The sequence below is a fragment of the Bacillus inaquosorum genome, assembly GCF_023238325.1.
GTDB lineage: Bacteria > Bacillota > Bacilli > Bacillales > Bacillaceae > Bacillus > Bacillus inaquosorum.
On record NZ_CP096592.1, the window covers coordinates 292,844 to 350,514 of the forward strand.

Here is a 57,671-nt window from a genome sequence, read left to right on the forward strand (position 1 = left end):
TCATAATATAATCATGGACATTCAGGTCAAAGGCGTGAACGGCATAGCCGCCGTTGCCGGTGACGAAAATCACATCCACATCAAGCGAATGGGATCTGATCAAATCAGCAAGCTCATAGCCAGACATATGAGGCATCTCGATATCGGCAAGCAGCAGATCAATGTCTCCGGTCTTCACCCGGCTGTAGGCTTCCTCCGCTGAATCGGTGGAAAAGACAATTTCGACATCCTGCATTCTGGATACAATCGCTTCCAGTTTCTCTAAATCTACTCGATAGTCATCGACAAGTCCGACTTTTACCATTATCATTCCCCTAGTTACATAGAATCATCTTTATTCTATCCCATTTCGCGACATAAAAAGAACTCTTCGCGACAACTTTATCCAACAAATCCAGCATTTCGTATATAGTCATTACTAGAAATAACGAAAAGGGAGATTGTGACATGATTACACTGACCGATTGCAGCCGCAGGTTTCATGATAAGAAAAAAGTAGTCAAAGCGGTGCGAGATGTAAGCCTAACAATTCAAAAAGGAGAAGTCGTCGGCATTCTCGGAGAAAACGGTGCCGGCAAAACGACGATGCTGAGAATGATTGCTGCCTTGCTTGAACCGTCACAGGGTGCAATCAAAGTAGCCGGCTTTGACACGGTCAAGCAGCCGGCCGAGGTCAAAAAAAGAATCGGCGTCTTATTCGGAGGAGAAACCGGACTTTACGACAGGATGACCGCTAAAGAAAATCTGCAATATTTCGGCCGGCTGTACGGGCTAAACCGTCACGAGATCAAAGCCAGAATAGAAGATTTATCGAAACGGTTCGGCATGCGCGATTATATGAACCGCAGAGTGGGCGGGTTTTCGAAAGGCATGAGGCAGAAAGTCGCAATAGCCAGAGCGCTGATTCACGATCCTGACATCATTTTATTTGATGAGCCGACAACAGGGCTTGATATTACATCCAGCAACATCTTCCGCGAATTTATCCAGCAGCTGAAAAGAGAACAAAAAACCATTCTTTTCTCCAGCCACATTATGGAGGAAGTGCAGGCGCTCTGTGACAGTGTCATCATGATTCACAGCGGAGAGGTGATTTACCGGGGAGCGCTTGAATCATTATACGAGAGCGAGCGGAGCGAGGATTTGAATTACATCTTTATGTCTAAGCTTGTCAGGGGGATTTCTTAAATGCTGAGCCACATTTATAAAAAAGAAATGATCGACGCTTTGCGCGACAGAAAAACGATTTTACTCACGATCTTAGTTCCGATGATTACAATGCTCGGGCTTGTCTTCTTTTATGAAAGCATGCTGTCCGACAAAGGGGAGCAATACACACTGGCTGTCGGCCATTCTCTGCCGCCCGCACTGGAAAACAAGCTCAATGCGATTGACGAGATCAGCGTAAAAACATTTGCAAAGCCTAAAGAAGCGGTTGATGATGGAAAAGCAGATGCCTATCTGAACGTCCCGAAAGAGTTCAACTCATATGTCAACAGCATGACGCCTTTTGAGGTTGATGTGTATGGCAATTCAATCGATCAAGGGTCGTCAAATGCCATGCAGCTTGTGCAGTCTGCCTTAGATCAATACAAAAATGAAATTGTGCAGGAACGTTTAACCGATAAACATATTGATCAATCGGTGATCCAGCCGTTTACGATTCAGCAAAAGGAAGCGGACGAGGAGAAAGGGGCTTCCGCTATTATGATTTCTGCCATTCTGCCCATGCTGATCCTAACATCCATTGTTTCCGGCGCAATGCCGATTGCTATTGATATCATGGCCGGGGAAAAGGACCGGAAATCAATCGAGGCGCTGCTGTTGACGCCAGTCAGCAGAAACAAAGTGCTGGTCGGCAAGTGGCTTGCGGTTTCTACTTTTGGAGTTGCCTCAGGTGTATTGGCTTTGGTGTTTTTGATTTTGTCCACCGTGTTATTTACCGAAAATTTAAAGACGGCCTTCCAGCTCGGAGATCATATGTGGGGTGTAATCGGTGCTTCAGCCCTCATCATCGTGCTTTCTGCATTGCTGATCTCTGCGATGGAGCTTTTCATCAGCATCATTTCCAGCTCGGTAAAAGAAGCGCAAAGTTATATGTCTCTCGTCGTCTTTCTGCCTATGTTCCCGATGTTTTTCATCTTCAGCAAGGCACCGAACCAATTTGATTTATCGTACTTTGTCATCCCGTTTCTGAACCTGCACGCTTTATTTAAACAGCTTTTATTCGGGATGGTTGACCCGGTTGCCATTTTGTGCACGTCAGGAACCATTGCCGTGCTTATCGCCATTTTCTATTTACTGGCCAGAGCCTGTTTCTTGAAAGATAAATGGGTTCTGCCAAAATAAACCTGCAAAAGGAGAAATACACTTTCTCCTTTTTGTATATCCTGAAAAAAGAAGGAAAATAGAAAAAGGATATCTAATACAGAAAGTGACCCTGCACTATTTTTCATCAAAATTGGTTTCAAAGGAGAAGGAACAATGGATCAAACACGTACACTTGGCAAGACGAAGCTGCAGGTGAAGCGGATCGGATTCGGTGCGAATGCGGTCGGCGGGCATAATCTATTTCCGAACCTGAATGATGAAACAGGGAAAGATTTGGTGCGCACGGCATTGGATGGCGGCGTGAACTTTATCGACACCGCCTTTATATATGGACTGGGGCGTTCCGAAGAACTAATCGGCGAGGTCGTGCGGGAACGCGGCGTGCGGAATGATCTCATTATTGCTACCAAAGGGGCCCATAAAGAAGTGAACGGCAGCATTGAACTAGACAACAGCCGTGAATTTCTTCGCGGCGAGGTGGAAAAGAGCCTGAAGCGGCTGAAAACAGATTACATTGATTTGTATTATGTTCATTTCCCGGATGGCAAAACGCCTCTCGCTGAAGTGGCAGGCACGCTGAAGGAGCTGAAGGATGAGGGGAAAATCAAAGCGATCGGCGCTTCGAACCTCGACTATCAGCAATTGCAGGAATGTAATGCAGACGGCTATTTGGAGGTCTTTCAGGCAGAATACTCGCTTATTCAGCGTGATGCCGAAAAGGAGCTGCTTCCGTACTGTGAAAAACACGGCATTTCCTTTATTCCTTATTTTCCGCTCGCGTCCGGACTGCTGACAGGAAAATTCACGAAAGACACGGTCTTCGAAGACTTTAGAAAGGACAAGCCGCAATTTCAGGGAGAAACGTTTATTCACAATCTCAAAAAAGTAGACAAGCTGAAAGCGGTAGCGGAGGAAAAACAAGCGGAGACGGCACATGTCGCCTTGGCGTGGCTGTTAACGAGACCGGCGATAGACGCCATCATTCCAGGTGCTAAGCGTCCGGAACAGCTGAAGGATAACCTGAAAACCTTGAACATAGAACTGACCGAAGATGAGTCGAATTTCATCAGTGAGATTTTCACATAAAAAAGGAAATAGCCTTGGAGGCTATTTCCTTTTGGGGTTTTATTCTTTTATGAATGCTTCGACTAATTCTGCTGCTCTATAATCGTCCATATCAAGCTGCCATTGGTCGATGTCATTTTTCTTCATTTTCACTTCAACCGTTTTTTCAGATGAAGCCGGCCCGAGCTTTTTGAATTCCTCAGGATATACTTGAAGCGCGTATTTCACAGCTTCTTCATAGCTTGCGCCAGCATTTTTGCTGTAGTAGTCTTTCACTCTGTCTTCGATGCGGTCTGAGAGTGAAGATGCATCTACTGGTTTAATTGTGGCTTCAACAATCGCTTCGTCTTTGGAGATCGAAGTTGTTTTCGCCTGAATGGAAGAGTTTTTGCTTAATCCCGCTTTAATGCCGTTCACGATATTATCAAGCGCTTTGCTGTCCGCATATGTGCTGGAAAGGCCGGAAGCTGAGAGATAGCCGTCTTTGGCGGACTCGTTGAAATCATTTACAATTTCATTTTTGTTGGCACCGGTGATTTTTTCGAAATCAGCGTTGTCTTTACCGAAAAGAAGGACATCAACATAAGCTGATAACGCTTTTGCAGAGTCTTGGAGCTGGTCTGCTGTCGCAAGGATTTTTTTGTCTTTTCCGTCAATTTTGAAAGTAACTGATTTCGGCTTTTTATCACCGTAAGATTCCGGTGTATAGTTAAGCTCGTATTTCTCGCCTTTATCTACAACGAAGAAAAGGTTTCCTTCAACCGATTTGTCAGCGTTAATCGTGCTGCCTTGAAGCTTTTCGTTATAGTCTTCAGGATCTGTGTCAGACATTTTGGTATCACCTTGATACAAAGTGAAATCCATACTGTCTACATTAAGCGGTTCTTTTCCTGTGTTTTTCACAGCGACATTGACTTTTAACACAAGCTGGTCATCTGAAGTGGACTTATCATACTGGGACGGAAGTGTATAAGAGACATCTTTGATTTTGACTTGAGCTATATCTGAGCTTTTTTCTGTTTCTGAATTTTTCTTCTCCGCGCTTGTTTTGCTTCCGGAACAAGCAGCTGTAAACATCATCAGCAGAAGAATTAGGAAAACAGCGTACGTTTTTTTCTGAAACATTCATTTTTCCTCCTCAAATGGTTTAGGGAAGGGAGTCTTTTGTCTTTAAGAAATGGATCTTTTTGAATGGATTAGCATCATATAACCAAAAAAATCAGTTCTTTTCTCACGGTTTTCACCGGATTTTCTGGAAACTCCGCCCTTCTTTGTCATGAATGGACCTATAAAAAGTTACAACGGAATTAATTTTAAGATTATTAGCTTTTATATTGAATAGGTTCATCATACTATTTTTGGTGAAAAATGTTCTGGTAAAACTGGTAAACTCAGAAATTTGTGTATTTTAGACTACTACTTTTTGATTAGTTGAAGGGGACATAAGAATAATGAAAGGAGCCGTCTTGGTGAAAAAAGAGGAACTGAAACAAAAAGCACTGGAAATCGGCCGGGTGCCGACACACTTAAAACTGGAAATTGAAGATTATGGCGATGATGAGAAAAGAGCACATTTTTGTTGGGTAGATCCTCAGGATGAACACATCGGCATTATCGTGGAACTTGGGACGGACGGGCAGCCGGAATCCCTTTCCCGTGATATTGAGCCTGAAAGCGAAGAAAGGCTGTCTGAGCAGCAATTAGAGGATATCATGCGCCAATTTGTCGAGACTCATTATCCCGGCGCGCTCTCTGCCTTTGTCCGTGAAGAAAATGACCGTACATACGACGATAAAGTGAGATTTTCATATGTTCAAATAGAAGACGGGCTTCCTCTTCCCATGAGCGGATTTATGGCTGAAGTTTCCTTATCAGGTGAGATCATTTACTTCCGCTATTATGGCAAAGCGGGCAGCATCATCAAGCCAAAGCGGGTCGCGGATTATGAAGAGGCGTTCGCCTTCATCAAGAAGGACGTGGAGTTCGACCTTTTGTTTGAGGTTCTCAATCGTTCTGTTTACAAAAACGGGGACGATCAGCCGCATTTGGTGTATGAGCCTGAATGCAGGGTCATTACCGTACCTGCAGATTTGGTTCAAGAAGAAAAAGAATTTGATGAAGACGATGACAGAGAGCGGGAAAGCTTTCCTCTCCCTTTATTCGAGGGCATTCACGAAAAGGCTGATCCTGGCAGCATGATCGGTATCGAAAAAGGTTTTGTCAAAGAGCGGGAAACGGATTTGGGAGATGGGAGAATCGGGACCGTTTGGCGGAATCCGGATGATCCTGTGTATCAACCGGCTGATAAAAGCATGGACAGCTGGTTGAAAGGGCGGACTCATCAAGTGCTGAAAACCATCCATAACAAAGAAACCGGAAAACTCGAAGGCGTCATGTCATTTATGGAGAAAAAAGGGCCGTTGACAGTAACTGAGGCAGAGTGCGAAAAAATTGCGCTTCGCTTCCTGTTTGCTTTATTTCCGAATGCCGATCAATATTTTAAGATCAGGTACGATGAACCGGATAAAGAAGAAAACGCAGTCGCTGGTTTTACATTTGAAGCGCACTGTCACGGGGTCCCGCTCCGGTTTGGGCAGATCAGAATCTGCGTCAGCCGCCAGACAGGGCACATTACCGTTTATATGGGACCGGATATTGATCCAAAGGAGCTGGAAACCATTCATCCCGTTCCGGCCATTTCTGCAGAACAAGCCAAGTCTATTTTTTGGCAGCATTTTAGAGTTGAGCTGGGCTGGGAGAGAGAATACCGTGATGATGAAGAACACACCTACCGGCTCGTCTACAAACCGGTGTATCCGCGTTTTATTGAAGCCCATACAGGAGAGCCCGTTATCAGTTCATGGTAAAACAGTCAAAAGTCACACAAATGCCGCAGGTGTAAAAGGTGATATGTGATGAAAGTAGCAGAAAGGATATTGAAAAACAATGACAATAATAGAAAAGGACCTTTCTTCACTTTAAATGAAGAAAGGTCTTTTTATATAATAAACAGGATTCTCTTTGTCGTAGACTCTTTGAAAGGATGACTTCATTGGTTACTAAACAGCTGAAAAAGAAGGCGCAAGAGATCGGGAATGTACCGCCTCATTATGAGCTTGAGATAGAAGATTACGACCAGAAGCAAAAGAAGAAGGGGCAGGCATATTTCATCTGGAAGGACCCTGAAGATCCGGAAAAGCACATTATAGTTGAACTCGGAAATGATGGTGCTTTACTCACCTTTTCAACAACCGTGCGCTCTGAGGCAGACAAAAAACTTCCAGATGCCGAGCTGAAGCTGACGGCTCTTCAGTTTGCTGCTGCCAACCATCCCGGCACATTTATGAAATTTCATTTTCAAGGCAAGGAAGAACGGGGACAGCACGTCCGTTTTGTCTATACCAAAATGGAACTGGGGCTTCCGCTTCCCAATTCAGGCTTTTTAATTGATATGACACGCAGCGGACAGATTGTCCATTTTTTATATTACGGAGAAGAGCATAAAGCCCAAGTTCCAACGGAATTTGTAGCAAAAGAGAAGGTAGTGTCTCATTACTTAAATACAATGTCTTTGCAGCTGATGTACGATGTCATTGATGGCGAACAGTCACCCAGGCTTGTGTATGAACCGATTCTGCCGGGATACAGCTATCCCGCGGATGTAGACGAAATCGTGCCCGACCAGCATATTGCAGATGAAAGAATAGAAAACGGGGCGCCCCTGCCGCCGCTTCAGAACACGGACGAAATCGATATATATGCTATGCTGGGCCTCACCTCTGATATGCAGAAAGTCAGTGAAAAGGACTTTGGAGAAGAAATGGGAAGCACGTGGCGCAAAGGCACTGCGCCGGAGCGGAAAGATTTAAGCATAGGAAGCTATTTTGAAACGAGAAATAAAAATACAATCAAAATGAAGACTGATAAAAGAACAGGGAAATTAAAAGCGGCGATTTCTTTTATGGACCAGCGGGACACCCGCCAATGTTCAACGGAAGAATCCCAGGAGATCGCGCTTCAATTTTTGTATGCCCTCTATCCGAGAGCGGCTGAGTTTTTCAGAGTGAATCCCGTCCGAATTGATGAAAGAGGCAGGGTCCGCAATCATTTTTCTGTCTGGTATAAAGAAGTGCCGTTGCGGTTCGGCGCTGCCCGCATCATTGTCAATCCGGAAACGGGAAAGATTGACGCTTTTATGGCGCCGGATATTGACCCTGAACAATTAGAAACAATAAATCACAGGCCGGATGTTTCAGCTGAAGAAGCGAGAGAAACGTTTTTAGCCGCTTTTGATGTGAAGCTGGAATGGCAGCCTGATTTTACAGCAGGCAGCGATCAGCATTACAAACTTGTATATAAGCCGGTTTATCCTTCCTATATTGATGCGCACATAAGGAAAAAGAAAAGGCTGTGAGGGTGTCTAGTCAGGAATCATCTCCAAGTGGGGGTAGTCCTTGAATCGTTTCCAGTCCCCACCCCACTTAAAACCGAGTTTCTTAGCAATCTCGACAACCTCCAGCCAATCTGATTTGCCGTTTTGATTGCCGTCATACTCCATATCCCATATGATGCTGCCATCCTTTTTTGAAGGGCGAAATCAACCGCTAAACCATAGTTATGATACGATTCCCCTCCTCTTGCATAGGTGACAATATTCCCTTTTTTTGTACGTCCCTGTTTATATAATTCGTCTTGTTCCTTAAAGGACCTGAATCCTTCTGTAATGACAACGCTAATGCCTTTATTCGCTGCTGCGGCCTTTAGAGCGTCGGCATTCTGCTTCACAATCGGATGAAGAGCCGAAGGAACAGGCATATCCTGCAGGGCGTTTTGAGAATGCCATTCGTGCCGTATATAACTAAAACACAGATCAAGAAGAAACAGAATACATAAGATAACGGATGTTTTTGCGGATAATTTCATATCGGTCTCACTTTCTCATGATGTGTTGAATGTTAACGCTTTTAAGAGATTGGCTCTCTCTAAAAGAGAACAGCTATGATAAAATATAACATAAATAGTAGCAGGAGGAAGGAGGCAGACCGATGAGAGCAAAGATTCCATCTGAAGAAGTAGCAGTAAAACTAAACGAATGGTACAAGCTCATTCGCGCATTTGAAGCAGATCAAGCAGAAGCGTTAAAGCAGGAGATTGAATACGATTTAGAAGACATGGAAGAAAATCAGGACTTGCTTTTATATTTTTCTTTGATGGAATTCCGGCATCGAATCATGCTTGATAAGCTGATGCCGGTGAAAGACAGCGACACCAAGCCTCCGTTCTCTGATATGCTGAACGAAATTGAAAGCAATCAGCAAAAACTCACAGGCTTATTGGAATACTACTTTTATTATTTCAGAGGAATGTACGAATTTAAGCAGAAAAATTTTATATTAGCGATTGACCATTATAAACATGCCGAGGAAAAGCTCGAGTATGTCGAGGATGAGATCGAAAAAGCTGAGTTTCTTTTTAAGGTTGCCGAAGTGTATTATCACATCAAACAAACATATTTTTCCATGAATTATGCGAGCCAGGCGCTAGATATCTATACGAAATATGAACTGTACGGGCGCCGCCGCGTACAGTGTGAATTTATCATCGCCGGAAATTTGACCGATGTTTATCATCATGAAAAAGCGCTGACACACTTGTGCAGCGCCTTAGATCATGCAAGGCAGCTTGAGGAAGCGTATATGATCGCCGCTGCCCATTATAATGTCGGACATTGTAAGTACAGTCTGGGTGATTTCAGTGAAGCGGAGGGCTATTTCAAAAGAGCCGCCGCCATTTTTGAGGAGCACAACTTTCAGCAGGCCGTTCAAGCCGTTTTTTCACTGACCCATATCTACTGTAAACAGGGAAAATACGACAAAGCGGTAGAGATGTATGACCGCGGGATAAAGAGCGCGGCTGAATGGGAAGATGACATGTACTTAACGAAATTCCGCCTCATTCATGAGCTGTATCTTGGCGACGGCGACCGGAGCGTGCTTGAAGAATGCTTTGACCTGCTGGAATCCCGCCAGCTTCTTGCCGATGCTGAAGAACTGCTGCATGATACAGCGGAACGCTTCAATCAGCAAGAACGCTACGAGTCCGCCGCATTCTTTTACCGCAGGCTGATGAACATTAAAAAAACGCTTGCCGAGCAGCGTTTTCAATAGAAGATGGCAGAGAACATACAGGTTCTCTGCTTTTTTATGCTGTTTCCAACCCGGAAAAATAGGGTATTTTCCACTGCATAATGAAAATTCAGAGGAGGATATCGTTTATGTATAAAGACTTAACCGGAAAAACAGCGATTGTGACAGGCTCTTCAAAAGGAATCGGGAGAGCCATTGCGGAACGGTTCGGACACGAGAAAATGAATGTTGTCGTGAACTATCACAGCGATCCGTCGGGAGCCGATGAAACTGTGGACATCATTAAGAATAACGGAGGGCAGGCCGTCGCAGTTGAGGCGGACGTGTCAAAAGAAGAAGGGATTCAGGCGCTCTTGGACGCCGCTTTAGAGCATTTCGGCACACTTGATGTGATGGTGAACAACTCCGGCTTTAACGGCGCGGAGGCCATGCCGCATGAGATGAGCCTTGAAGATTGGCAGAGAGTCATTGATGTCAACGTCACCGGAACCTTTATGGGAGCAAAAGCAGCGCTTAGCCACATGATGAAAAACAATATCAAAGGCAATGTGCTGAATATCTCGAGTGTTCACCAGCAGATCCCGCGCCCCGTCAACGTTCAGTATTCCACGTCCAAAGGCGGTATCAAGATGATGACAGAAACGCTTGCGCTCAACTATGCGGATAAAGGAATTCGCGTCAACGCGATAGCACCCGGCACCATTGCCACAGAATCAAATGTTGATACGAAAAAGGAAGAGAGCAGGCAAAAACAACTGAAAAAAATCCCGATGAAAGCCTTCGGAAAACCGGAAGAGGTGGCGGCAGCAGCTGCTTGGCTCGTATCTGAGGAAGCAAGCTATGTGACCGGCACAACACTCTTCGTCGATGGCGGAATGACACTTTATCCGTCTCAGCTTGAATAGAACACAAAACAGGGGGACTGCGGGATGAAAACAGAGTGGTGGAAGGATGCGGTGGTGTATCAAATTTATCCAAGGAGCTTTCAGGACAGCAATGGAGATGGAATTGGAGACTTGCGGGGGATCATTTCCCGTCTTGACTACATAAAGGAGCTTGGGGCAGATGTGATTTGGATTTGCCCGATTTATCCTTCTCCGAATGTTGATTACGGTTATGATGTGACGGACCATAAGACGGTTATGGATTCATACGGAACGATGGATGATTTTCACGAGCTGCTTGACCAGGTGCACCATCGCGGGTTAAAGCTGGTGATGGACTTTGTGTTAAATCACACCTCGGTCGAGCATCCGTGGTTTAAAAAAGCGGAGCTGGACAAAAAAAGCAAATACCGCAGCTATTACTTTTGGCGCCCCGGCACACAGAACGGCCCGCCGACGGACTGGGTGTCTGACTATGGATGCCCGGTTTGGCAATACGAGGAGCATACGGGGGAATATTATCTCCACATGAATGCTGTCAAACAAGCTGATTTAAATTGGGAGCATCCTGAGGTGCGCCAAGCGGTATTTGACATGATGAGATTTTGGCTCGACAAAGGGGTGGACGGCTTGCGCATTGACCAGCTCCATCTCATCTCTAAGAAAGAATATCTTCCTTCGTATGAGGACTATATCAATCAGCAGGCAGAGCCGAAGCCTTTCCAGCCAAATGGCGAACGAATCCATGACTATTTAAAAGAAATGACAGATGAAGTGTTTTCTCAATATGATGTCATGTCTGTCGGAGAGGTTGGCAGTGTCACACCGGAGGAAGGGCTGAAGTATACGGGAACTGATAAGCATGAACTAAATATGATTTTTCATTTTCAGCATATGGAGCTTGACCAGCAGCCCGGAAAAGAACATTGGGATCTGAAACCCCTTGAGCTTTCTGATTTAAAATCGGTTTTGACAACATGGCAAAAGAAGCTTGAACATCAAGGCTGGAATACATTGTATTGGTGCAACCACGACCAGCCCCGGATTGTGTCCAGGTTCGGAGACGATGGGGAATACCGCAAAGCATCCGCGAAAATGCTGGCCACCGTTCTTTATCTCATGAAGGGCACGCCGTATATTTATCAGGGAGAAGAAATCGGGATGACAAACGCGCCGTTTACCCGGATTGAGGACTACAAAGATATCCAAACGATCAATATGTATCATAAACGGGTGTTTGAAAAAGGCTATGATCCAGAAGATGTGATGAGATCAGTCTTAGCCAAAAGCAGGGATCACGCCCGGACACCGATGCAGTGGAGCAGCGGCAAGAATGCCGGATTTACTGACGGCACGCCCTGGCTGAAGGTCAACCCGAACTTCTCGTCCATCAATGTGGAGGAAGCTCAGACAGACCCTGATTCGATCTTAACCTATTACAAAAAGCTGATCAGCCTGAGAAAGCAGTACGCTGACCTCATCAAAGGGAGCTATGACCTTTTGCTTCCGGATGATCCGCAGCTGTTTGTATACATGAGAGAAAACGGCAAACAGCAGCTTTTGTCGGTCAATAACTTTTCAAAAGACCAAGCTGTTTTCCGATGGCCTAAGCACTGCGGCAAGGAGCAATCATCCCTGCTTCTCAGCAATTATAAAAACAACGGTGATCTTGCTGATGAAATGGTGTTTCAGCCTTACGAGAGCAGAGTGTATCTTCTCGACAAAACAGTCAAATGACTCAACCCGGCTTTTTCAGCCGGGTTTTTTCAAGTACATATATTCATGCTGCAGACGGGAAGAATAAAATCAAAATGAAAATTAATCTTGCAAAACGTAATGACTTCGGTTTATTATGATATAGGATTACAAAATCGTTATCATTTTGATTTAAGTCACTATGAAAAAGAGGGGATATACAATATGTTTAAAAAATGGAGCGGTTTGTTTGTGATTGCAGCGTGCTTTTTATTAGTGGCAGCATGCGGCAACTCATCAACAAAAGGGTCAGCGGATTCGAAGAGTGATAAACTGCACATTGTCACAACGTTCTACCCGATGTATGAATTTACGAAACAAATTGTAAAAGACAAAGGAGATGTGGATCTGTTAATTCCATCTTCCGTCGAGCCTCATGATTGGGAACCGACGCCGAAAGACATTGCCAACATTCAAGATGCCGATTTGTTCGTTTATAATAGTGAGTACATGGAGACGTGGGTGCCGTCAACTGAAAAAAGCATGGGCCAAGGCCATGCCGTTTTCGTTAATGCGAGCAAAGGCATTGATTTAATGGAAGGCTCTGAAGAAGAACATGAAGAGCACGGAGAGCACGAGGAACATGAACATGGGGAGCATGAGCACAGCCATGCAATGGACCCTCACGTATGGCTCAGTCCTGTTCTGGCGCAGAAAGAAGTTAAAAATATTACGGCGCAAATCGTAAAGCAGGACCCGGATAACAAAGAATACTATGAGAAAAATAGTAAAGAATATATTGCAAAACTGCAGGATCTTGATAAACTATATCGTACAACCGTAAAAAAAGCGGAGAAGAAAGAATTCATTACGCAGCATACAGCTTTTGGCTATCTGGCAAAAGAATACGGTTTGACGCAGGTTCCGATTGCAGGGATTTCGCCCGACCAAGAACCGAGCGCAGCCGACTTGGCAAAGCTGAAAACATATGCCAAAGAACATAACGTAAAAGTTATTTACTTTGAAGAAATTGCATCCTCAAAGGTCGCAGATACGCTCGCCAGTGAAATCGGCGCGAAGACAGAAGTGCTTAATACACTGGAAGGCTTAAGCAAAGAAGAACAGGATAAAGGTTTAGGGTATATCGACATTATGAAACAAAACCTCGATGCCCTGAAAGATTCACTATTGGTTAAATCATAAGATAGTGTGCGCCGGAGGGTGCACACTATTTCTTTGTGAGAAAGGAAGATTGACATGAATCTCGTCTCATTGAAAGATATCGTTTTCGGCTATTCCCACACGCCTGTTTTGGATAAAGTATCACTTGATATTGAAAGCGGTGAGTTTGTCGGCATCACGGGACCAAACGGCGCCTCTAAATCAACGCTCATGAAGGTGATGCTTGGCATGCTGAAACCGTGGGAAGGCACGGTGACGATCAGTAAAAGGAATACAGAAGGAAAACGCCTGACAATAGGGTACGTCCCGCAGCAAATTTCTTCATTTAACGCTGGCTTTCCGAGTACGGTGCTGGAGCTTGTTCAGTCAGGCCGCTATACAAAAGGGAAATGGTTTAAACGTTTAAATGAAGAAGATCATATCGAAGTGGAAAAAGCGCTGAAAATGGTGGAAATGTGGGAGCTTCGCCACCGGAAAATCGGCGACTTATCAGGCGGACAGAAGCAGAAAATCTGTATCGCCAGAATGCTTGCCAGCAATCCGGACCTCTTAATGCTGGACGAACCGACAACAGCCGTTGACTATGACAGCAGAAAAGGATTTTACGAATTTATGCACCATCTCGTGAAAAATCACAACCGCACAGTTGTGATGGTTACTCACGAACAAAATGAAGTACAGCAATTTTTAGATAAAGTGATTCGATTAGAGAGAGGAGAAAAAGGCGGATGGAAATGTTTGACTTGGAATTCATGCGACGAGCTTTTCTAGCAGGCGGCATGATTGCCATCATGGCCCCGATTTTAGGGGTGTATCTCGTTCTCAGAAGACAGGCCTTAATGGCTGACACACTTTCGCATATTTCATTGTCGGGTGTTGCCATCGGCTTTTTCCTCAGCACCAATATTACCGCGGCGAGCATAGTCGTCGTGACCATCGGCGCTATCGGGATTGAATACATGCGGCGGGCATATCGGACGTATTCAGAAGTATCCATTGCCATCTTAATGGCGGCTGGTTTGTCCTTCGCGATGTTTTTAATCAGCCTTTCAAAAGGCACCGCCAACATGAGCATCGATCAATATCTATTTGGATCGCTCGTGACAGTAAACCAGCAGCAGGTGTATATTATCGGCATCATTACACTGCTGATTTTGCTTTACTTTATCGTACTGAAAAGGCCGCTCTACCTGCTGACATTTGATGAAGCAACAGCAAAAACATCCGGAATTAACACAAACGTTCTGTCGATGTCATTCAGTATCGTCACAGGCCTTGCGATCTCGGTCATTATTCCGATCATCGGGGTTCTTCTTGTATCAGCCCTGCTCGTATTGCCGGCAGCATTCGCCATCAGAATTGCTAAGGGCTTTAACATGGTATTTATCACAGCCATACTCATTTCGTTATTTAGCGTATTTATGGGACTGACATCATCTTATCAGCTCGGAACGCCGCCAGGGCCGTCCATTACCCTGCTTTTGATCGTTCTCCTGCTGATCGGATTTGTGGTTCAGGGAGTTTGGATGTTTATCAAAAAAGAAGCCCAGCGTAAAAAAGGGCGCCAGTAACATGAAAAGCAGTTTTCCCTAGGGAAAACTGCTTTTTTTATAGAAACAATTCAGCAAGACGTTCATAAGATTCTTTTTTCGCCTCAAAATCAAACACATTGCATAGAACCATAATTTCATTTGTTTCATAGCGGTCTGTGAGCTCTAAAAGCTGCTGTTTGACAGTGTTTGGAGAACCGATCACCATCCGCTTTCTGTTTTCCTCTATAAGTTTTTTATCGGACTCTGTGTAGGGATGCGCTTTTGCTTCCTCGATGGTCGGCACGCGGCTATCCAAGCCTTTTCCGACGCGAAGAAGCCATAAATCCTGGCTTAATGTGAGCTCTTCTGCCTCTTCATCTGTTTTTGCGCAAATGACAAAAATCGTAAACAAGGCGGACGGGGACGAGAAATGGGCTGATGGCTGAAAGCTTTCCCTGTAGACGCGAAACGCATTTTCTCCTCGTTCGGGGTTAATGAAATGCCCAAACACATACCCAATGCCCTGGTGCGCCGCGCGTCTTGCGCTGTTTTCACCGAGACCGAGCACCCACAGCTCCGGTGCAGTGTCAATAAGGGGCGCCGCTTTGATTCCGGCATACGGATGCCCGGCAGGAAGCGAATCCGTGAGAAAATAAGAGACATCCTGCAGCTGTCTGTTAAAATCGGTTAAGCTTTTTTTCACCCCGTCCGTTAAGGCAAGACGGGTTTTTGTCGTGCCGCCGGGGGAACGCCCGACACCGAGGTCAATCCGGTTTGGATACAGGGCCTCAAGCTGGCGAAAGGTTTCGGCCACCTTAAACGGGCTGTACTGGGGCAGCAGCACGCCGCCTGACCCGACACGAATCGTGCTTGTCTGTGCTGCGATGCGGGCGATCATGATTTCAGGCGCTGTGCTTGCCAGTCCTTTCGTGCTGTGATGTTCGGCAAACCAATAACGCTTATAGCCCCACTGTTCGCTTAATTGGGCAAGCTCAACCGAATGCTGAAGAGTCGTCACAGGGCTTTTTCCTTTAGAAACAGGTGCCTGATCAAGTATGCTTAAATGAATCAAAAGGCCGCTTCCTTTCTGTCTGTTTTTAGAATGTGACACAAGAATAGGCAAAATGACTCGCTCACGTCAAATGGTTTGTTTAAGATTTGTACTTCATAGCATTTGCAAAACATATAGCAAATATGGAAGGTTTTTTTCGAGGATTTTCGTCAATTATTCTTAACTTTAACGAAACTTTGATATAATAACAAACGTATATATTAATAATTTACGGCTTATTTTCCATGTGAGCGTAAAAATAAATGTGACTATATTCACATTTCGATGAGTAGGAGTGAATCGTGTGGCAATTTCTTTAGAAAAAGGTCAGCGAATTGATTTAACAAAAGGAAAAGCCGGTCTGTCAAAATTGATGGTCGGTCTCGGCTGGGACCCGGTTTCTTCAGGCGGAGGGTTTTTCAGCAAACTGCTTGGCGGAGGCGGTGCAAATATCGACTGTGACGCTTCAGTGCTGATGCTGGAAAACGGAAAATTCACCGATAAAAAGAATGTCATTTATTTCGGTAATCTGAAAAGCCGCTGCGGCAGTGTAAAGCACACAGGCGACAACCTGACAGGCGACGGTGCGGGCGATGACGAGCAAATTATGATAGATTTGGAAAAAGTGCCTGCAAACATCGATAAGCTTGTATTTGTTGTTAATATTTATGATTGTGTCAGAAGAAAACAAGATTTCGGCATGATTCAAAATGCGTTTATCCGTGTGGTTGATCAATCGAATCATGAAGAAATGCTCAAATACAATTTGAGAGACAATTATGCCGGCAGAACAAGCTTGATTACAGCAGAAATCTACCGCAGCGGCAGCGAGTGGAAGTTTGCGGCGATCGGTGAAGGCACAAATGATACGAGATTAGAAGATATTATCAGCCGATACGCGTAAAAGAAAAAAAGGAGTGGATGAAACATGGCAATTTCATTGGCAAAAGGACAAAAAGTAGATTTGACAAAAACAAATCCGGGTCTTTCAAAGGTTGTTGTCGGTTTAGGCTGGGATACGAATAAGTATGACGGCGGGCACGACTTTGACCTTGACTCAAGTGTATTTCTGTTAGATGCAGCAGGGAAATGCGCGTCTCCAAACGATTTTATTTTCTACAATCAGCTTGAAGGCGGCAACGGTTCAGTCGTCCACTCAGGCGATAACCTGACAGGCTTAGGCGAAGGCGACGATGAGAATGTAAAAGTGAATCTTAGCGCTGTGCCGGCTAACATTGATAAAATCTCCTTTGTTATCACAATTCACGAAGCGGAAGCGCGCAGCCAAAACTTTGGACAAGTATCAAATGCGTTCGTTCGCATCGTAAATGAAGAAACAAATGAAGAGCTCATCCGTTATGACCTTGCGGAAGATTTCTCTATTGAAACGGCAATCATTGCAGGGGAGCTTTACAGACATAACGGCGAGTGGAAATTCTCCGCTATCGGCTCAGGCTACCAAGGCGGTCTTGCCCGCATCGCAACAGACTACGGTTTGCAAGTCGGTTAAGACCAATTACGAAGAGCAGAAAGGAGAGAGGCAGTATGGCCATTCAATTATCAAAAGGACAGCGCATTGATTTAACGAAAACAAATCCGGGACTCACAAAAGCGGTGATCGGCTTAGGCTGGGATACAAACAAGTACTCCGGCGGGCACGATTTTGACCTGGATGCTTCAGCCTTTTTAGTTGATGCTCATGATAACTGCGTGAATGATCTCGATTTCGTCTTCTATAATAACCTTGAACATCCGAGCGGCGGTGTCATCCATACGGGTGACAACCGCACGGGTGAGGGCGACGGAGATGATGAGCAGATTATCGTTGATTTTTCGAAAATCCCTGCTCACATTGAGAAAATCGGCATCACAGTGACCATTCACGACGCAGAAGCACGCAGCCAAAACTTTGGACAAGTTTCCAATGCGTTTGTGCGCGTTGTGGACGAAGAGACGCAGAATGAGCTTCTTCGCTTCGACTTGGGAGAAGACTTCTCCATTGAAACAGCTGTTGTCGTTTGTGAGCTTTACAGACACGGCGGCGAGTGGAAATTCAATGCGATTGGCAGCGGTTTTTCCGGCGGGCTGGCTGCATTGTGCCGGAACTACGGTTTGCAAGTGTAAGCGAGTGACAAATAGAGAAGTCACCGTTTTAAATTAATAGGAGGAAAAAACTTGGACTTTTTACATCATATCATGTCTACGTATGCTTCATTTTTCGATTGGAAAATGTGGGGAGAGGTATTGTCTGATCCTGTTTCCTGGGGTCTGATCGGTTCCCTTGTTGTTCTGGAAGGCCTTTTATCGGCCGATAACGCGCTTGTTCTTGCGGTGATGGTCAAACACCTGCCGGAAAAACAGCGGAAAAAAGCGTTAACGTATGGTTTGTTTGGAGCTTATATTTTCAGGTTTATTTTCATCGGGCTCGGTATGCTCCTCATTAAATTCTGGTGGATCAAGGTGCTTGGCGCGCTTTATCTCGCTTGGCTCGTCATTAAGCACTTCTGGATCGGCGAAAAAGAAGAGGAAGCGGACGGCATTAAGAAAAATTCTTGGATGGTCCGCACATTCGGTATCTTCTGGGCAACTGTTATTTCAGTTGAATTGATGGACCTTGCCTTCTCTGTGGACAGCATCCTGGCCGCATTTGCGGTGTCAGAAAAAGTATGGGTGCTTCTGATCGGCGGTATGCTTGGTATTCTAATGATGCGTACAGTGGCAAAAGTATTCCTTGTCCTGATTGATAAAATTCCTGAGCTCGAAAACACAGCATTCGTGTTAATCGGAATTATCGCGCTGAAAATGGCGGCAAGTGCTTTCCATTACGAAATGCCGCACTCTGTATTCTTCATTATCATTATCGCTGCATTTGCGGTAACCTTTATCATTCACTACATCAACAAACAAAAGCAGGTGCGTGAACAAACAGCCGCTTCAAAAGAAGAATAAAACAAAACAAGGAGGGAGGTTCAATATCCTTCCTTTTTTGTTACAGAAATATCGTCCGATGACAAACCGGAAAGGAGGATATGATGAGACAAGAAGAATTAACCATTCATAAAGCGGTCCCGGCTGATGGGGATTGGAAAAGCCTGCTGTTTCAGCCATTGCCTGAGCGGGATCACTATGAAACAGAACAAGGCCTTTCTTTTTCTCGTCTTGCCGGGCAGATATTGGGTACGCCTATTGATGAGACGGACTACTATAACGAGTTGTATGAGCTGTCTGTAAACGATCGCATTACCATTCTGAGTGAAACGCTTGATAAAACAATTGAGCCGGAAACATTTCAAAAGCTCCAGCATATTCACTCCATTAATCAGCAGGAAAAAGGGCTGTCGGTCAGCCGCTTTGTTGCCTTTCTGGACGGGGAAAGGCTGATTGCGAAGCACTCGAATCCCTTGATGCACCGCCATTTAAGAAAAGCGCTGATGACGCTTTTACATACCTTTGCGGACAGTCATGAGCAGGGGCTGAATCATCCTGATTTTCGCAGAGTGCTGCTTGATGTCTCGAAGTTTTCTTTGAATCACCTGAATCCTTGGTTGGAAAAAACCGATATAGAGCGGGAGATGCCAAAGGTTGTTTGGTACGGAGATGCGACGAAAAGCCAGCTCTATTTCTTATATTATCTGATGTTAGCCGGCTGCGATGTTCTGCTGTTCCATCCGGCGGGAACCGATCAGCTGGCGCTTGTCGAACCGATGCAGGAGCTCAGTTTTACGGAAAAACTTCCGGATGTTTCGGAGCTTCAGCCGTTTCCGAAAGAAAAACCGGACCGGAAATCAACAGTGGCCTACCGCTCAACAAAGGAAATTGAACATGTGCTGAATCATGAGGAATCCATGCTGTATAAGCCATGGCAATTTAGAGATCACACGCCGATGTCTGTTACGCTGAAAACGACCTATGATGAACTGTTTTTAATCACGAAAGAGCGCGCCTTTATTCGGCCGAATTTCAAAGCTGATAAACATTCCATCGAGATTCCGAATGTATTTGCTAAGGTAATGGGTGTGTCGAAAGACAATAAAGAATATTGGAACAGGCTTCATACATTAGCAGATTATCAGGAAACAGAAATGGTAAGAAGCTTTCCGTTTACAGAAGAAATAAAGTCAAACTATCAATTTCATTACAGCCACGCGCTTGACCATGAGGGGAACATTGACCCTGACAAGCTGATGGCAAGCAATGTATGGCAGTACAAGCAGCTTCCGGCGGGCGTTCAGACTGCCATTGCCAAAACGATTTCGAGAATGTGCAGGCACCCGAGGCTTAAGGCTTTGCATCAGGAGCAAGTCAAGGATGTTCAAATTTACTTGTTTAAACAAACAACAAACCTGCCTGCTAAACTGCTGAAATTGATTCAAATGTTCGATTATGCGCAAACCGTTCCGAAACTCGTTTTATATCATACGGAAATGAGCGGCGGACTCACGCGTTCAGATGCTGCAGCCCTGCTGTTCCTGAATGAAATCGGAATCGATATCATCATTTATAACCCACCCGGCCATCAAGACATTGAGCCGTTTATTGAAGAGGATCAGTATGATATCCACTGGCTGGACGACATGGTGTTTCAGCAGGACTATAAAGAGCCTTCGCTTGTGAGAAGGCTGTTCAGAACAATTACCCAAAAGTAAGGAGAGAAGAAAAGCATGACAACAGAAAATCAAAACCCGCTTGTTCTCGATAAAAACGAAGAAATTTCCCAGCAGAAAGCTGACGATATCCGTCTCCAGTTCCGTCAAGAACCAGAGGTGAAGCGGCTTGTACAGCAAATTGACGTCAAAAACCAAATGGAACTGCTTGAGTACGGGAAGGAGCCGGCCGTTGAAATTTCCAAGTTCTCTGACCGCATCTTAGGGATGATGAAAACAACAAGCGTGACAGACTCCGGCACAATGCTGACTCAGCTTGGGAAAATCATGGACCGCTTCGACAAAAATGATTTTGATGAGCCAAAGGGATTGATGGCGAAAATTTTCAAACGCGGCGGCAGCATGATTGAAAAAATCTTTAAAAAGTACCAGACGCTTGGCGGAGAGATTGAAAAAATCAACGTTGAGATTTCGAAATATAAAGATGAGATGACGAAGACGAACTACACGCTCGATGAAATGTATGAAAACAATATCAAATACTATATGGAGCTTGAAAAATACGTCGTTGCCGGACAAATGAAGCTGGAAGAGATGCAGTCGATCCTTCCTTCATATGAAGAAAAAGCGGCAAGCGGAAATCAGCTGGCGCAAATGCAGCTCGATACACTGCGAAACGGCATTCAGGCGCTTGAGGAACGGGTGTATGATCTGGATATGGCACGGATGGTGGCTCTTCAAACGGCACCTCAAATCCGTCTCCTGCAGCGCGGAAATGCAAAGCTGATCGGGAAGATCAACTCAGCGTTCATCATCACCATTCCGATTTTCAAAAACGGCATCATTCAGGCCGTTACCGTGAAACGCCAAAAGCTTGTGGCTGACTCCATGAGCGAGCTTGACCGCCGGACAAACGAGATGCTGAGACGAAATGCTGAAAACATCTCGAGCCAAAGTGTTGAAATTGCCAGAATGGCCGGCAGACCGAGCATAGATATTGAAACGATCGAATCGTCTTGGAACACGATCGTCAGCGGCATGCAGGAAACAAAACAAATCGAAGAAGAAAACAAACGCCTTCGCGAAGACGGCGCAAGACGTATTGCCCAGCTGCAGGATAATATTAAAAAAGCAGCATTGCAGCAATAATAAACCCCCCCCCCGCTTGTGAAACATAAGCGGGGTTTTTCGTTTATATCATTTAGTTAATGACAATGTGTAAAGACAGGTGTAAACTTAAACGGTAATTATTTTGCATATCAGAGGTGTTGGCAATGGGAAAACAACAGCCTATATCCCAGCGTAAACTGCTGGGCGTCGCCGGCTTGGGGTGGCTGTTTGATGCAATGGATGTCGGAATATTATCGTTTATTATCGCCGCGCTCCATCTGGAGTGGAATCTGTCGCCCGAAGAAATGAAATGGATCGGAAGCGTCAATTCCATCGGCATGGCTGCGGGTGCGTTTTTGTTTGGTCTGCTGGCTGATCGAATCGGCCGGAAAAAAGTGTTTATCATTACCCTTTTGTGCTTTTCCATCGGAAGCGGCATTTCAGCTTTTGTGACGAGCTTATCGGCATTTCTTATTCTTCGTTTCGTGATCGGAATGGGGCTTGGCGGCGAGCTTCCAGTCGCTTCAACACTCGTTTCGGAAGCGGTTGTGCCTGAAAAGAGGGGCAGAGTGATTGTGCTTCTGGAAAGCTTTTGGGCTGTTGGCTGGCTCGTAGCGGCACTGATTTCTTACTTTGTGATCCCGAGCTTCGGCTGGCAGGCTGCCTTGCTGTTAACCGCGCTGACTGCTTTTTATGCTCTGTACTTGCGGACGAGTCTGCCTGATTCACCGAAATATGAGTCGCTTTCTGCCAAAAAGAAATCGGTGTGGGAGAATGTAAAAAGCGTCTGGGCAAGACAGTATATAAGGGCGACAGTGATGCTGTCGATCGTTTGGTTCTGCGTGGTGTTTTCTTATTACGGCATGTTCCTGTGGCTCCCTAGTGTCATGCTGCTAAAAGGCTTCAGCATGATTCAAAGCTTTGAATATGTCCTGCTGATGACGCTTGCTCAGCTTCCGGGCTATTTTTCTGCCGCCTGGCTGATCGAAAAAGCGGGCCGGAAGTGGATACTCGTCATTTACCTGATTGGTACAGCAGGTAGCGCCTATTTCTTTGGAACGGCGGATTCCTTAGGCCTTCTGCTTACAGCTGGAATGCTGTTATCGTTTTTCAATCTTGGGGCGTGGGGCGTGCTGTATGCCTATACACCGGAGCAATACCCGACAGCGATTCGCGCAACAGGTTCAGGAACGACAGCGGCGTTTGGAAGAATCGGCGGCATCTTCGGGCCTCTGCTTGTCGGAACGCTCGCAGCCCGTCATATTTCATTTTCAGTCATCTTTTCAATCTTTTGCATTGCAATCTTGCTCGCGGTTGTTTGTATTTTGATTATGGGAAAAGAAACGAAACAAACGGAGCTTGAATAGGAAAAGCACCTCTTGAATGAGGTGCTTTTTTACATTTGCACTCGGGCTTCAGTTTGGCGTTTTCCGGTTTTTCTGATTGTCTGGTAGAGCGTCATAGACAGTATGAACAGAATGGCAGTAAATCCTGTGACGGCTCCGAAATGCTGTGTCCTTTGATATAAAAAACCTGCAACACATGTGCCGACAGTGGTTCCTGCATACATAGCGGCATTGGAAAGGGAAGCGATGGTTCCACGTGCGTTTGGTGAAATGGATTGAAAGACACCCATCATTAACGGAAAGATAATGCCAGCTGTAAAGAAAGTGAGAAAAAAGCTCATTTCCACTAAAAATAAGTGAGGAAAGAAAGGGAGACAGAAATAGAGAGCCCCCATCAGCAGCATGCCGCCGATCAATGTCTGAAACATGCCCAGCTTTGCTGAAATTCGGCTGCCGATAAGACTTCCGAGCATATTTCCCAGTCCGAGTACAAGCATAGCAGCGCCAATTTGCGAAACGGTTAAATGATAATCCGCAGAAAGCCAAGTGCCTAGAAAGCTGAACGAAGCGAAATTTCCGGTTTGAAAGAGAAAATAGGCAAACAGGATGACCGTTGTTTTCGGCAGTGAAAACAGCTCCCGATATGGATTCAATATTGACGGACGGCGTGCAGAAGGACGAATATCAGGCATGGCTGCCGCCAGAATCAATAGAAGAACAAGCGAGCAAGCTGACAGAACGAAAAATGGCGTATGCCATGTAAAGGAAGCGAAAAAACCTCCGATGGGAAGTCCCAGCATTTGTGAAGCGGCCAATCCTGCTGTCGCAATCCCCATGCTTTTTATGATCTGAGAAGGCGGGACGATGACAGGGATGGACGCCCAAATTTGAGGCGTCACAAACGCAGCACTAACGCCTGCGGCAAAACGGAACAGGCACATGGCGGCAAAAGAGGGAGCGATGCCGCATAAAAACGTGGATACGATAAAGCCTGCAAGTCCCCACAGCATGACTGTTTTCCTGTTAAGCCGGTCTGAAATCGGGCCCGCAACCAAAGCGAACAGCGCATAACCGAGCGCATAAGCACTGACCATCCAGCCTGACAAATCGGTAGAGACATGAAACTGATCCTGTAAAAGCGGGAGAAGCGGCGAAAGCAAAAAGGTATCCGTGCCAATGACAAACATCACACTGAAAAAAAGCCAAATATGTTTCAATTTTTGTCACTCCTATAGTTTTATAAGTTTGAAACTATGAAACAGATATGTAAAGAGAAAACCCTTTTTTAGAGGGTTTCCAAAAAGCCTGGCAGGTATGTTTGAAATGTGTCTTCACGCAGGCTGACATATTTTGTCCGCGAATCTTTCCGGGTTGCCGTCAACCCCGCTTCACGCAGCGTTTTAAAATGATAAGATGCTGTGGTTTTGACAATATTGCATTTTTCACCTACTTCACCGCAGCTGAGTTCTTTTCCGCTGTAATAAAGCGTACGAATAATGGCAAGCCTCGATTCATCAGACAGGGCTTTAAAAATTTGGGCTCTGATTTGATCATCTGTTTGTTTCATAGTCATGAAACTATAATACAAAATCGGGGGTGGAAAAGCAACTTATTTTTCCAGTAAAGGAGCAGGAAGTCATAAAAGGGAGGAGGAATTCAGATGCAGTAAAAGCGTTTTCAACTAAAGATGGGCGAAATATCACCCGTAAAATACAATCATAAAGGAGGATTACAGAGCATTTAGAAGCATAAATAAGGTCATGCCGTTACATGGATGTTTATAAAGAAATGGTACAGAATAAAAGAGAATATGCTGTTTGTGTGGGATGTTACATAAATGTTACGGTAATAAAGATTGCTTAATATGGAGGGAAAATATGAGTGTAGATGAGAAACCAATTAAGATAAAAGTCGAGAAAGTCTCTAAAATTTTTGGGAAACAAACAAAGAAAGCAGTTCAAATGCTTGCCAACGGAAAGACAAAAAAAGAGATCCTGAAAGCGACTGGATCAACCGTTGGGGTAAATCAGGCAGATTTTGATGTATATGATGGTGAGATATTTGTCATCATGGGTCTATCAGGGAGCGGTAAATCAACTTTAGTACGGATGTTAAACCGGCTTATTGAACCGACTGCCGGAAATATTTACATTGATGGTGACATGATAACAAATATGTCTAAAGACCAGCTCCGGGAAGTCCGCCGGAAGAAAATCAGCATGGTCTTCCAAAAGTTCGCTCTGTTCCCGCATAGAACGATACTTGAAAATACAGAATACGGACTGGAACTTCAAGGTGTAGACAAACAAGAGCGTCAGCAAAAAGCGCTTGAGTCCTTAAAGCTCGTCGGACTTGAAGGGTTTGAACACCAATATCCTGACCAGCTTTCCGGCGGGATGCAGCAGCGTGTCGGCCTTGCCCGCGCGTTGACAAATGATCCGGACATTCTTCTGATGGATGAAGCGTTCAGTGCGCTCGATCCATTGATTCGTAAAGATATGCAGGATGAACTTCTTGATCTTCACGATAATGTCGGAAAAACGATTATCTTTATTACGCACGACTTGGACGAAGCGTTGCGGATCGGCGACAGAATTGTTTTGATGAAGGACGGTAACATCGTTCAAATCGGCACGCCTGAAGAAATCCTGATGAATCCATCTAACGAATATGTTGAGAAATTCGTCGAGGATGTTGATTTATCTAAAGTCCTCACAGCAGGCCACATTATGAAACGTGCTGAAACAGTGCGGATTGATAAAGGGCCTCGCGTGGCATTGACACTGATGAAAAACCTTGGAATTTCTTCAATTTACGCAGTGGATAAACAAAAGAAATTGTTAGGTGTTATCTATGCGTCTGATGCGAAAAAAGCGGCTGAATCTGATTTGTCACTTCAAGATATCTTGAATACAGAATTTACGACTGTACCAGAGGATACGTATTTGACAGAGATTTTTGACGTTGTTTCTGACGCGAATATTCCAATTGCGGTTGTAGATGAGAAGCAAAGAATGAAAGGGATTGTCGTAAAAGGCGCACTGATTGGCGCGCTTGCCGGCAATAACGAGTATATCAATGCTGAAGGCACTGACGAACAAACACAAGATCCTTCTGCACAGGAGGTGAAGTAAGATGGATAGACTGCCTAGAATACCTTTAGCAGATATCATTGACCGTTTTGTTGACTGGATTACGATGACGTTTGGCGGATTCTTCGACGGAATCGCAAACGGATTGGCCGCTTTTGTAAATGGAATTGTCAGCGGACTTGGATTTATCCCATCTATTTTGTTAACGATTATTTTCGCCGCACTTGCGTGGTGGATCAGTACGAGGGGAATTGCGTTATTTACATTGATTGGATTCCTCCTGATTGATTATTTAGGATACTGGGACCCAATGCTGCAAACATTGGCGCTTGTTTTGACATCTGTGATTATTTCGATTGTGGTCGGGGTTCCGATCGGAATTTGGGCGTCCCAGAAAGAAACAGTTCGCCGTATTGTAACGCCTATTCTTGATTTAATGCAGACAATGCCTGCTTTCGTATATCTATTGCCGGCGATTTTCTTCTTCAACATCGGTGTTGTGCCGGGTGTTGTTGCATCTGTTATCTTCGCGATGCCGCCGACAATCCGCATGACTGTTCTCGGTATTAAACAAGTGCCGGCGGATCTGATTGAAGCGACTGAGGCGTTCGGTTCTACAACAGCTCAGCGTTTGTTTAAAGTTCAGCTTCCGCTTGCGACAAAAACCATTCTGGCCGGAATCAACCAAAGCATCATGCTTGCGTTATCAATGGTTGTTATCGCCGCAATGGTCGGTGCGCCTGGACTTGGTTCTGAAGTATACAGTGCCGTTACACAGCTGAAAACAGGGGTCGGCGTAGAGGCCGGTATCGCCATCGTTATCGTTGCCATTACGCTGGACCGCATTACTCAAAATATTAAAGTGAAGAAGAAAAGCAGGGGGAATGCCTGATGCTTAAAAAAATCATCGGTATCGGCGTTTCCGCCATGCTGGCGCTCTCACTTGCGGCTTGCGGGTCGGAAAGCGATGAAAATGCAACCGCGGCTGAACAGGTAAATAAGACCATCATCGGGATTGACCCCGGTTCAGGGATTATGGCCCTGACCGATCAAGCGATGAAGGATTATGACCTGAAAGACTGGACATTGATTTCGGCGTCAAGCGCCGCGATGACTGCAACGCTTAAAAAGTCATACGACCGTAAGAAACCGATCATCATTACAGGATGGACACCGCACTGGATGTTCTCCAGATATAAGCTGAAATATCTCGATGATCCGAAACAATCTTATGGCAGCTCAGAGGAAATCCATACGATCACGCGCAAAGGCTTCAGCAAAGAACAGCCGAATGCCGTAAAGCTACTGAGCCAGTTTAAATGGTCGCAAGACGACATGGGCGAAGTCATGATCAAGGTGGAAGAAGGCGAAAAACCTGCCAAAGCCGCAGCTGAGTATGTGAAGAAACACAAAGATCAGATTGCGGAGTGGACAAAAGGCGTTCAAAAGGTGAAGGGTGACAAAATCAACCTTGCCTATGTGGCGTGGGACAGTGAGATTGCAAGTACAAACGTGGTTGGCAAAGTCTTAGAAGACTTGGGCTATGACGTCACGCTTACTCAGGTAGAGGCCGGTCCAATGTGGACCGCGGTTGCGACGGGAAGCGCCGACGCATCCCTTTCCGCATGGCTGCCGAATACCCATAAAGCATACGCCGCTAAATACAAAGGCAAATATGACGATATAGGCACCAGTATGACTGGCGTGAAGATGGGTCTTGTTGTGCCTCAATATATGAAAAACGTCAACTCAATTGAAGATTTGAAGAAATAATGAAGAAAGCAGCCTGTAGCCAGGCTGCTTTTTTTATTTGTTAAGAAGCGTTAGCGGCAGCGGGTGATTCCGCTTTCTGAAACGTTTTGAGTACGGCATTCGCTAAAATATGAATGCCGTTGAACATCGCGTTTCGGTCAAAGGTCATATGGGGATGATGGAGTCCCGGCTGAAGTCCGCAGCCGAGTCCGAGCATAGTTGTTTTCAGGTTCGGCACTTTCACCGCATAAAAATGGAAATCCTCACCGCCGGTTGTGACAAGCGGTTCATCAAGCTGCTCAGCCCCGATGATATCTGTAATTGCTTCTGCCATGATCGCTTCAGCTTCTTTGTTTTGTGTTGCTGCAGGAAGGCTGTGTTCCTTTTGCAGTTCGATCTTCGCGCCGAATGCAGCGGCGGCCGCTTCGCAGGCTCTTTCTGTTTCGGCGATTAACGTCTCCATGGCTTCATTGGTCTGAGCGCGCAAATCAAGGCTGAATGACGCTTTTCCTGGAATGATGTTAGAGCTTTCACCGCCGGCTTGAAGTTTTGTCATTTTAACGGTATGCGGAATTTTCGGGTCAATATGAATGAGTCCGAGCTTATGTACGAGAAATGCCGCAATTTCAATGCTGTTTTTCCCGAGATGCGGGCGGGCGCCATGGGCCTCCTCTCCGATAATCGTTCCCTCAATATGCTGGCTTGACCCATGCAGGATGGAAGGGGCACAGCGCCCGTTCTGTGTTTCCTGAATCGGACGGACGTGAACGCCGTACAAATAGTCGACATCATCAAGCACGCCTTCTTCTATCATTTTCAAGGCGCCGCCGCCTTTTTCCTCAGCCGGCTGAAAGATAAAACGGATCGTGCCCTTCGGAAGCTCGGGCTGTTTTTTCAGCAGCATTAACGTGCCCAGCGCCATTGTCATATGTGAATCGTGGCCGCAGGAATGGTTGGCGCGGAATGTGCCGTTGACCTCCTGCCATAGCGCATCAATGTCAGCGCGAACAGCTACAACCGGCGAGCCCGAACCGATCTCGCCAACAACCCCGGTGCAGTCTGAAAAAGTGCGCGTCCGGCATCCCAAATCCTCAAGCTTTAGTTTGAGAAATGCAGTTGTCTCATATTCCTTCCAGCTGACTTCAGGGTTCGCGTGCAGATGCTCGAAGATATCCATAACGGTTTGTTTCATGTCTTCGGAAAGCTTTTGCATGGGAAGAAGTACCTCCTTCTATCAAAATGAATTTTACCTTCTTTACTTTATTTATATTGAAACAGGAAGATAGGCTGTATATAATATAGCACATATTGCTACTTTTCAGAATAATGAATATTTTCAAACGGAGGGGATGAATCGAAATATGAGTATGCCAGCGGCCGAAACACAACCTAAGAAAAAACGAACGACATTTAAAATGCCTGACGCCTATGTCCTCTTATTTATGATTGCTTTCATTTGCGCTATTGCTTCGTATATTGTACCGGCGGGAGAATTTGACCGCGTGACAAAGGGAGATGTCACGACTGCTGTTCCGGGAAGCTATCATTCAATTGAACAGTCTCCGGTCAGCCTGATCAGCTTTTTTACTTCTCTTCAGGATGGAATGGTCGGATCAGCACCAATCATCTTTCTGATTTTGTTCACAGGCGGCACCATTGCCATTTTAGAAAAAACGGGCGCCATCAACGGCCTGATTTACAATGTCATCAGCAAATTCCGCACAAAGCAATTATTATTTATTTGTATTGTCGGCGCGTTGTTCTCCATTCTCGGGACAACCGGAATTGTCGTGAATTCAGTTATCGGATTTATACCCATCGGCCTCATAGTCGCACGATCCTTAAAATGGGACGCAGTCGCGGGCGCCGCTGTTATTTACATCGGCTGCTACGCTGGATTTAACTCTACTATTTTATCACCGTCCCCGCTCGGTTTATCGCAATCAATCGCGGAGCTGCCGCTCTTTTCGGGGATCGGCCTGCGTATTGTGATATACATATGCTTTTTGCTTTCTTCTATTATTTATATCTATCTGTATACGAGGAAATTAAAAAAATCAAAGGATGCCAGTGTGTTAGGAACAAATTGGTTCCCGGCGGCAGGAATGGGTGAAACGGGTAAAGAAGAAGATCAGTCAGTGCCGTTTACCGTTCGCCATAAGCTGATTTTGGCTGTGGCGGGACTGTCGCTGATCGGATTTTTGTACGGCGCTTTAAAGCTGGGCTGGTCTGATTCCCAAATGGCTGCGACGTTTATTTTTATTTCTGTCCTTGCCGGTTTAATAGGCGGACTTGCGGCAAACGATATTGCCAAAACCTTCATTACGGGCTGCCAAAGCCTTGTATACGGGGCGCTGATTGTCGGGATGGCACGAAGTATTTCCGTCATTCTTGAAAATGGAAAGCTCCTCGATACAGTCGTCAATGCCTTGGCATCGCTTTTGGACGGATTCAGCCCGATTGCCGGCGCGATCGGTATGTATATCGCCAGTGCGCTTCTTCACTTTCTCATCTCTTCAGGGTCTGGAGAAGCCGTTGTATTTATTCCAATTCTGGCGCCGCTTGCTGATTTGATGGGAATTACGAGACAGGTTGCAGTGGAGGCGGTTATGCTTGGAGAAGGAGTCGTCAACTGTGTGAACCCGACATCCGGCGTTCTCATGGCGGTGCTTGCCGCCAGCGGCATTCCGTACGTCAAGTGGCTGCGGTTTATGGTGCCGCTTGCTTTGATTTGGTTTTTGATCGGGCTTGTCTTTATTGTGATCGGCGTCATGATCAATTGGGGGCCGTTTTAACGATTGCTGCCCGCCGGCTTGTACGGCGGGCTTTTGAGTTAATCATTGCAGAAGCGCAGGCTGTTATTGTAACATGTAAGCCATAAGCCATTCGTAAAAGTGCGGGAGGAAGGTCATGAATAATCTGCGTAATAGACTTTCAGGCGTGAATGGGAAAAATAAGAGAGTAAAAGAAAATGAACAAAAAATCTGGTCGGAGATTGGGATAATAGCGGGTGCTTTTGCGCTTCTTGATGTGATCATCCGCGGCATTATGTTTGAATTTCCGTTTAAAGAATGGGCTGCAAGCCTTGTGTTTTTGTTCATCATCATCTTATATTACTGCATCAGGGCAGCAGCATCTGGGATGCTCATGCCGAGAATAGACACCGAAGAAGAACTGCAAAAACGGGTGAAGCAGCAGCGAATAGAGTCAATTGCGGTCGCCTTTGCGGTAGTGGTGCTTACGATGTACGACAGGGGGCTTCCCCATACATTCTTCGCTTGGCTGAAAATGGTCCTTCTTTTTATCGTCTGCGGCGGCGCTTTGTTTCTGCTTCGATACGTGATTGTGAAGCTGGCTTACAGAAGAGCGATAAAAGAAGAAGTAGAAAAGAAATCATCTTAGTGAGATGGTTTCTTTTTTTGTTTGTAAAGTGAGGGAAACGGCTCACAGTTCGGGGCAGCGTTTTTATTAGGATAGGAATATAGATTTGAATTCTCTCTATCAAGTTGTTTTGATAGGGTGAATGTGATAATTTGAAATGTAAGCGTTAACAAAATTCTCCAGTCTTCACATTCGTTTGAAAGGAGGAAGCGGAAGGATGAAGTAAGAGGGATTTTTGACTCCGCAGTAAGTCTTCAAAAACTAAATAAGGAGTGTCAAGAATGTTTGAAAAACGATTCAAAACCTCTTTACTGCCGTTATTCGCTGGATTTTTATTGCTGTTTCATTTGGTTCTGGCAGGACCGGCGGCTGCGAGTGCTGAAACGGCGAACAAATCGAATGAGCTTACAGCACCGTCGATCAAAAGCGGAACCATTCTTCATGCATGGAATTGGTCGTTCAATACGTTAAAACATAATATGAAGGATATTCATGATGCAGGATATACAGCCATTCAGACGTCTCCGATTAACCAAGTAAAGGAAGGGAATCAAGGAGATAAAAGCATGTCAAACTGGTACTGGCTGTATCAGCCGACATCGTACCAAATTGGCAACCGTTACTTAGGTACTGAACAAGAATTTAAAGAAATGTGTGCAGCAGCTGAAGAATATGGCGTAAAGGTCATTGTTGACGCGGTCATCAATCATACCACCAGTGACTATGCTGCGATTTCCAATGAGATTAAGAGTATTCCAAACTGGACCCATGGAAACACACAAATTAAAAACTGGTCAGATCGATGGGATGTCACGCAGAATTCATTGCTCGGGCTGTATGATTGGAATACACAGAATACACAAGTACAGTCCTATCTGAAACGTTTCTTAGAAAGAGCATTGAATGATGGGGCAGACGGATTTCGATTTGATGCCGCCAAACATATAGAGCTTCCTGATGATGGGAATTACGGCAGTCAATTTTGGCCGAATATCACAAATACATCTGCGGAGTTCCAATACGGAGAAATCCTGCAAGATAGTGCCTCCAGAGATGCCGCATATGCGAATTATATGAATGTGACAGCATCTAACTATGGACATTCCATAAGGTCCGCTTTAAAGAATCGTAATCTTAGCGTGTCGAATATCTCCCATTATGCATCTGATGTGGCTGCGGACAAGTTAGTCACATGGGTGGAATCGCATGATACGTATGCCAATGATGATCAAGAGTCTACATGGATGAGTGATGACGATATTCGTTTAGGCTGGGCAGTGATTGCTTCTCGCTCAGGCAGTACGCCTCTCTTCTTTTCCAGACCTGAGGGCGGCGGAAATGGTGTGAGATTCCCAGGGAAAAGCCAAATAGGCGACCGCGGAAGTGCTTTATTTGAAGATCAGGCTATCGCTGCGGTCAATACATTTCACAATGTAATGGCTGGACAGCCTGAGGAACTCTCGAATCCGAATGGAAATAACCAGATATTCATGAATCAGCGCGGCTCACATGGCGTTGTGTTGGCAAATGCAGGTTCATCTTCTGTCACCATCAATGCTTTAACGAAATTACCTGATGGCAGCTATGCTAATAAAGCTGGGGATGGTTCATTTCAAGTAACGGACGGTAAACTGACAGGCACGATCAATGCCAGATCAGTGGTTGTTCTTTATCCTGACGATATTGAAAATGCACCTCATGTCTTCCTTGAGAATGTCAAAACAGGGGTAACCCATTCTTTCAATGATCAATTGACGATCACCCTGCGTGCAGATGCGAATACAGCAAAAGCCGTGTATCAAATCAATAATGGGCAAGAGACAGCGTTTAAGGATGGAGACCAATTAACGATCGGAAAAGGAGATCCATTTGGCACAACATACGACATCACGTTAACAGGAACGAACAGTGATGGTGTAACGAGGGCCCAAGAGTACAGCTTTGTAAAAAGAGACCCGTCTGCGGCCAAAACAATTGGCTATCAAAATCCGAATCATTGGGGCCAAGTAAATGCTTATATCTATAAACATGATGGAGGCCGGGCAATAGAATTGACCGGATCTTGGCCGGGAAAAGCAATGACTAAGAATGCAGATGGAATTTACACGCTGACGCTGCCGGCGGATACGGATACAACCAACGCCAAAGTGATTTTTAATAATGGCAGCGCCCAAGTGCCTGGACAGAACCAGCCTGGCTTTGATTACGTGCAAAATGGTTTATATAACGACTCTGGCTTAAGCGGTTCTCTGCCTCATTGAGGGCAAGCGATCAGAGGGAAAATTCCCAAGAAACCATCCTAGATGGTTTCTATTTTTGTTCATAAATCAGACAAAACTTTTCTCTTGCAATAGTTTGTGAAATATTGCACAATATAAATGTGAAATACTTCACAAACAGACATCAAAGAAAAACATACCCTGGAAGGATGATTAATGATGAATAAACATGTAAATAAAGTAGCTTTAATCGGAGCGGGTTTTGTTGGTAGCAGTTATGCATTTGCGTTAATTAACCAAGCGATCGCAGATGAGCTTGTGGTCATTGATTTAAATAAAGAAAAAGCAATGGGCGATGTAATGGATTTAAACCACGGAAAGGCGTTTGCGCCGCAACCGGTCAAAACATCTTACGGAACATATGAAGACTGCAAGGATGCTGATATTGTCTGCATCTGCGCCGGAGCAAACCAAAAACCTGGTGAGACGCGCCTTGAATTAGTAGAAAAGAACTTAAAGATTTTCAAAGGCATCGTCAGTGAAGTCATGGCGAGCGGATTTGACGGCATCTTCTTAATCGCGACAAATCCGGTTGATATTCTGACTTACGCTACATGGAAATTCAGCGGCCTGCCAAAAGAGCGGGTGATCGGAAGCGGTACAACACTAGATTCTGCGAGATTCCGTTACATGCTGAGCGAATACTTTGGCGCAGCCCCTCAAAACGTGCACGCACATATTATCGGAGAGCACGGCGACACAGAGCTTCCTGTCTGGAGCCACGCAAATGTCGGCGGAGTGCCGGTCAGTGAACTCGTTGAGAAAAACGATGCGTACAAACAAGAGGAGCTTGACCAGATCGTAGATGACGTGAAAAACGCCGCTTACCATATCATTGAGAAAAAAGGTGCAACTTATTACGGCGTTGCGATGAGCCTCGCCCGCATTACAAAAGCCATTCTTCATAATGAAAACAGCATTTTAACTGTCAGCACATATTTGGACGGACAATACGGCGCAGATGACGTGTACATCGGCGTTCCGGCTGTCGTAAACCGCGGAGGAGTTGCAGGCATCACTGAGCTGAACTTAAATGAGAAAGAAAAAGAACAGTTCCTTCACAGCGCCGGCGTCCTTAAAAACATCTTAAAACCGCATTTTGCAGAACAAAAGATCAACTAATCGCAACTATAGAGTAAAGGGCTGATTGTCAATGTGGGAGCAGTTGTATGATCCGTTTGGAAACGAGTATGTGAGCGCACTTGTGGCGCTCACTCCGATTCTCTTTTTTCTCTTGGCTTTAACTGTTTTTAAAATGAAAGGCATTCTTGCGGCATTTCTTACCCTAGCCGTCAGTTTCTTCGTCTCCGTTTTGGCATTTCATATGCCGGTTGAAAAGGCAATTTCTTCTGTTTTACTAGGAATCGGGAGCGGTTTATGGCCGATTGGTTACATCGTTCTGATGGCGGTGTGGCTGTATAAAATTGCAGTGAAAACCGGGAAATTTACCATTATTCGTTCCAGCATAGCCGGCATTTCGCCTGACCAAAGAATACAGCTATTATTAATTGGTTTTTGTTTTAACGCGTTTTTGGAAGGCGCGGCCGGTTTTGGTGTTCCGATTGCGATTAGTGCGGCGTTGCTCGTCGAACTTGGTTTTAAACCGTTAAAAGCGGCGGCGCTCTGTTTGATTGCGAACGCAGCCTCTGGAGCCTTTGGTGCGATTGGAATTCCTGTAATCACAGGGGCACAGATTGGTGATTTGTCTGCTCTTGAGCTGTCACGGACATTGATGTGGACACTGCCGATGATCTCATTTTTGATTCCGTTTCTGCTTGTATTCCTATTAGACCGAATGAAGGGAATCAAACAGACATGGCCTGCCCTGTTGGTTGTGAGCGGTGTGTATACAGCGGTTCAGACACTGACAATGGCGGTGCTTGGACCGGAATTAGCAAACATTTTGGCGGCCTTATTCAGCATGGGCGGGCTTGCGCTCTTCCTCCGCAAATGGCAGCCGAAAGAGATTTACCGGGAGGAAGGAGCCGGCGAGACTGGTGAGAAAAAGGCATACAGTGCCGCTGACATTGCGAAAGCATGGTCTCCTTTCTACATTTTAACTGCAGCGATCACAATCTGGAGCCTTCCTGCTTTCAAAGCGCTATTCCAAGAAGGCGGGCTGTTATATCAGACAACACTATTATTGAAAATGCCTTTTCTGCATCAGCAAATTATGAAAATGCCGCCGATTGCGCCATCTGCCATGCCGTTAGATGCAGTCTTTAAAGTCGATCTGCTGTCAGCGACTGGTACAGCGATTTTAGCGGCAGTCATCGTGACAGGGCTGTTCAGCAAAAATTTCTCTTATCGGGATGCCTTTGCTTCCTTGAAGGAGACAGGAAAAGAGCTGTGGGTGCCGATTATCACGATCTGCTTCGTAATGGGGTTTGCCAATCTGGCCAACTTCGCAGGGCTCAGCTCTTCAATTGGGTTGGCACTGGCGAAAACAGGAGATTTGTTCCCGTTTGTCAGTCCTGTTCTCGGCTGGATCGGCGTGTTCATTACCGGTTCTGTTGTCAGCAATAACGCTTTGTTCGGACATTTGCAGGTTGTCACCGGAGCGCAGATCGGTGCGGGTTCTGATTTGCTGTTAGCTGCAAATACGGCGGGCGGGGTGATGGCGAAACTCGTTTCTCCTCAGTCTATCGCCATCGCCGCCGCAGCGGTCGGACAGACTGGCAAGGAATCTAAACTGTTTAAGCGTACAGTGGCGTACAGTCTGATTCTGTTATTGATCATTTGTATATGGACGTTTATTCTTGCAAGATTAGGGTTGTAATCGAAAAAAGCAGTACATGTCAGCCATGTACTGCTTTTTTGTTAATTTGCTTTCTTCGCCATTTCCGCTGTTGTTTTCACTCTGGCTTTTCCCATAAACAAAACGGTAACCGCCGCGAGGACGATTGGAACCAAAGCGAGCAAAAAGACATACGTGATACTTGAAGACATTGCGTCAATAATGCGATTCAGGATCGCCTCAGGAATTTGGGAGCGTGTTCCTGCTTGGAAAATCTCCTGCGGGTCGCCGATATTTTGCGCCGCGCCTGAACCTGCTGAGCCTTTCACGCCGCTGAAGGCGTCGCTCAGCTTGTTTGTGAATACATTTGTTTGCACCGTTCCGAAAATGGTGACGCCCAAGGTCATGCCGAATGACCGCAAAAATGAATTTGTAGAGTTGGCCGTTCCCCGAAAACGAGGTTCAAGATCATTCATAGAAGCCGCCGGCAGCAGGGAGAAGTTAAAGCCTACACCAAAACCTGAAATCATCATAAAGACTGTCAGCCATACCCGTGCTGTGTCAGGCGTCATATTGGAAAGAAGCAGCATGCCGATAAAGAAAGCGATAACAGATATCAGCATCAAATTGCGGAAGCTGACCTTCGTTTGGAAGATCCCGCCTATCATGCTCCCGATGACTGATCCAATCATCATCGGCGTCAGAATAAAGCCCGCGCTTGTCGCTGAACTGCCGTATACCGCCTGAACGAAAATCGGAATAAATACCGCTAAAATAATGAATGTTCCGCCATACAGGAAAGCGAGAATCTGCGCTGTGGCAAACAAACGGTTTTTAAACATCCAGAAAGAAATAATCGGCTCTTCCGCTTTTCTCTCCACTATAAAAAAGGCAATGAAGAAAACAGCGAATACAATAAACAGGCCAATGATCTGAATGGAATTCCAATCGTATGTTTTGCCGCCAAGCTCAAGGGCGAACATCAGGCATACAATGGATACGACTAAGGTAACCGCGCCGCCCCAGTCAATTTTCTGCTTTCTGTGCTCCAGAGATTCTTTGTAGTAGCGAATAATGAAAAACAATGACAATGCGCCGATCGGCACATTGATGTAAAACACCCAGTGCCAGCTGATCGAATCTGTAATGATCGCGCCTAACAGCGGCCCAAGAACACTGGATAATCCGAATACAGCACCGAACATGCCGGACATTTTTCCGCGTTTTTCCGGCGGAAACAAATCAAAGATAATGGTAAAGGCAATCGGCAGGAGCGCGCCGCCTCCAATCCCTTGAATGGCCCGGTAGATGATCAGCTGATTCATCGTCTGTGCAATGCCGCATAAAGCCGACCCGATTAAGAAAAAAATAAGTCCAAACAGGAAAAAACGTTTTCGGCCGTACATATCGGAAAGCTTGCCGTAAATCGGCATTCCAGCCATGACCGCCACCATATAGGATGCCGTCACCCAAGCAAATTTATCAAAGCTCCCAAGATCGGCTACGATGCTGCCCATTGCGGTGGCAACAATCGTATTGTCCATTGCAGACATCAAGATGCCCAGCAGGAGACCGAGGACCACAAATTTGGTGGAAGCCTGTTTTGCTGATGTTGTGTCCATTTGTTCTACCTCCTCTTACTTTTCTATGTAAGTTCTGATATCATGATAATAGTTTGATCATTGAATATCTCGATTATCAAGATAAATTCGATTCTATAGGGAGGACTGTCAGTTGTCAACAAGAAATTCCAGAAGTGAGTTGGAAAAGACTGCCGTTCAGCTTTTTCGGAAATTGGGCACAAGAACGGTTCTGTTTCATCAGGCAGCCGCTCAGGCTCTCGGTCTGTTTCCCACCGATTTGAAATCAGCTGACATCTTAAATGAAGCGGGACCGATGACGGCCGGAGAGCTGGGGAAAAAGACAGGCCTCAGCACAGGTTCTGTCACAGCGCTTGTAGATCGGTTAGAAAAAGCGGGGTATGTGGCTCGTGAAAAGGACCCGAACGACCGCAGAAGAGTCATGATCGTCCCTTTGACCGCTTCGAAAAAACATGTAAAGGATTTGTTCCGCTCTCTGTCAGAGTCGACGATGGATTTGTGCCGCGAGTATACGGAAGAGGAACTGGAACTCATTTTCAGCTTCGTAGGCAAAGCTGCCGATATCATGGAGGAAGAGCTTGAACGTCTGAAACAGTAAGCGAAATTGTGCATAGCTTGGCCCGTTCCCGAATAAATTGTACAAGTTACGTAAGAGAAGGGAGTACGGGCTGGTGAACATTTTTTTGAGCTATATTGTGCTGGGACTGTCCTTGTCAGCGCCTGTGGGACCAGTAAATGCGGCGCAAATAGACAAAGGAATTAAAAACGGTTTTTGGCATGCATGGATTTTTGGTTTAGGCGCCATGACAGCGGACGGACTGTACATGCTTTTTATCTATTTCGGGCTGTCGCAGTTTTTGACTGCTCCGTTTGTGAAAACGTTTTTGTGGCTCTTCGGCTTTTTTGTTCTGACCTATACCGGAATTGAAACACTGAAAAATGTCAGAGAACCGATGGATGTGCGCAGCTCACGGGGAAAAGCGTCATACAGGAAAACGTTCGCTTCGGGTTTTCTCATTTCACTGTCAAATCCATTGAGCATCCTTTTTTGGCTTGGGATTTACGGGAGCATACTTGCGAAAACAGCAGAGGCCTACAATATGAATCAGCTTCTTATCTATAGCTCCGGCATCATGATCGGCATTTTAATCTGGGATTTTTGCATGGCTATCACAGCCAGCATGTTCAGAAATCTGCTTCATGAAAAGCTATTGAGAGGATTGACCGGAATCGCTGGTGTATCCCTCCTTGTATTTGGCTTTTACTTCGGTTATCAGGGCATCAAACAGTTACTGGGCTGATTCATGAAGGACAGTCACCTGCCGCCTCCAGTTTTAATATAGTATCCAGATGATACTGGAGGTGGATCAATGGTGAATGGGATTTACACCAAAAGTTTTCTGGAACGTAATCAAGAAGAGCTTCCTGAATGGCAAAGAATCGCTTTTGAGCTGCTGGCAGAAACTGTGGCGGATGACGCGGATACGTTTCCATGCATTCCCGGACGCCAGTCATTTCTGAATGATCAGCTTCGCATTGCTTTTGCCGGAGATCCGCGGGAAAACCGAACGGCGGAGGAACTGGCTCCATTGCTTGCGGAGTACGGAAAGATATCGCGGGACACTGGAAAGTATGCATCTCTCGTTGTGTTGTTTGATACACCGGAAGATTTGGCTGAGCACTATTCGATTGAAGCGTATGAAGAGCTGTTTTGGAGCTTTTTAAATAGACTGAGTCATCAAGATGAAAAAGAGTGGCCGGAAGACATTCCGGCCGATCCCGAGCATTATAAATGGGAGTTTTGTTTTGACGGTGAGCCATACTTTATTCTGTGCGCTACACCGGGGCACGAGGCGAGAAGAAGCCGGAGCTTTCCCTATTTTATGATCGCGTTTCAGCCAAGGTGGGTGTTTGATGACCTAAATGGTTCAACTGTATCCGGCCGGAACATGAGCAGGCTGATCCGATCCCGTTTAAAGGCCTACGATCAAGCTCCGATTCACCCGCAATTAGGCTGGTACGGAGGAAAGGATAATCGCGAATGGAAACAGTATTTCCTCCGTGACGACGAAAAACAGGTATCGAGGTGCCCGTTTTCTTATTTAAAGAACATGTTCAACAAAATGAAATAAATCACGAGCTGGCAGGGCGGTCTTTATGTCCCTGCTTTTTTTGATAGATCATGGTAACGACGGCAATAATCGCGAGAAAACCTATGCTCACAAAAAAACCGGGCCGGCTTGATTTTTCAAACAATGTACCTGACACAGCCGCAGCAATCAGAATCATCGCTAAATAAATTTGCGTTTTCCCCATTCCCTCAGGATCAGTCAGCTTTTTGCTGGAGAACAGGATAAACAGCCAAGTGTATAAAAGCATAAGCCCCGCTGCTGTCGTCATGTGCTCATAAATGTTTTTGGGCAGCACCAAGGACAGAATAATGGATAAGACAAGCCCCGCAAACGTCAGCCCCAGTGCCGGCCAGCATATTTTTTTGCCTTCCTTTAAGGTAAAGCATTTCGGCGCGTCGCCGTCATCAGCCATCGTACAAAGCAATGTCGTAACCGCAAATAGCGAAGCGACGAGGGTCGAGAACCCGGCGATAATGAAAATCCCGTTAAAAATATCGAGAATGATCTCAAGGTTGTATCCTTTTAACGATGTAATGAACGGGCTGTCCTGTTCTGTAAACTTGTGTAACGGAACCAAAAGCAAAGCCAGCCCGATTGAAATAATATAAATAATCGCAAGCGTCGCCAGCATCAGTTTTCCTGATTTAGACGCTTCCTCTGGTTTCTTTAAGTGAACCGCCATCAGCCCCATGACCTCAATTCCGCCAAAGGCGTAAAACGCGTAGATTAAGCCTGTCCACAGCCCCATGGCGCCGAAAGGGAAAAACTCACTCGTCTTATTTGGAACCTGTACATCAGGCCTTCCGCCGGATAGGATGCCGCATAATGCCAGGATGGCAATGACAATAAACATAAAAATAGCGGCTGTTTTGATGACTGCCAGTACATTTTCAGTCTTCTCAAAAACAGACAGTCCGGTGAAAATAATGAGAAGCCCAAGTACCGCATAGATTGAAGCAAACACCCATAACGGCACCTGAGGAAACCAATGCTTCGTAAATAGTGAAATGGCTGTCAGCTGGCTTCCGGTAATCAGCATTTCTGATGTCCAGTACACCCAGCCGTTACTGAAGCCGGCCCATCTTCCGAATGCTTTCCTCGCATACGAACAAAACGAGCCTTTTTCAGGATGTTTTGCAGACAGCTTGGCAAGCTGTTCGAATACAAAATACGTACCGATCGCTCCAATTAGAAATGAAAGCAGAACGGAAAAACCGCTTTTCACTATTGCGATGCTGGAACCGAGAAAAAACCCAGTTCCGATTGTGCATCCGATCCCGATTAATGACAGCTGCCACCAAGCTAAATTTCCTTTTTGCTGATCTTGTTTTGTTTGACTCATAATCATTTCAACCCCTTTTATCTAAGGTTAGATTGCGACCCGCCCGAAGCTTATATACATCGGATTTTTGCCTCTTTTTACATGGAGAAGGCGGCGAACGCTCATACTAATGGAAAAAAGGAGCGAGCCGATGACACAGCGATATATCGTAGAGCCGAAGAAAGGGCTTGGGCTGAAGCTGAAAAAGGGGCAGATTTTGAAGGTGGTTGATGTTGAGGGCCAGCAGGTTGCTGATTTTGTCGCGTACCATGCCAAGGATTTTTATGAACACCTTGATCAGGGAGCGACGATTGATGCCAATCATTCCATTCATGTGAAGGTCAACGACCATCTCTATTCCAATCTGTACAAACCGATGCTGACGCTGATTGAGGATACGGTCGGCAAGCATGATCTGCTGCTCCCCGCCTGCCGTCCTGATATGAACAGGCTCTTATACGGCAAGCAAAAGGATGAGTTTCAGGATACGTGCTATGACAATATGAACCGTGCGCTTGAGCAGTTTGGCGTGCCGAAGCCCCACATGCATTACCCGTTTGCAATTTTTATGAATACTGTCCTTGATGAGAAAGGGAACCTGTCTGTGGAAACGCCCCTTTCAAATGCCGGGGATTATGTAAGGCTGCGGGCGGAAATGGATTTGGTTGTCGCGTTTTCTTCCTGCCCGATAGAAAAAGGTAAGTGCAATGGCGATAGTGTAACGTCAATACGGGTGGAAGTCAGCTGATCTCTCTTGTTCACTGTGAATGAAGACCTGTGCTATATTTAAGGGGATACATAACTGTCATGATTCATTTTCATCAATTTGGGGAAATGATCAAATAAGAAACAGCGAAACTGTACAGGAGGAATGATTGGGATGAGCATGCAGGAAAAGATTATGCGTGAATTACATGTGAAGCCCTCAATTGATCCAAAGCAAGAAATTGAGGACCGAATCCATTTTTTAAAACAATATGTAAAGAAAACCGGCGCTAAAGGCTTTGTATTGGGAATCAGCGGCGGACAGGATTCAACTCTTGCGGGGCGCCTTGCCCAGCTGGCGGTGGAAAGCATTCGCGAGGAGGGCGGAGACGCTCAATTTATCGCGGTCCGTCTTCCGCATGGCACACAGCAGGATGAAGACGATGCACAGCTTGCTTTGAAGTTTATTAAGCCGGATAAATCATGGAAGTTCGACATTAAATCGACCGTCAGCGCTTTTTCTGATCAATATCAGCAGGAAACGGGCGATCAGCTGACTGACTTTAATAAAGGGAACGTAAAAGCAAGAACAAGAATGATCGCTCAATACGCGATCGGCGGACAAGAAGGCCTTCTTGTCATTGGCACTGACCACGCAGCTGAGGCTGTCACTGGTTTCTTTACGAAGTACGGTGACGGCGGAGCCGACCTCCTGCCGCTGACTGGATTGACGAAGCGTCAGGGAAGAAGCCTGCTGAAAGAGCTGGGTGCACCGGAACGCTTATATCTAAAAGAACCAACTGCCGATCTGCTCGACGAAAAACCGCAGCAGGCGGATGAGACAGAGCTTGGCATTTCCTATGAGGAGATTGACGATTATCTCGAAGGAAAAGAAGTATCAGCGAAAGTGTCAGAAGCGCTGGAAAAACGCTACAGCATAACTGAGCATAAACGTCAGGTTCCGGCGTCTATGTTTGATGACTGGTGGAAATAAAATGAAGAAAGCCCGCTCTCGGAGCGGGCTTTTGTCATGTGCAGGATCTTTATTTGATGCGGATATGATTCAGCTTTACCATCAATCTGTCGGTGAACCTTCGGAGGCTGCCTCTCGTATCAGGGTCTAATGTAAGCTTGGCTCTCGCGGCAATGGTTTCTGCCGCATCCTGAATCGACATGTTGTCTGTTTGGAGGTGATCCGCAAAGACTGGTGATGACAATCCTTCAATGCAGCGGTCGATTTGTTTGGCGGCCCATGAGTTTTTTCCTTCTGCTCTTGTGCGCAGCCGTTTTAACAAGGTTTCCTTTGAAGCCATTAGTGTAAAGTGGTGAACCGTCTGGCCGTCATGTCTGAGCCTGCCGATGATCTCATTAAAGTATTCAGGGTGTACAATCGTCATAGGCACAATGATGATGCCGCGGTATGTATCGGTCAGGGAGGCAAGCAAGCTGTAATTGAATGCCCGCCATAAGGGATAGCTTTGAAAATCGTCCTCCGCGATCTCCGGAGGTATCATGGAGCGCATCGCAAATCCCATTTTTTCAGGATCATACACGTACGACGGTTTCAGCCTTCTGTGCAGTTCGAAGGCTGTTTGTGTTTTTCCGGAACCGAAAGCCCCGTTTATCCAAATGATCATCTCCATTTCTCCCTTCTCACTTATGATACAAAAAAAGACCCTTCGAACGAAGAGTCAGCAGGAAAAACAATAAAAGCAGTGAGCTTGAAAGGTTTTAATGCTTTTTTGCGTCGAAGTATTAAAATATCTGTGGAAATGTTGTACAATGAATGTCATTCAGGCAAAAACGTTTGAACGGAAAAGGACGGGCAAGCCGGTATCTATATAAATATTCGCAAAATAAGCATATAATGAATATAAAATTTCATTCCTTAGGAGGATTTCGCCGAAGATGAACGCTAAACGAGCCATCCCAGTAAGAGAAAGAAATATCGTCCTGATCGGATTCATGGGTGTAGGAAAAACGACAATCGGCCAATTGGTCGCTAAGAAATTATATAGAGATTTTATCGATATTGACCAAGAGATCGAAAAGGATTTCAAGATGACAATTCCTGAGATGTTTGAGGAAAAGGGAGAAGACTTTTTCCGGAAAACGGAGAAGGAATATATTTTAGACATCTGCCATCATAAACGATTCAAAATTGTATCTCTGGGCGGCGGGTCTTTTAAACAAGAGGAAATCAGAAAGTGCTGTCTGGAAAACTGTCTCGTGCTTCATCTGGACCTGTCATGGGAGAACTGGAAGCAGCGCGCGGACTTATTGATCGAGAGCCGCCCTGTGCTGCATAACCGTTCAATGGATGAAATGGAACAGCTGTTTAACGAAAGAAAAGTCATTTACAACAAACACAATTCAAAAGTGGCGACAGACAACCTTTCTCCTGAGGAGGTCGCCGATTATATTGTAGAGACATTAAAAATCGGCTGGGATCTTTATCAGCCAATGTAAAAAGCCGTGCGGTGCGCACGGCTTTTTCTATCATTTTACGCCTTGTATCAAAATGGCTTTTAAGCAAAAGGAGTCGGGCTGTCCGTTTTGTTTCAATTTGATGGAGAACGTATCACGTGCTTCTTCTGATGCCTGATGTAAATGGCTGATAATCTGTTTTTCCCGATCGGCGGGGGTTCCGCCCCGTTTGATCCAGCTTTCGTATTGAATCGGCAAATTCCACTTTTGGATGTCTTGATAGTCCAGCTGATTGGCGGTGAACATTGACTGCCATTCTGATAATGAGCTTTCCCGGACATGGGAAGGGTCTCGGAGCTGGTTCAAATGATTGACAAACTCATCAAGAACGGAATCTTCAGGCGCGTAATGATCGACCAAGAGAAAACGTCCGTTCTTTTTCAGAACGCGTGCAACTTCGCTGACGGCTTTGCGGACATCTGAAAAATGGTGGGCCGCGTATCGGCAGGTGATGATATCAAATGAATCGTCGGGGAAGGGGAGTGACTCGGCCATTCCTTGCTGAAAGCGTACGTTTCCCGCTCCTTTTTCTTGCGCAAAGGAGGACGCAACCTTAACCATCTCTTTCGTCGCATCAACACCGATGCATTCCTGCACATATGGAGAAAATGCCAGCGCCGTATGGCCAGCACCCGCTCCGATATCCAGCATCCGCTGCTCAGCCCGGCATTCCGCCGTTTTGATCATCAACCCCAAATCTTCCCCCTCGGCAAATACCTTCTCATCCCGATACATCTCGGCGTTTTTAGAAAACGGTGTTTCATTTGTCATGTGAACCAGCCCCTTTTTTTGTAAATGATGATATGGATTATGTTAGCAATTTCTGTTATGATTCGTCCAAGATATAAAAATGATAAAAACGATAGGATCAACCTATGGAGGCTGAAATGGATATTAAAGTGATGGAATACGCAGCGGAAATCGCCCGGCGCCAAAGCTTTACAAAGGCAGCAGAGCATCTTCATATCGCTCAGCCATCTCTCAGCCAGCAAATCAAAAAGCTTGAGACTGAGCTGGGGCTTACCCTTTTTCACAGATCCCACGGCTCTGTTACACTGACACCCCACGGCCGGCGATTCATTGAAAAAGCCGAGGACATTATTCGTTCCAGAGATGATTTGCTCCGGGAGATGCAGGAGCGGTCGCAGGGGCTCGGACACAAGCTTTCCATTGGGATTCCCGCTGTAACGGGGAGATATATCTTTCCGTCTCTGCTGAAGCAGTTTTTGGCCCGTTATCCTCATGTGGAGGTTCAGCTTGTTGAAAAAGATCCGGTCTCTTTAGAAGAGAAGACGGCAAAGGGAGAGGTTGACCTTTCTGTTTTATCCTTGCCGATCGAGGATGAACGGCTCGCCATTACACCGTTGCTCACGGAACCGATTGTTCTCGCAGTGCCGAAGGAAAAACAAAGGTGGATGCCGCCGGAAATGATCGCGCTGATTGAGAAAGCGCTGGAGGGAGAGGAGGGCCGCAAGCCGTGCGTACCGCTTGAAATGGTGAGGCACGTGCCTTTTATTCTGTTAAAAGAAGGCTTCGGTTTTCGCAGGACAGTTCTCGATCTCTGTGCGGAAAGCGGCTTTAAGCCGAATACAGCTTTTAAGACGAGCCATATTGAAACCGCCCAATCCCTTGTGGCCAATGGTTTAGGTGTGACAATGGCGCCGAATATGGTCAGAAGGGATAAAGATCCTGGTGTGATCTATTTATCTATTCAATCAGCGCCATCACGAACCCTCGTCTTTGTATTTTTGAAGAACCACTACGTCAGCTTGACAGCTCAGGCCTTTATGGAACTGAGCCGGGAAAGTCTTAAACAAACGTTTGATGAAGGCAGTCTGGGAAACAAAAGTGAAAATATTTAGAAAACAGGTTCTAAACGTGGTAGTATAGGAATACAAACTAAATCTTATAAAACAAAGGAGAATAATCGGAAATGCAACTATTCGATATGCCGCTCGACCAATTGCAAACGTATAAGCCTGAACAAACAGCGCCGAAAGATTTTTCTGAGTTTTGGAAATCGTCTTTGGGTGAACTTGCGAAAGTCCAAGCAGCACCTGATTTACAGCCGGTTGATTATCCTGCTGATGGAGTAAAGGTGTACCGCCTCACATATAAAAGCTTTGGAAACGCCCGCATTGCCGGATGGTACGCGGTGCCTGACAAGGAAGGCCCGCATCCGGCGATCGTTAAATATCACGGCTACAACGCAAGCTATGACGGTGAGATTCATGAAATGGTGAACTGGGCGCTCCACGGATACGCCGCATTCGGCATGCTTGTCCGCGGCCAGCAGAGCAGCGAGGATACGAGTATTTCTCCGCACGGTCACGCTTTGGGCTGGATGACGAAAGGAATTCTTGATAAAGATACATACTATTACCGGGGCGTTTATTTGGACGCCGTCCGGGCACTTGAAGTGATCAGCAGCTTTGACGAAGTTGACGAAACAAGAATCGGTGTGACAGGCGGAAGCCAAGGCGGAGGCTTGACCATTGCCGCAGCGGCTCTATCAGACATTCCGAAAGCCGCGGTTGCCGATTATCCTTACTTAAGCAACTTTGAACGGGCCATTGATGTGGCACTTGAACAGCCGTACCTTGAAATTAATTCCTTCTTCAGAAGAAATGGCAGCCCGGAAAGGGAAGAACAGGCGATGAAGACACTTTCATATTTCGATATTATGAATCTCGCTGACCGAGTGAAGGTGCCTGTTTTGATGTCGATCGGTCTGATTGACAAGGTCACGCCGCCGTCCACCGTGTTTGCCGCATACAACCACTTGGAGACAGAGAAAGAGCTAAAGGTGTACCGCTACTTCGGGCATGAGTATATCCCTGCCTTTCAAACGGAAAAACTTGCTTTCTTTAAGCAGCACCTTAAAGGCTGATTAAACGGGAAAAGCCGCCGCGTATCATCAGGCGGTTTTTTTCTGCAAACTGCCGGAATGAGAACAGACTGGAGACGAATAGATATGAAACAAAGGATCATTGATGAATTAAAACGAATCGAGCAGTCATATGGAGTCAAAATCGTATATGCCGTTGAGTCAGGAAGCCGCGCATGGGGATTCCCGTCGCAGGACAGTGATTATGATGTCCGCTTTATTTATGTGCCGAAAAAGGAGTGGTATTTTTCAATTGAACAGGAGCGGGATGTGATTGAGGAACCGATTCACGATTTGCTGGATATCAGCGGCTGGGAGCTGAGAAAGACGCTGCGCCTCTTCAAAAAATCAAACCCGCCGCTCCTTGAATGGCTTTCCTCAGACATTGTGTATTATGAAGCATTTACGACCGCAGAGCGGTTAAGAAAACTGCGGATGGAGGCATTTAAGCCTGAAGCAAGCGTGTATCACTATATCAATATGGCGAGAAGGAACGTCAAGGATTACCTTCAAGGGCAAGAGGTCAAAATCAAAAAATATTTCTACGTGCTTCGGCCTATTTTGGCTTGCAAATGGATTGAAAAGCACGGAACCATTCCGCCAATGGATTTTACGGTTTTGATGGATGAACTTGTTACTGAACCCGAACTGAAGGCAGAAATGGAAACCTTGCTTGAACGGAAAAAAAGAGGCGAAGAGCTTGATCTCGAAGCGAGAATTCATGTCATTCACCAATTCATTGAAACGGAAATTGAAAGAATCATGGAAGCAGCAAAATCGCTGAAAGCAGAAAAAAAGGATATGACACCTGAATTGAATCGTTTGCTTTTGAATACGGTTGAAGAAGTGTGGAAGGATGGAGGAAGCTGATGTTTTTTGTCGCTTCCTTTTCTCCTTTATTCGACAGAATGTCCCCCGACTTTCTAACTATCTGATTGTGGCAAACTCACAAAAATTATCAGAATCTTTGTATTTTGAGAATATTGTGAACCGCGGTTTTGTCCATTTACAATAAACTCATACAAATACTTCTTAGATTGCGGGGTGTTGAGGTTGGAAGTGATCACAAGAGATTTTTTCTTATTTTTATCCAAAAGCGGCTTTCTCAATAAAATGGCAAAGAACTGGGGAAGCCGGGTAGCAGCGGGTAAAATTATCGGCGGGAATGATTTTAACAGTTCAATCCCGACCATTCGACAGCTTAACAGTCAAGGCTTGTCAGTTACTGTCGATCATTTAGGCGAGTTTGTGAACAGTGCCGAGGTCGCACGGGAGCGTACGGAAGAGTGCATTCAAACCATTGCGACGATTGCTGATCAGCAGCTGAACTCACACGTTTCTTTAAAAATGACGTCTCTAGGTCTCGATATAGATATGGATTTGGTATATGAAAATATGACGAAAATCCTTCAGACGGCCGAGAAGCATAAAATCATGGTCACCATTGACATGGAAGATGAAGTCAGATGCCAGAAAACGCTTGATATTTTCAAAGATTTCAGAAAGAAATATGAGCATGTGAGCACAGTGCTGCAAGCCTATCTGTACCGGACGGAAAAAGACATTGACGATTTGGATTCTTTAAACCCGTTCCTTCGCCTTGTAAAAGGAGCTTATAAAGAATCAGAAAAAGTAGCTTACCCGGAGAAAAGCGATGTCGATGAAAATTACAAAAAAATCATCCGGAAGCAGCTCTTAAACGGTCACTATACAGCGATTGCCACACATGACGACAAAATGATCGACTACACAAAGCAGCTTGCCAAGGAAAATGGCATTGCCAATGACAAGTTTGAATTTCAGATGCTGTACGGCATGCGGTCGCAAACCCAGCTCAGCCTCGTAAAAGAAGGTTATAACATGAGAGTCTACCTGCCTTACGGCGAAGATTGGTACGGCTACTTTATGAGACGCCTTGCAGAACGTCCGTCAAACATTGCATTTGCTTTCAAAGGAATGACAAAGAAGTAAAAAAAGGAGAGATTATCATGACAACACCTTACAAACACGAGCCATTCACAAATTTCCAGGATCAAAACAACGTGGAAGCGTTTAAAAAAGCGCTTGCGACAGTAAGCGAATATTTAGGAAAAGACTATCCGCTTATCATTAACGGCGAGAGAGTGGAAACAGAAGCAAAAATCGTTTCTATCAACCCGGCTGATAAAGAAGAAGTCGTCGGCAGAGTGTCAAAAGCTTCCCAAGAGCACGCTGAGCAAGCGATTGAAGCGGCTGCGAAAGCATTCGAAGAGTGGAGATACACATCTCCGGAAGAAAGAGCGGCTGTCCTGTTCCGCGCTGCTGCCAAAGTCCGCAGAAGAAAACATGAATTCTCCGCTTTGCTTGTAAAAGAAGCAGGAAAGCCGTGGAACGAGGCGGATGCTGATACGGCTGAAGCGATTGACTTCATGGAGTATTATGCGCGCCAAATGATCGAACTGGCAAAAGGCAAACCGGTCAACAGCCGTGAAGGCGAGAAAAACCAATATGTCTACACGCCAACTGGTGTAACAGTCGTCATCCCTCCTTGGAACTTCTTGTTCGCGATCATGGCAGGAACAACAGTGGCGCCGATCGTTACTGGAAACACAGTCGTTCTAAAACCTGCCAGCGCAACACCTGTCATCGCTGCGAAATTCGTTGAGGTGCTTGAAGAGTCCGGTTTGCCGAAAGGCGTAGTCAACTTTGTTCCCGGCAGCGGAGCGGAAGTCGGCGACTACCTTGTTGACCATCCGAAAACAAGCCTTATCACATTTACGGGATCAAGAGAAGTTGGTACGAGAATTTTCGAACGCGCGGCGAAAGTTCAGCCAGGCCAGCAGCACTTAAAGCGTGTCATCGCTGAAATGGGCGGTAAGGATACGGTTGTTGTCGATGAGGATGCGGACATTGAATTGGCGGCTCAATCCATCTTTACATCAGCGTTCGGCTTTGCGGGACAAAAATGTTCTGCAGGTTCACGTGCAGTTGTCCATGAAAAAGTGTATGATCAAGTGTTAGAGCGTGTCATTGAAATTACGGAATCAAAAGTAACAGCAAAACCTGACAGTGCGGATGTTTATATGGGACCTGTCATTGACCAAGGTTCTTATGATAAAATTATGAGCTATATTGAGATCGGAAAACAGGAAGGGCGTTTAGTAAGCGGCGGTACTGGTGACGATTCGAAAGGATACTTCATCAAACCGACGATCTTCGCTGACCTTGATCCGAAAGCAAGACTCATGCAGGAAGAAATTTTCGGACCTGTCGTTGCATTTTCTAAAGTGTCAAACTTTGATGAAGCTTTAGAAGTGGCAAACAATACTGAATACGGTTTGACAGGCGCGGTTATCACAAACAACCGCAAGCACATCGAGCGTGCGAAACAGGAATTCCATGTCGGAAACCTGTACTTCAACCGCAACTGTACAGGCGCTATCGTCGGCTATCATCCGTTTGGCGGCTTCAAAATGTCCGGAACGGATTCAAAAGCAGGCGGGCCGGATTACTTGGCACTGCACATGCAGGCAAAAACAATCAGTGAAATGTTCTAAAGCGGGACTAAATGGGCATCCTCCCTGCGGGGATGTCCATTTCATCCATATACTATAAAAAAGAGGAGGAAGTGCCATAGAAAACACACAGCTGATTATCTCGATTTGTATTTATATGGCGGGGATGCTGCTGATCGGCTACTTTGCTTACAAGCGTACGTCGAATCTGACGGATTACATGCTGGGAGGACGTTCCTTAGGTCCTGCTGTAACCGCTCTCAGTGCGGGCGCTGCCGATATGAGCGGCTGGCTGCTGATGGGGCTCCCGGGCGCCATGTTTTCAACAGGTCTGAGCGGGGTTTGGATTGTGTTCGGACTTTGCCTTGGAGCATGGGCGAACTGGCTCTATGTTGCGCCGCGGCTGAGAACCTATACTGAAAAAGCGGGGAATTCCATTACAATTCCAGGATTCCTTGAAAATCGCTTTGGAGATCAAACAAAGCTTCTCAGACTGTTTTCAGGAATTGTGATTTTAGTCTTTTTTACGTTTTATGTATCGTCCGGAATGGTATCCGGCGGTGTCTTATTCAACAGTATTTTGGGGATGGATTATCACACCGGTTTGTGGATTGTGACTGGTGTTGTTGTGGCATATACCCTGTTTGGCGGCTTTTTGGCAGTCAGCTGGACAGATTTTGTTCAGGGGATCATTATGTTTGCCGCACTCATTCTTGTTCCGATCGTTACGTTTTTCCACACGGGAGGAGCAGGTGATACAGTTGCTGAAATCCGCTCTGTGGATCCAGATATGTTTAATATTTTCAAAGGAACAAGCGTCCTTGGTATTATTTCTTTGTTTGCCTGGGGTTTGGGCTACTTTGGCCAGCCGCATATCATTGTGCGTTTTATGGCGATAACGTCTGTCAAAGAGATCAAAAGAGCGCGCAGAATCGGAATGGGCTGGATGATTTTGTCCGCAGTCGGCGCAGTGCTGACCGGTTTGGGCGGAATCGCTTATTACCATCAGCGCGGCATGACACTGAAGGACCCAGAGACGATTTTTATTCAATTAGGGAATATTTTGTTCCATCCGCTTATCACAGGTTTTCTGATTTCAGCTATTTTGGCTGCAATTATGAGTACAATTTCTTCCCAGCTGCTTGTAACCTCAAGTTCTCTGGTAGAAGACTTGTATAAGTCGATGTTCAGACGCTCAGCTTCTGATAAAGAGCTTGTGTTTTTGGGCCGTTTGGCTGTTCTGGCTGTTTCAATCATCGCGTTACTGCTGGCTTGGGAGAAAAACAATACGATCCTTGGATTGGTCAGCTACGCGTGGGCGGGCTTCGGTGCATCATTCGGGCCGGTTGTACTGCTCAGTCTGTTTTGGAAACGAATGACCAAATGGGGGGCACTCGCCGGCATGATTGTGGGAGCAGCAACTGTAATCATTTGGGCGAATGCCGGTCTTTCGGACTTTCTGTATGAAATGATACCTGGTTTTGCTGCGAGTCTATTATCTGTTTTTGTCGTCAGTGTATTGACGCAGGCTCCGTCACAAGCTGTCACAGACCAGTTCAACGACTACCACGATACAATGTCTCAATAAAGATCGAAAGGAGGAGGAAGGGGTTGTCCCTTTTTCCTCTTTTCTCCTTTTAAGCGGACGTTTTTTCTTTTGGAAACAAACGTATTTTTTTCTATACAAAAAGCCCCCGTATGGATATGATTAAAGTAAAAAAAGTATAGGAGAAAAAGGTATGGAAGAGCTTTTAGAGAGAGTTTTTTCATTTTCAGATGTTGATAAGCTGATTGATTTTATCAGTTATGAACTGCAGAAACCAGTCATACTGGAAAGCGCGGATTTCTTTTTGTTAGCCTATAATTCTTACTATATTAACCATTTTGATTCTGCCAACCAGCAGACTATTTTTTCAAAAAAATGTCCGGTTCAGATTTTTGAGAGGTTTCTGAAGGACGGAATCATTGAAAAACTGAAAACAGAACCTGAGCCTTTTCGCGTCAATAAAATTGAAAGCATTGGGTTAAACCAGAGGGTGGTCGTGAGTGCGAAGCACAAAGGGGAAGTTATGGGCTACATCTGGGTTCAGGAGCTGGACCAAAATCTGACGGACGAAGAGCTCGACTTTTTGTATGAGACCTCTTTTCATGTCGGGAAAATCATTTATAAAACGAACAAGCTGAAACAGGAAAAGGAAGAAAAAGCAGAGGATCTCATCAAACGGGCCATCTATCAGCAATTTATCTCTGAGAAGGAACTTAGACGGGAAGCTGAAAGAATCAACACCGTGCTGCCTTCGATGTTTTCAGTTGTCATCCTGCACGCCGCGAATGGGGATGGGGAAGCGGTTGAGGATTTAAAGGAAAATATCAGGTCGTACCTGAATTTGCGGGATAAAGTCAGTCATGTCTTAACGATCGAATCAAATATTGTCATCGTCGTAGCGAGTTTTTCCCAAAAAAGCTCCGTCTCCTCGGCAGCTTCAGAATTTATTAACAAGCTGTTAACACATTTTCACTTTCAAAAAATACCTACCCCTATTTATATCGGTATCGGAAACGAATATGATCACCTTTTAAAACTAGGCAAGAGCTACACAGAAGCACTTGAAGTCATCAAAGCCGCAGAAATCACCGGCAACCAGGAAAACATTCCATATGAATATGCCAAACTCGGCATTTACCGCTATTTAGAAAGCATTGAACAGAAAAATGAGTTTTTAGAATACGAGAATAAGGATTTGGCTTTATTAAAAGCAAAGGACCAAGAAAGCAGCACCGAGCTCCTGAAAACGCTGGAAGTCTATCTCCTCAACAACTGCAAAACAAAACCAGCAGCAGAACAGCTGTTTATTCACCAAAATACATTGAATTACCGCATCAAACAGATTACTGAAATGACGTCGATTGATTTAAGCGATTTCAGAACGCGATGCCAGCTCTATCTGGATTTGATGCTGATGAAAAAGAAATAAAAAAAGAAACCAGTACTTGTACTGGTTTCGTCTTCACTTAAAATCCTCTGTAAACGTACGGATCATCAGGCTTTTTAATGGTGTTCCAGTCAGTCACTTTCACAACAGGGAGCGTTGATTTGAATGGCTGATAATATTCTGAGGCCAGCGTGCCCTTAATTTGAATCCATTCATCATCCTTGATGTTGATGTCCTTAGGAAACTCCACAAGCATCCCGTACACGCCGGAATCAGCGATACAGTGAATGATGCCAAACCTCAATACGAAAAGCTGATTTTTGTTAATCGCGTTTCCTTTGTACGCAAATCCATGAAATTCAATCGTCCGCCCGAGAAATTCACCCGGATAGTTATATATCGTTTCCATTCCTTTTAGAAAATCATCATCAGTCAGAGAAATCTCTTTCTTGCTGGAATACTTATTAAACAGCTGTTTCATCTGTTTGTCATAGCTGTCTTGCGCATAATAAAGGCTGGCATCTGGCCGCAAATACTGTGTTTGGGAGTAATGATCCCCGCTCTCCATCGCCTTAAACGAGAACCCTTTTGTTTTAACAATGGATGAGTCAAGCGTCGCAATCGGGAAGAAGATGCCTGACACTAAAGGGAAAATAAAAACAAGATAAATCAAATAACGCTGATAAAATGGCTTGTTTTGTTCATGTTCGTGATCATGGCCGCACCCGCAATCATGATCATGGTGATGCCCGCCTTTTTCAGGCGACTTGATAAATACATATGCTTGAACGACTGTCAGAATAGCCAGCAGGAAGATCGCAATAAAGGAAAGATAGGCATATTTCATATTGATATATTTTGTTAGATTTCCTGAGGCATGCAGATGATAAAAGAAAAACGTAAATCCCATCAGCACCAATAGACGAAACATCCAATCACCCCTTTACCAGTAGTGATCCCGCTAAGACAATCACGACAATGTACGTAATCAGCAGGAAAACAAATCGTTTTTTGAAGGCCGCAAGCATCATCAATAGATTCTTAATATCCACCATCGCGCCAAAGACGAGAAAGGCGATTAACGATCCTAATGAAAATGTGCTGCTGAAGGAAGACGCGATGAACGCATCGACCTCTGAACAAAGCGACAAGACAAACGCCAGTCCCATCATCACGAGGGAAGAGGATACATCATTCTGCCCGATCGCAAGCAGAGTGGATGTTTTGACATACGTCTGCATAGCAGCAGCGATAAAGGCGCCGATGATTAAATATTTTCCCACGGAGAAAAATTCATCAATGGCGTGACGCAAGGTCCCTCCCAGCTTTTGAAGCAGGGTGTGGTGGTGATGATGGTGATGCCCGGGTTCATCAGGCTTTAAAAGCTGATTATCCTTAAATTGATAGGATAAGATGATCCCAATGATCACCGAAACGGCGAGCGCCAGTCCGCCCCGGTAAAAGACAACGCTCCATCTATTCCCAAACGCAATATAAGTGGAAAATAAAACGATAGGGTTAATGATAGGCGCGGTCAGCATGAAAGCGACGCCCGCATGCAGAGGAACCCCCTTTAACAGAAGCCGCCTCGTAATCGGGATGATACCGCATTCGCAGGCAGGAAATAAAACCCCGGCCAGCGCACCGAATAAAACGGCGAGAAAGCGGTTTTTCGGCATGATCCTCGCAATCATTTCTTCAGAAACAAACATTTGAATGATTCCGGAAAGTATGACGCCAATCAGAATAAACGGAATGGCTTCTATTAAAATGCTGATAAAAATAGAATTCAGCTGAAGAAAAGATGATTGTGCTGTCACAATAAAACCTCCGCTCATGTTAAGCTGCCTCTTATGTTACCAGAAAAAAGGCACTGCTTGTTTGACGGAGGAGGGGAAAGGATTGTTTCACCTTGTTTAGGATTCCAAAAATTCGAGTATGATTCTGTCTGTTTCAGCAGCTTCTTTCCCAAGCCAAATCAAGTGCCCCCATGAGTGAATCAAACAGAGAGCAGCGTCAGGAATGTGTTCTTTTGCATGATGTGCATGTGACAAGTCGACAAATCCATCGTAAACGCTTTGCATAATCAGTACGGGGCATGTGATGGCCTGCAGCTCTTTTGAAGAGACAGCGGCGGTTTGTGGCAAGTCGAGCAGAAATCCTTCACCTGAGCGCTGCCTGCTGTTCATTTTTCGAAATGCTTCTATGTCTTTTTCATCCATCATGGACTTGATTCGCTGAAACGAAAGCGTGCTGAATTGCGGACTCATAACTCAAAACATCAAACGCGGGAAGGCGTTATTCAGAGAAGAAGCCAGCTTCCACAGCCACTTTTCCACCGGAGGGCGGAAGAGGATTCTCCCAACTTTGTATTCCGTGTCTTGAGGGGTGAGCCATTCTTTGGTGATCGCGGATTGCAGGGTCAGAGTGTTTGTCCTTTCTGGATGATGTGAGGCAAAGCATATGCCGCTCGGGCCGCCTGCTGAGATGGCAATCACATGGACGCTGTCGATTTGTAAATGATCTAACAGCTTCACATAGAAACGGCAGGCGTCGGCAAGACTTTTTCCAATCTCTTTTGACGTTCGTCCGTAGCCGGGCCTTGAAGGCGTGATGATGGAGTACCCATGCTCGACCAGCGACGTGTACCCGAATTCCTCGTAGCAATTTGAATGCCCGCCATGCATGACCATAATGGGGGCTCCCTTGCCTGTCACAGAATATTCTAGTGTAAGTCCTTCGAAAGTGATCGTTCTGACTCGTCTTTTCATCTGTTTCTCCCATTTGTTTTTTGCCTATTATAGGGTTTTCAACAATTTACCACAAGAAGAAGAAATGAATAAACAAAGGCACGTAAAATATGATATACTTTGTATTGATATTCATTCTCAATTAAAATGATTTGATATAGATGTGTACGGGAGGCAGGACGGATGGCTGAGAATCAAGAGGTATATGACGTTACGATTATAGGCGGAGGGCCGATCGGGCTGTTTACGGCTTTTTACTGCGGGATGCGGGAGCTGAAAACGAAAGTGATCGAATTTTTGCCGCGGCTTGGAGGGAAGGTGTCTTTATTCTTTCCTGAGAAAATCATTCGCGATATCGGCGGAATACCGGGGATTGCGGGAAAGCAGCTGATCGAACAGCTGAAGGAGCAGGCGGCGACGTTTGACCCTGACATCGTGCTGAATCAGCGCGTGACCGGCTTTGAACGTCTTGATGACGGCACTATTGTGCTGACAGGTTCTGAAGGAGAAAAGCATTATACACGAACCGTCATTTTAGCTGTCGGCATGGGGACACTTGAGGTCAATGAGTTTGACAGTGAGGATGCGACCCGGTACGCGGGCAAAAATCTTCATTACGGGGTTGAGAAGCTTGATGCGTTTAAAGGCAAGCGGGTCGTAATATCAGGCGGCGGAGATACTGCGGTTGATTGGGCCAATGAGCTGGAACCGATTGCGGCGTCTGTGACTGTCGTTCACCGGCGCGAGGAATTCGGCGGAATGGAAAGCAGCGTGACGAAAATGAAACAATCATCGGTACGGGTGCTTACTCCTTATAGGCTGGAGCAGCTGAGCGGTAATGATGAGCGAATCCAAAGTGTGACCGTTTGTCATACTGCGTCTGGCCATAGGGAAGACATAGAGGTTGATGAGCTGATCATTAATCATGGGTTCAAAATTGATCTCGGGCCGATGAAAGAGTGGGGGCTGGAGATTGAAGAAGGCAGGGTGAAAGCTGACAGACATATGCGGACGAATCTTCCGGGCGTGTTTGTAGCGGGTGATGCGGCTTTTTATGAAAGCAAGCTGAGATTGATTGCCGGCGGCTTTACGGAAGGCCCGACAGCGGTCAACAGCGCGAAGGCTTATTTGGACCCTAAGGCCGAGAATATGGCGATGTATTCAACCCATCACA

The 57,671-nt window shown here is 45.6% G+C and carries 53 protein-coding genes and 2 pseudogenes (2 of these 55 running past the window's edge); 40 read left to right on the forward strand and 15 right to left on the reverse strand.

What is annotated here, in order from left to right; genetic code table 11:
* Positions 1 to 304, reverse strand: partial view of a two-component system response regulator NatR gene (gene natR, locus M1M80_RS01600; RefSeq protein ID WP_003241280.1) — the start only. 398 nt of this gene lie to the left of the window's left edge; 304 of the gene's 702 nt are visible here — the first part of the coding sequence; the start codon lies at positions 302 to 304; its stop codon lies beyond the left edge, outside the window.
* A gap of 143 nt (positions 305 to 447) precedes the next feature.
* Here natR and natA point away from each other — a divergent pair, with 143 nt between their 5' ends.
* From natA to M1M80_RS01615, 3 genes are all read left to right on the forward strand, one after another.
* Positions 448 to 1,188 carry a sodium ABC transporter ATP-binding protein NatA gene (natA, locus tag M1M80_RS01605; protein WP_003241278.1) on the forward strand — a complete coding sequence of 247 codons (741 nt, stop codon included), beginning with the start codon at positions 448 to 450 and terminating at the stop codon, positions 1,186 to 1,188.
* Positions 1,189 to 2,349 (forward strand): sodium ABC transporter permease NatB, encoded by a 1,161-nt coding sequence (natB, locus tag M1M80_RS01610; RefSeq protein WP_060397864.1) that lies wholly within the window; start codon positions 1,189 to 1,191, stop codon positions 2,347 to 2,349. It abuts the gene before it with no gap.
* Positions 2,350 to 2,484: 135 nt separating this feature from the next.
* Positions 2,485 to 3,417 carry an aldo/keto reductase gene (locus tag M1M80_RS01615; RefSeq protein ID WP_003241274.1) on the forward strand — a complete coding sequence of 311 codons (933 nt, stop codon included), beginning with the start codon at positions 2,485 to 2,487 and terminating at the stop codon, positions 3,415 to 3,417.
* A gap of 39 nt (positions 3,418 to 3,456) precedes the next feature.
* On the opposite strand, the gene M1M80_RS01620 is transcribed toward M1M80_RS01615, so the two are convergent.
* Both M1M80_RS01620 and M1M80_RS01625 read right to left on the reverse strand, forming a co-directional pair.
* Positions 3,457 to 4,521, reverse strand: coding sequence for a DUF4352 domain-containing protein (locus tag M1M80_RS01620; RefSeq protein ID WP_060397865.1), 1,065 nt, complete (start codon positions 4,519 to 4,521; stop codon positions 3,457 to 3,459).
* A 45-nt stretch (positions 4,522 to 4,566) separates the two neighbouring features.
* Complete coding sequence (locus tag M1M80_RS01625) at positions 4,567 to 4,674, reverse strand: hypothetical protein (protein ID WP_119913350.1); 108 nt, start codon at positions 4,672 to 4,674, stop codon at positions 4,567 to 4,569.
* Positions 4,675 to 4,847: 173 nt separating this feature from the next.
* Between M1M80_RS01625 and M1M80_RS01630 the strand changes: the two genes are divergently transcribed.
* Positions 4,848 to 6,263: a YcdB/YcdC domain-containing protein gene (locus M1M80_RS01630; RefSeq protein ID WP_060397866.1), complete on the forward strand. Its 1,416-nt coding sequence runs from the start codon at positions 4,848 to 4,850 to the stop codon at positions 6,261 to 6,263.
* A 185-nt stretch (positions 6,264 to 6,448) separates the two neighbouring features.
* Positions 6,449 to 7,810, forward strand: a complete 1,362-nt coding sequence (locus tag M1M80_RS01635) for a YcdB/YcdC domain-containing protein (RefSeq protein WP_060397867.1) — start codon at positions 6,449 to 6,451, stop codon at positions 7,808 to 7,810.
* A gap of 6 nt (positions 7,811 to 7,816) precedes the next feature.
* On the opposite strand, the pseudogene cwlK reads toward M1M80_RS01635, so the two are convergent.
* Positions 7,817 to 8,319 (reverse strand): annotated as a pseudogene (gene cwlK, locus M1M80_RS01640) (peptidoglycan L-alanyl-D-glutamate endopeptidase CwlK).
* Positions 8,320 to 8,441: 122 nt separating this feature from the next.
* Here cwlK and rapJ point away from each other — a divergent pair.
* The 6 genes from rapJ (at position 8,442) to znuB (ending at position 14,874) form a co-directional block, all read left to right on the forward strand.
* Positions 8,442 to 9,563, forward strand: a complete 1,122-nt coding sequence (gene rapJ / locus M1M80_RS01645) for a response regulator aspartate phosphatase RapJ (protein ID WP_060397868.1) — start codon at positions 8,442 to 8,444, stop codon at positions 9,561 to 9,563.
* 107 nt (positions 9,564 to 9,670) lie between these two features.
* Complete coding sequence (locus M1M80_RS01650; protein WP_003241260.1) at positions 9,671 to 10,447, forward strand: SDR family oxidoreductase; 777 nt, start codon at positions 9,671 to 9,673, stop codon at positions 10,445 to 10,447.
* A 24-nt stretch (positions 10,448 to 10,471) separates the two neighbouring features.
* Positions 10,472 to 12,163 carry a glycoside hydrolase family 13 protein gene (locus M1M80_RS01655; protein ID WP_060397869.1) on the forward strand — a complete coding sequence of 564 codons (1,692 nt, stop codon included), beginning with the start codon at positions 10,472 to 10,474 and terminating at the stop codon, positions 12,161 to 12,163.
* A gap of 183 nt (positions 12,164 to 12,346) precedes the next feature.
* The gene (locus M1M80_RS01660; protein ID WP_003241254.1) at positions 12,347 to 13,324 is read left to right on the forward strand and encodes a metal ABC transporter substrate-binding protein; all 978 of its coding nucleotides are present in this window, start codon (positions 12,347 to 12,349) and stop codon (positions 13,322 to 13,324) included.
* A 54-nt stretch (positions 13,325 to 13,378) separates the two neighbouring features.
* A complete protein-coding gene (gene znuC, locus M1M80_RS01665) occupies positions 13,379 to 14,074 on the forward strand; it encodes a zinc ABC transporter ATP-binding protein ZnuC (RefSeq protein WP_003241253.1) in 696 nt (231 codons plus the stop codon).
* Complete coding sequence (gene znuB, locus M1M80_RS01670) at positions 14,032 to 14,874, forward strand: zinc ABC transporter permease ZnuB (RefSeq protein WP_003241251.1); 843 nt, start codon at positions 14,032 to 14,034, stop codon at positions 14,872 to 14,874. The genes znuC and znuB overlap by 43 nt, the downstream gene beginning before the upstream one ends.
* Positions 14,875 to 14,911: 37 nt before the next feature.
* Here the strand turns inward: znuB and M1M80_RS01675 are convergent, their stop codons facing one another.
* The gene (locus M1M80_RS01675; protein ID WP_003241249.1) at positions 14,912 to 15,907 is read right to left on the reverse strand and encodes an LLM class flavin-dependent oxidoreductase; all 996 of its coding nucleotides are present in this window, start codon (positions 15,905 to 15,907) and stop codon (positions 14,912 to 14,914) included.
* A gap of 283 nt (positions 15,908 to 16,190) precedes the next feature.
* Between M1M80_RS01675 and M1M80_RS01680 the strand changes: the two genes are divergently transcribed.
* The 7 genes from M1M80_RS01680 to niaP all read left to right on the forward strand — a co-directional run bounded on the left by M1M80_RS01680 (position 16,191) and on the right by niaP (position 22,967).
* Positions 16,191 to 16,790, forward strand: coding sequence for a TerD family protein (locus M1M80_RS01680; protein ID WP_003241247.1), 600 nt, complete (start codon positions 16,191 to 16,193; stop codon positions 16,788 to 16,790).
* A gap of 24 nt (positions 16,791 to 16,814) precedes the next feature.
* Positions 16,815 to 17,396: a TerD family protein gene (locus M1M80_RS01685; RefSeq protein WP_003241245.1), complete on the forward strand. Its 582-nt coding sequence runs from the start codon at positions 16,815 to 16,817 to the stop codon at positions 17,394 to 17,396.
* A 35-nt stretch (positions 17,397 to 17,431) separates the two neighbouring features.
* Positions 17,432 to 18,010 (forward strand): TerD family protein, encoded by a 579-nt coding sequence (locus M1M80_RS01690; RefSeq protein WP_003241242.1) that lies wholly within the window; start codon positions 17,432 to 17,434, stop codon positions 18,008 to 18,010.
* Positions 18,011 to 18,061: 51 nt separating this feature from the next.
* Positions 18,062 to 18,835 carry a TerC family protein gene (locus tag M1M80_RS01695; RefSeq protein WP_003241239.1) on the forward strand — a complete coding sequence of 258 codons (774 nt, stop codon included), beginning with the start codon at positions 18,062 to 18,064 and terminating at the stop codon, positions 18,833 to 18,835.
* An 83-nt stretch (positions 18,836 to 18,918) separates the two neighbouring features.
* Positions 18,919 to 20,532 carry a YceG family protein gene (locus M1M80_RS01700; protein ID WP_060397870.1) on the forward strand — a complete coding sequence of 538 codons (1,614 nt, stop codon included), beginning with the start codon at positions 18,919 to 18,921 and terminating at the stop codon, positions 20,530 to 20,532.
* A 15-nt stretch (positions 20,533 to 20,547) separates the two neighbouring features.
* The gene (locus M1M80_RS01705) at positions 20,548 to 21,639 is read left to right on the forward strand and encodes a toxic anion resistance protein (RefSeq protein WP_060397871.1); all 1,092 of its coding nucleotides are present in this window, start codon (positions 20,548 to 20,550) and stop codon (positions 21,637 to 21,639) included.
* A 125-nt stretch (positions 21,640 to 21,764) separates the two neighbouring features.
* Entirely contained in the window at positions 21,765 to 22,967 is a 1,203-nt protein-coding gene (niaP, locus tag M1M80_RS01710; protein WP_060397872.1) for a niacin permease NiaP, read from the forward strand.
* Between the two features lie 29 nt (positions 22,968 to 22,996).
* On the opposite strand, the gene M1M80_RS01715 is transcribed toward niaP, so the two are convergent.
* A complete protein-coding gene (locus M1M80_RS01715) occupies positions 22,997 to 24,163 on the reverse strand; it encodes an MFS transporter (protein WP_104010212.1) in 1,167 nt (388 codons plus the stop codon).
* 68 nt (positions 24,164 to 24,231) lie between these two features.
* Entirely contained in the window at positions 24,232 to 24,534 is a 303-nt protein-coding gene (locus tag M1M80_RS01720) for an ArsR/SmtB family transcription factor (RefSeq protein ID WP_080010733.1), read from the reverse strand.
* Positions 24,535 to 24,823: 289 nt separating this feature from the next.
* On the opposite strand from M1M80_RS01720, the gene opuAA reads away from it, so the two are divergent.
* From opuAA to opuAC, 3 genes are read left to right on the forward strand one after another with little or no spacing between them, the layout of a single operon-like run.
* Positions 24,824 to 26,080, forward strand: coding sequence for a glycine/proline betaine ABC transporter ATP-binding protein OpuAA (gene opuAA, locus M1M80_RS01725; RefSeq protein WP_003241223.1), 1,257 nt, complete (start codon positions 24,824 to 24,826; stop codon positions 26,078 to 26,080).
* 1 nt (position 26,081) lies between these two features.
* Entirely contained in the window at positions 26,082 to 26,930 is an 849-nt protein-coding gene (gene opuAB, locus M1M80_RS01730) for a glycine/proline betaine ABC transporter permease subunit OpuAB (RefSeq protein WP_003241221.1), read from the forward strand.
* Entirely contained in the window at positions 26,930 to 27,811 is an 882-nt protein-coding gene (opuAC, locus tag M1M80_RS01735) for a glycine/proline betaine ABC transporter substrate-binding protein OpuAC (protein WP_060397873.1), read from the forward strand. Before opuAB ends, opuAC begins: the two co-directional genes overlap by 1 nt.
* Positions 27,812 to 27,851: 40 nt before the next feature.
* Here opuAC and M1M80_RS01740 read toward each other — a convergent pair whose 3' ends face one another.
* On the reverse strand, positions 27,852 to 29,003 hold the full coding sequence (locus M1M80_RS01740) for a M20 peptidase aminoacylase family protein (protein WP_003241215.1): 1,152 nt from the start codon (positions 29,001 to 29,003) through the stop codon (positions 27,852 to 27,854).
* 148 nt (positions 29,004 to 29,151) lie between these two features.
* Between M1M80_RS01740 and M1M80_RS01745 the strand changes: the two genes are divergently transcribed.
* From M1M80_RS01745 to M1M80_RS01765, 5 genes are all read left to right on the forward strand, one after another.
* A complete protein-coding gene (locus M1M80_RS01745) occupies positions 29,152 to 30,585 on the forward strand; it encodes a YfcC family protein (RefSeq protein WP_060397874.1) in 1,434 nt (477 codons plus the stop codon).
* 115 nt (positions 30,586 to 30,700) lie between these two features.
* Complete coding sequence (locus M1M80_RS01750; protein WP_003241211.1) at positions 30,701 to 31,192, forward strand: DUF6773 family protein; 492 nt, start codon at positions 30,701 to 30,703, stop codon at positions 31,190 to 31,192.
* A gap of 260 nt (positions 31,193 to 31,452) precedes the next feature.
* Positions 31,453 to 33,432 (forward strand): alpha-amylase, encoded by a 1,980-nt coding sequence (gene amyE / locus M1M80_RS01755; protein WP_060397875.1) that lies wholly within the window; start codon positions 31,453 to 31,455, stop codon positions 33,430 to 33,432.
* A 174-nt stretch (positions 33,433 to 33,606) separates the two neighbouring features.
* Complete coding sequence (locus M1M80_RS01760; RefSeq protein ID WP_060397876.1) at positions 33,607 to 34,572, forward strand: L-lactate dehydrogenase; 966 nt, start codon at positions 33,607 to 33,609, stop codon at positions 34,570 to 34,572.
* 31 nt (positions 34,573 to 34,603) lie between these two features.
* The gene (locus M1M80_RS01765) at positions 34,604 to 36,229 is read left to right on the forward strand and encodes an L-lactate permease (RefSeq protein WP_060397877.1); all 1,626 of its coding nucleotides are present in this window, start codon (positions 34,604 to 34,606) and stop codon (positions 36,227 to 36,229) included.
* 41 nt (positions 36,230 to 36,270) lie between these two features.
* Here the strand turns inward: M1M80_RS01765 and bmr3 are convergent, their stop codons facing one another.
* On the reverse strand, positions 36,271 to 37,809 hold the full coding sequence (gene bmr3, locus M1M80_RS01770) for a multidrug efflux MFS transporter Bmr3 (RefSeq protein ID WP_060397878.1): 1,539 nt from the start codon (positions 37,807 to 37,809) through the stop codon (positions 36,271 to 36,273).
* Between the two features lie 112 nt (positions 37,810 to 37,921).
* Between bmr3 and M1M80_RS01775 the strand changes: the two genes are divergently transcribed.
* The 3 genes from M1M80_RS01775 (at position 37,922) to M1M80_RS01785 (ending at position 39,920) form a co-directional block, all read left to right on the forward strand.
* Positions 37,922 to 38,386, forward strand: a complete 465-nt coding sequence (locus M1M80_RS01775; protein WP_003241197.1) for a MarR family transcriptional regulator — start codon at positions 37,922 to 37,924, stop codon at positions 38,384 to 38,386.
* A gap of 73 nt (positions 38,387 to 38,459) precedes the next feature.
* On the forward strand, positions 38,460 to 39,089 hold the full coding sequence (locus M1M80_RS01780) for a LysE family translocator (RefSeq protein ID WP_044453439.1): 630 nt from the start codon (positions 38,460 to 38,462) through the stop codon (positions 39,087 to 39,089).
* A 69-nt stretch (positions 39,090 to 39,158) separates the two neighbouring features.
* On the forward strand, positions 39,159 to 39,920 hold the full coding sequence (locus M1M80_RS01785) for a YqcI/YcgG family protein (protein WP_003241194.1): 762 nt from the start codon (positions 39,159 to 39,161) through the stop codon (positions 39,918 to 39,920).
* 1 nt (position 39,921) lies between these two features.
* On the opposite strand, the gene M1M80_RS01790 is transcribed toward M1M80_RS01785, so the two are convergent.
* Positions 39,922 to 41,262 carry an amino acid permease gene (locus M1M80_RS01790; protein WP_032732283.1) on the reverse strand — a complete coding sequence of 447 codons (1,341 nt, stop codon included), beginning with the start codon at positions 41,260 to 41,262 and terminating at the stop codon, positions 39,922 to 39,924.
* Positions 41,263 to 41,392: 130 nt separating this feature from the next.
* Here M1M80_RS01790 and M1M80_RS01795 point away from each other — a divergent pair, with 130 nt between their 5' ends.
* The gene (locus tag M1M80_RS01795; RefSeq protein ID WP_019257412.1) at positions 41,393 to 41,989 is read left to right on the forward strand and encodes a DUF1989 domain-containing protein; all 597 of its coding nucleotides are present in this window, start codon (positions 41,393 to 41,395) and stop codon (positions 41,987 to 41,989) included.
* Positions 41,990 to 42,121: 132 nt separating this feature from the next.
* Complete coding sequence (gene nadE / locus M1M80_RS01800) at positions 42,122 to 42,940, forward strand: ammonia-dependent NAD(+) synthetase (protein WP_003241188.1); 819 nt, start codon at positions 42,122 to 42,124, stop codon at positions 42,938 to 42,940.
* Between the two features lie 49 nt (positions 42,941 to 42,989).
* Here nadE and tmrB read toward each other — a convergent pair whose 3' ends face one another.
* Positions 42,990 to 43,583 carry a tunicamycin resistance ATP-binding TmrB gene (gene tmrB / locus M1M80_RS01805; protein ID WP_060397879.1) on the reverse strand — a complete coding sequence of 198 codons (594 nt, stop codon included), beginning with the start codon at positions 43,581 to 43,583 and terminating at the stop codon, positions 42,990 to 42,992.
* 271 nt (positions 43,584 to 43,854) lie between these two features.
* Here tmrB and M1M80_RS01810 point away from each other — a divergent pair, with 271 nt between their 5' ends.
* Entirely contained in the window at positions 43,855 to 44,415 is a 561-nt protein-coding gene (locus M1M80_RS01810; protein ID WP_060397880.1) for a shikimate kinase, read from the forward strand.
* A 30-nt stretch (positions 44,416 to 44,445) separates the two neighbouring features.
* Here M1M80_RS01810 and M1M80_RS01815 read toward each other — a convergent pair whose 3' ends face one another.
* A complete protein-coding gene (locus M1M80_RS01815) occupies positions 44,446 to 45,204 on the reverse strand; it encodes a class I SAM-dependent methyltransferase (protein ID WP_060397881.1) in 759 nt (252 codons plus the stop codon).
* Between the two features lie 116 nt (positions 45,205 to 45,320).
* On the opposite strand from M1M80_RS01815, the gene M1M80_RS01820 reads away from it, so the two are divergent.
* From M1M80_RS01820 to putR, 7 genes are all read left to right on the forward strand, one after another.
* The gene (locus M1M80_RS01820) at positions 45,321 to 46,295 is read left to right on the forward strand and encodes a LysR family transcriptional regulator (RefSeq protein WP_060397882.1); all 975 of its coding nucleotides are present in this window, start codon (positions 45,321 to 45,323) and stop codon (positions 46,293 to 46,295) included.
* A gap of 71 nt (positions 46,296 to 46,366) precedes the next feature.
* Positions 46,367 to 47,323 carry a cephalosporin C deacetylase gene (gene cah / locus M1M80_RS01825; RefSeq protein ID WP_060397883.1) on the forward strand — a complete coding sequence of 319 codons (957 nt, stop codon included), beginning with the start codon at positions 46,367 to 46,369 and terminating at the stop codon, positions 47,321 to 47,323.
* 84 nt (positions 47,324 to 47,407) lie between these two features.
* Positions 47,408 to 48,190, forward strand: coding sequence for a nucleotidyltransferase domain-containing protein (locus tag M1M80_RS01830; RefSeq protein ID WP_003241177.1), 783 nt, complete (start codon positions 47,408 to 47,410; stop codon positions 48,188 to 48,190).
* Between the two features lie 189 nt (positions 48,191 to 48,379).
* Positions 48,380 to 49,291, forward strand: coding sequence for a proline dehydrogenase PutB (gene putB, locus M1M80_RS01835; protein WP_080010736.1), 912 nt, complete (start codon positions 48,380 to 48,382; stop codon positions 49,289 to 49,291).
* A 17-nt stretch (positions 49,292 to 49,308) separates the two neighbouring features.
* A complete protein-coding gene (pruA, locus tag M1M80_RS01840) occupies positions 49,309 to 50,856 on the forward strand; it encodes an L-glutamate gamma-semialdehyde dehydrogenase (RefSeq protein ID WP_060397884.1) in 1,548 nt (515 codons plus the stop codon).
* 91 nt (positions 50,857 to 50,947) lie between these two features.
* Positions 50,948 to 52,402, forward strand: a complete 1,455-nt coding sequence (gene putP / locus M1M80_RS01845; protein ID WP_080428957.1) for a sodium/proline symporter PutP — start codon at positions 50,948 to 50,950, stop codon at positions 52,400 to 52,402.
* A gap of 151 nt (positions 52,403 to 52,553) precedes the next feature.
* Complete coding sequence (gene putR / locus M1M80_RS01850; protein WP_003241173.1) at positions 52,554 to 53,789, forward strand: proline utilization transcriptional regulator PutR; 1,236 nt, start codon at positions 52,554 to 52,556, stop codon at positions 53,787 to 53,789.
* Positions 53,790 to 53,826: 37 nt separating this feature from the next.
* Here putR and M1M80_RS01855 read toward each other — a convergent pair whose 3' ends face one another.
* From M1M80_RS01855 to M1M80_RS01865, 3 genes and pseudogenes are all read right to left on the reverse strand, one after another.
* A complete protein-coding gene (locus M1M80_RS01855; RefSeq protein ID WP_003241171.1) occupies positions 53,827 to 54,678 on the reverse strand; it encodes a TIGR03943 family putative permease subunit in 852 nt (283 codons plus the stop codon).
* 4 nt (positions 54,679 to 54,682) lie between these two features.
* Complete coding sequence (locus M1M80_RS01860) at positions 54,683 to 55,567, reverse strand: permease (RefSeq protein WP_080010737.1); 885 nt, start codon at positions 55,565 to 55,567, stop codon at positions 54,683 to 54,685.
* A gap of 96 nt (positions 55,568 to 55,663) precedes the next feature.
* Positions 55,664 to 56,518: pseudogene (locus tag M1M80_RS01865) on the reverse strand (alpha/beta fold hydrolase).
* Positions 56,519 to 56,680: 162 nt separating this feature from the next.
* Between M1M80_RS01865 and ffoR the strand changes: the two are divergent.
* On the forward strand, positions 56,681 to 57,671 hold the 5' portion of the coding sequence (gene ffoR / locus M1M80_RS01870; protein WP_019257422.1) for a ferredoxin--NADP(+) reductase. It continues 20 nt past the right edge of the window; only the first 991 of its 1,011 coding nucleotides appear in the window; it begins with the start codon at positions 56,681 to 56,683; its stop codon lies beyond the right edge, outside the window.

Excerpts from the sequence above, each read along its gene's own strand:
- M1M80_RS01700 (WP_060397870.1), top strand. The coding sequence starts at position 18,919 with ATGAGACAAGAAGAATTAACCATTCATAAAGCGGTCCCGGCTGATGGG.
- pruA (WP_060397884.1), top strand. The coding sequence starts at position 49,309 with ATGACAACACCTTACAAACACGAGCCATTCACAAATTTCCAGGATCAA.
- tmrB (WP_060397879.1), bottom strand. The coding sequence starts at position 43,583 with ATGATCATTTGGATAAACGGGGCTTTCGGTTCCGGAAAAACACAAACA.
- M1M80_RS01830 (WP_003241177.1), top strand. The coding sequence starts at position 47,408 with ATGAAACAAAGGATCATTGATGAATTAAAACGAATCGAGCAGTCATAT.
- M1M80_RS01685 (WP_003241245.1), top strand. The coding sequence starts at position 16,815 with ATGGCAATTTCATTGGCAAAAGGACAAAAAGTAGATTTGACAAAAACA.
- opuAB (WP_003241221.1), top strand. The coding sequence starts at position 26,082 with ATGGATAGACTGCCTAGAATACCTTTAGCAGATATCATTGACCGTTTT.
- M1M80_RS01795 (WP_019257412.1), top strand. The coding sequence starts at position 41,393 with ATGACACAGCGATATATCGTAGAGCCGAAGAAAGGGCTTGGGCTGAAG.
- M1M80_RS01660 (WP_003241254.1), top strand. The coding sequence starts at position 12,347 with ATGTTTAAAAAATGGAGCGGTTTGTTTGTGATTGCAGCGTGCTTTTTA.
- bmr3 (WP_060397878.1), bottom strand. The coding sequence starts at position 37,809 with ATGGACACAACATCAGCAAAACAGGCTTCCACCAAATTTGTGGTCCTC.
- rapJ (WP_060397868.1), top strand. The coding sequence starts at position 8,442 with ATGAGAGCAAAGATTCCATCTGAAGAAGTAGCAGTAAAACTAAACGAA.
- M1M80_RS01750 (WP_003241211.1), top strand. The coding sequence starts at position 30,701 with ATGAATAATCTGCGTAATAGACTTTCAGGCGTGAATGGGAAAAATAAG.
- opuAA (WP_003241223.1), top strand. The coding sequence starts at position 24,824 with ATGAGTGTAGATGAGAAACCAATTAAGATAAAAGTCGAGAAAGTCTCT.
- M1M80_RS01810 (WP_060397880.1), top strand. The coding sequence starts at position 43,855 with ATGAACGCTAAACGAGCCATCCCAGTAAGAGAAAGAAATATCGTCCTG.
- natB (WP_060397864.1), top strand. The coding sequence starts at position 1,189 with ATGCTGAGCCACATTTATAAAAAAGAAATGATCGACGCTTTGCGCGAC.
- M1M80_RS01740 (WP_003241215.1), bottom strand. The coding sequence starts at position 29,003 with ATGCAAAAGCTTTCCGAAGACATGAAACAAACCGTTATGGATATCTTC.
- natA (WP_003241278.1), top strand. The coding sequence starts at position 448 with ATGATTACACTGACCGATTGCAGCCGCAGGTTTCATGATAAGAAAAAA.
- M1M80_RS01625 (WP_119913350.1), bottom strand. The coding sequence starts at position 4,674 with ATGACAAAGAAGGGCGGAGTTTCCAGAAAATCCGGTGAAAACCGTGAG.
- M1M80_RS01620 (WP_060397865.1), bottom strand. The coding sequence starts at position 4,521 with ATGTTTCAGAAAAAAACGTACGCTGTTTTCCTAATTCTTCTGCTGATG.
- M1M80_RS01745 (WP_060397874.1), top strand. The coding sequence starts at position 29,152 with ATGAGTATGCCAGCGGCCGAAACACAACCTAAGAAAAAACGAACGACA.
- M1M80_RS01790 (WP_032732283.1), bottom strand. The coding sequence starts at position 41,262 with ATGAGTCAAACAAAACAAGATCAGCAAAAAGGAAATTTAGCTTGGTGG.
- M1M80_RS01655 (WP_060397869.1), top strand. The coding sequence starts at position 10,472 with ATGAAAACAGAGTGGTGGAAGGATGCGGTGGTGTATCAAATTTATCCA.
- M1M80_RS01615 (WP_003241274.1), top strand. The coding sequence starts at position 2,485 with ATGGATCAAACACGTACACTTGGCAAGACGAAGCTGCAGGTGAAGCGG.
- M1M80_RS01815 (WP_060397881.1), bottom strand. The coding sequence starts at position 45,204 with ATGACAAATGAAACACCGTTTTCTAAAAACGCCGAGATGTATCGGGAT.
- putR (WP_003241173.1), top strand. The coding sequence starts at position 52,554 with ATGGAAGAGCTTTTAGAGAGAGTTTTTTCATTTTCAGATGTTGATAAG.
- M1M80_RS01765 (WP_060397877.1), top strand. The coding sequence starts at position 34,604 with ATGTGGGAGCAGTTGTATGATCCGTTTGGAAACGAGTATGTGAGCGCA.
- amyE (WP_060397875.1), top strand. The coding sequence starts at position 31,453 with ATGTTTGAAAAACGATTCAAAACCTCTTTACTGCCGTTATTCGCTGGA.
- M1M80_RS01760 (WP_060397876.1), top strand. The coding sequence starts at position 33,607 with ATGATGAATAAACATGTAAATAAAGTAGCTTTAATCGGAGCGGGTTTT.
- nadE (WP_003241188.1), top strand. The coding sequence starts at position 42,122 with ATGAGCATGCAGGAAAAGATTATGCGTGAATTACATGTGAAGCCCTCA.
- znuC (WP_003241253.1), top strand. The coding sequence starts at position 13,379 with ATGAATCTCGTCTCATTGAAAGATATCGTTTTCGGCTATTCCCACACG.
- M1M80_RS01820 (WP_060397882.1), top strand. The coding sequence starts at position 45,321 with ATGGATATTAAAGTGATGGAATACGCAGCGGAAATCGCCCGGCGCCAA.
- niaP (WP_060397872.1), top strand. The coding sequence starts at position 21,765 with ATGGGAAAACAACAGCCTATATCCCAGCGTAAACTGCTGGGCGTCGCC.
- znuB (WP_003241251.1), top strand. The coding sequence starts at position 14,032 with ATGGAAATGTTTGACTTGGAATTCATGCGACGAGCTTTTCTAGCAGGC.
- M1M80_RS01705 (WP_060397871.1), top strand. The coding sequence starts at position 20,548 with ATGACAACAGAAAATCAAAACCCGCTTGTTCTCGATAAAAACGAAGAA.
- M1M80_RS01630 (WP_060397866.1), top strand. The coding sequence starts at position 4,848 with ATGAAAGGAGCCGTCTTGGTGAAAAAAGAGGAACTGAAACAAAAAGCA.
- M1M80_RS01690 (WP_003241242.1), top strand. The coding sequence starts at position 17,432 with ATGGCCATTCAATTATCAAAAGGACAGCGCATTGATTTAACGAAAACA.
- M1M80_RS01785 (WP_003241194.1), top strand. The coding sequence starts at position 39,159 with ATGGTGAATGGGATTTACACCAAAAGTTTTCTGGAACGTAATCAAGAA.
- M1M80_RS01855 (WP_003241171.1), bottom strand. The coding sequence starts at position 54,678 with ATGTTTCGTCTATTGGTGCTGATGGGATTTACGTTTTTCTTTTATCAT.
- M1M80_RS01650 (WP_003241260.1), top strand. The coding sequence starts at position 9,671 with ATGTATAAAGACTTAACCGGAAAAACAGCGATTGTGACAGGCTCTTCA.
- opuAC (WP_060397873.1), top strand. The coding sequence starts at position 26,930 with ATGCTTAAAAAAATCATCGGTATCGGCGTTTCCGCCATGCTGGCGCTC.
- cah (WP_060397883.1), top strand. The coding sequence starts at position 46,367 with ATGCAACTATTCGATATGCCGCTCGACCAATTGCAAACGTATAAGCCT.